The sequence below is a fragment of the Pseudomonas sp. TNT3 genome (genome assembly GCF_010095445.2).
Classification (GTDB): Bacteria; Pseudomonadota; Gammaproteobacteria; order Pseudomonadales; family Pseudomonadaceae; genus Aquipseudomonas.
Window position 1 is genome coordinate 1 of the sequence record NZ_WFGV02000043.1, and the last position, 54115, is coordinate 54115.

The following is a 54115-nucleotide window of genomic DNA, read 5'->3' on the forward strand; positions in this document are numbered from 1 at the left end:
CCGTGGAAGGCATTCGCACCTTCGGTTTCTACAACGCCGGCCAGGATTGCACCGCCGCGTGCCGTATCTACGCCCAGGCCGGCATCTACGAGAAATTTGTCGAGAAGCTCGGTGAGGCGGTGAGCAGTATCAAGTACGGCTTGCAGGACGATCCGTCGACCGAGCTGGGGCCGCTAATCACCGCGCAACACCGCGACCGCGTGGCCGGGTTCGTCGAGCGCGCCGTGGCGCAGTCGCACATCCGTTTGATCACCGGCGGCAAGGCCGTGGAAGGCAACGGGTTCTTCTTTGAACCGACGGTGCTGGCGGATGCGCAGCAGGATGACGAGATCGTCCGCCGCGAAGTGTTCGGCCCGGTGGTGTCGGTAACGAAGTTCACCGACGAAGCGCAGGTGCTGGGTTGGGCCAATGATTCGGACTACGGCCTGGCGTCATCGGTCTGGACCTCGGACGTCGGCCGTGCCCATCGCCTGTCAGCGCGCCTGCAGTACGGCTGCACCTGGGTGAACACGCACTTCATGCTTGTCAGCGAAATGCCCCATGGCGGTCAGAAATTGTCCGGTTACGGGAAGGACATGTCGATGTACGGGTTGGAGGACTACACCGTGGTACGGCATGTGATGTTCAAGCACTAAAAGCATCGCCAGCAGGCTGGCTCCCACAGGGTTGTGTTGCGACCGGCCCTGTTGTGGCAAGCCTGCCCACAGGGTCGGGGGATGTACACCAATCCTGTGGGCAACTCAATACAGGTGGGAGCCAGCCTGCTGGCGATGGCGACCCTACGGTCACAACGTCCGCTGCCCGTTGCCGATCCCCTTGGCAATGTCCACTCCCCAATCCAGCGCCGCTTCCATATCAAGCAGGTGCGGCTTCGGATCAGGGTCTTCAAAGATGACCGAACCGTCCGGCCGGTAAACACCGATCAACATCTTCAACGAGCCGTCCCGCAATATTTCCGCTTTTACCTCGATGGTGCATCCGTTCGACAACGTCTCCTTATGGTCCAAATGGCGTTCAGTCATTGCGGCAATCCTCCGGTCGTTGAAGTCCGAGTCAGGTGTTTCCCTGCACTCATGTTAGCTCACCATTTCGCACCAAAATGGCCCACTGAACCGCCTGAAAACAGCGCCCTGACAGCGGCGCAATGCCACCTATACTCATAGCCACCGCCCCCTCGGGGTCTGCACGTCCAACAATAAAAAGCAGAGGTGGAACATGGTTTGGCAGCAAATCTACGATCCGTTCAACAACCCGGTCATATCCACGATCATGGCCGCCGTGCCGGTCGTGGTGATGCTGGCGTCCCTGGCTTTCTTTCACATCAAGGCGCATCTCGCTGCACTGCTTGCCTTGGCATCGGCCTTGCTGATCGCCATTTTTGCCTTCGGCATGCCTGCGAACATGGCAGGCTCCGCAGCGCTGTTCGGTGCCGCCAATGGCTTGCTGCCGATTGGCTGGATCGTGCTCAACATTATTTTCCTGCACCGGCTGACCACCGAGAACGGTTCGTTCAAGGTGCTGCAAGACTCGCTGGCGCGGATTACCGATGACCGACGCTTGCAACTGCTGCTGATCGCGTTTTGCTTCGGTGCGTTCTTCGAAGGGGCTGCCGGGTTCGGGACCCCGGTGGCGGTGACCGGTGCCATTCTGATCGGCCTGGGCTTTTCTCCCCTCGCCGCGTCCGGTCTGGCATTGATCGCCAACACCGCGCCGGTCGCCTTCGGGGCGCTGGGCACACCGATCATTACCCTGGCCAAAGTGACCGGGCTGGATGAAATGGAACTGTCGATGATGGTTGGCCGGCAGCTACCGTTTTTCTCGGTGCTCGTGCCGTTCTGGTTGATCTGGGCGTTCGCGGGCTGGCGCAAAATGCTCGAAGTCTGGCCGGCGATCCTGGTGGCCGGGGTCAGTTTTGCGGTACCGCAGTTCCTCGTGTCCAACTACCACGGGCCGATGCTGGTGGATGTGATCGCGGCGCTGATCTCCATGGCTTGCCTGGCCGGATTCCTCAAGGTGTGGAAACCTGCAACGGTGCACACCTCTGCGGCCCTGTCCGGCCGTGTCGACAATTCAAAAATCGACGCCGAGCATGACAAGAAGCCCGAACCCACTGCAGCCTTTGCCACCGACGCCAAGCCCGCCGTGATGCGCGCGTGGATGCCGTGGATCATCCTGACCGTCTTCGTGTTTCCCTGGGGCACTCAAGGCTTCAAAAACATGTTCGACACCCGTCCGGCCATCGACCCGGTCACCCACTCGGCCAAGCTTGATCCACAGGGCAAGCCGATGCGCGAAGCGAACCCGATCTTCTCGCCGGCCCTGACATTCACCACCTTGCACCAGCAAGTCGAGAAGGTGCCGCCCGTGGTGCCGGCACCAAAAACCGAGGAGGCGATCTACAAGTTCAACTGGTTCACGGCGACCGGGAGCGGGATCCTGTTTTCAGCGATCCTCGGCGGGCTGCTGATGGGCTATTCCATCCCGCAGCTGATCAGCCAGTACGTGCGAACGTTGTGGGTGGTGCGCTATTCGCTGATCACCATCGCGGCGATGCTTGCGCTGGGCTACCTCACCCGCTATTCCGGTCTGGACGCAACCATGGGCCTGGCCTTCGCGGCGACGGGCATTTTCTACCCGATGTTCGGCACCCTCCTCGGCTGGCTCGGCGTGGCGCTGACGGGCTCGGACACGGCGTCAAACGTGCTCTTTGGTGGCTTGCAGCGCGTCACCGCCGAACAACTGGGGATCAGTCCGGTATTGATGGCCGCAGCCAACAGTTCCGGTGGGGTCATGGGCAAGATGGTCGATGCCCAGTCGATCGTCGTGGCGTCCACGGCAACACGCTGGTATGGGCATGAAGGGGAAATTCTGCGCTACGTGTTTTTCCATTCGATTGTCCTGGCGATTCTGGTCGGCGGGTTGGTGACCTTGCAGGCGTATGTCGCGCCGTTCAGCCATATGGTCGTCGGAGGGCACTGACATTCAATCAAGACCTGTGGCGAGGGAGCTTGCTCCCTCGCCACAGGTGCAGTGTTGCGATTAAGAAATCAGCCAACAGGAGGTAGACCGATGACGCGTCTCACTGCGAAAGACTTTTCCCCGCAATTGCTCGAACTCTATGACTACTACGCTCACGGCAAGATCAATCGGCGCGAATTTCTGGACCGTGCGGCGCTGTTCACCCTCGGTGGTTTGACTGCCAGCGCCCTGCTGACTGCCCTGAGCCCGAACTACGCCCTCGCCGAGCAAGTGGAATTCACCGACCCGGACATCGTCGCCGAGTACATCACCTACCCTTCGCCCAAGGGTAACGGCCAGGTTCGTGCCTATCAGGTCAGACCGGCGAAGGTCACAGGCAAGGTGCCGGCGGTGGTGGTCGTGCATGAAAATCGCGGGCTCAACCCTTACATCGAAGACGTCGCCCGGCGTGTGGCCAAGGCCGGTTTCATCGCCCTCGCCCCCGATGGACTGACGTCCGTGGGTGGCTATCCAGGCAACGATGACAAGGGGCGCGAGCTGCAAGCCACGGTCGATCCGGAAAAGCTCATGAATGATTTTTTCGCGGCCATCGAGTGGCTGATGAAGCACGACATGGGCACCGGGAAAGTCGGTATCACCGGTTTCTGCTACGGCGGCGGGGTCGCCAATGCGGCGGCCGTGGCTTATCCGGAACTGGGCGCCGCCGTGTCTTTCTACGGTCGCCAGCCTGAGGCAAAGGACGTGCCCCGGATCAAGGCCCCGGTGATGCTTCACTACGGCGAACTGGACACGCGCATCAACGAAGGCTGGCCCGCGTATGAGCAGGCGCTGAAAGCTGCGGGCAAGACGTACGAGGCGTACATCTACCCCGGCGCCAACCACGGCTTTCATAACGACTCGACACCCCGCTACGACGAGGCGGCGGCGAAGCTGGCGTGGGACCGCACACTGGCGTGGTTTCGGCGTTATCTGGTTTAAAAGCAATGCGACGACGCACTAACACATCCCGATCCCGATACGTCCTCTGTATGATGGCGCGCTTTTAGCGCGGGTCATTCATCGAGGAGTTTTCATGGGCAGGCATTACCGGACACGTCACAAGGGAATGTCCGCTCCGCGGTTCGCGCTCAACTGCTTCACTCTGGGCCTGCTCTCGGCCAACACCGCCCTGGCCGCCGAAACCGAGCTGCCGGCGCTGACCGTCACCGGCGAAGACACCTCCGGCTATCAAGCCGACAGCGCATCGGTCATTGGTTTCGATGCCGCCCCCTTGCTTGACACGCCGGCGTCGATTTCGGTTTTCAACGACGCCCTGATCAAGGATCAACAGGCCCGCCTGCTCAGCGAAGTGCTGCGCAACGATGCATCGGTCGGCCAGAGCTACGCGCCGGTCGGCTACTACGAAAACTTCGTGGTGCGCGGCTTCTCGTTGAATTCCGCCAGTAGCTACAAGATCAACGGGCGCACCATCACTGGCGAACAGAACGTCGGGCTGGAAAACAAACAACAGGTGGAGTTGCTCAAGGGGCTTTCCGGCCTGGAAAGTGGCGTCTCCGAACCGGGCGGACTGGTCAACTACGTGACCAAACGCCCCACCGATGTGCGTTCGGTAACCGTGTCGACGGATGATCGGGGCAGCGGCTACCTGGCCACCGATGTCGGCGGTTTCTTCGGCAGCGAGCAGCAGTTCGGACTGCGCGCCAACCTCGCCCATGAAGACATTCATTCGTATGTCGAACACACCAACGGCCAGCGGGATTTCGCCTCCCTGGCGTTTGACTGGAACATCAGCCCTGACGCGCTCCTGCAACTGGACGCGGAATACCAGACCAAGGAACAGCGCTCGGCACCGGGCTACCAGCTACTCGGTGGCACGACGCTGCCGCACCACGCCTCACCGAAAAAACTGCTGGCTCACCAGAGCGGTTCCAGGCCGGTCACCACCGATGCGCTGAACCTCAACGGCAACTTCGAATACCGTTTCAGCGACGACTGGAAAGGCAACCTCAGCGCGTCGCGCAGCCGAGTGGTGATCGACGATTACAGTTCTTTCGCCTGGGGCTGCTACGGCGCCGCCAGTTGCGCCGACGCCGCGGTGCCGAACTACTTCAGCCCCGAAGGCGACTACGACATCTATGATTTCCGCAGCCCCGACGACACCCGCCGCAATGACGAGGTCCAGGCGACACTCAGCGGGCGTTTCGACACGGCCGGCCTCGGGCACGAACTGACTGTTGGTACCAGTGCATTTCGCCGGGTGGTGGATAAACGCGACCCGATCAACGTGATGATCGGCAGCGGCAACATCGACCGCGAACCGGAAGACTTCGCCCGCTACGACGGACCACTCAACGATTCCTTCCGCCGTCTGGACAGTCGCCAGTACGGAGTGTTTTTCAATGACCGGATCAGTTTCAACGAACGCTGGCAAACCGTGCTGGGCGGACGCGAAGTGCGACTGGATGAAGAAACCTTCGACAGCCAGGGCGACACCACGCGCCATACCCAGCGGTATGAATTCCTGCCCCAGGCCGCGCTGATCTACAAGCCGGTGCACAACCTGTCGTTGTATACCCGTTACAGCAAAGGGCTGTCCCTGGGCGGCGAAGCGGCCTGGTTCACTACCAACGCGTTCGAGATCCTGGCGCCAACGGTTTCCCGGCAGATCGAGGCAGGGATCAAGTACGACTGGCAGCGCATGACCCTGGGCGCGGCGCTGTTCCAGATTCGTCAGGACTACCAATACGCCCGGCCGAATGACGACGGCACCTTTACCTTTGCCCAACAGGGCGAACAGAAAAACACCGGGCTGGAACTCTCGGCCAACGGTTGGGCCACGCAGCGCCTGCAGATCAGCGCCAGCGTTGCGGCGATTCGATCGCGGGTGACCGGTACCGGTACGCCTGCTTATGAAGGCCACCAGACGATCAATGTGCCGACGATGCGTGCCAGCCTTTATGGGGATTATGCGCTGCCGTGGGTCGAGGGTCTGGCAGTGCTGGGCGGCGTGCAGTACAGCGCCAGCAAGTACGCCAGTCAGGTGGGTGAAGTCGAGACGGGGGCGTATGCGATCTTCAACGTGGGGAGTCGCTTCAGTACGCGCATCGACGGCTATGAGACGGTGTTCCGGCTGAGCGTGGACAACCTGTTTGATAAGCGCTATTGGCGCGATGCGGGTGAATACATGGGGGATGACTATGTGTTCCAGGGCGCGCCACTGACCGCACGGCTGAGTGCTTCGATCAACTTCTGATCCGGGAGCATGGTGTTGGAGGCGGTGGCATATCCAGCATCTTCGTTACCTGACACGGCGTCATCGCGAGCAGGCTCACTCCCACAGGGGATCGGTTGAGGACAAAAATCTTTGTTCAATGCAAATCCCTGTGGGAGCCGAGCTTGCTCGCGATATCGCCCGTCCAGCCACTACCTGCATGCCTGACACACCGCCATCGCGGGCAAGCCCAGCTCCCACAGTTGATCGATGGTGCACACAAAGGCCAGATTCGCCGACGATCCTCTGTAGGAGTGAGCCTGCTCGCGATAGCGGTAGGAAATTCAACATCGAAGTCGCCTGACACGGCCCCATCGCGAGCAGGCTCACTCCTACATTTTGATCGGCGGTGAGCACTGGATCTGCGTCCAGCTCAGTTCCCCTGTGGGAGCGGGCTTGCTCGCGATAGCGGTGGGACATTCAGCATCGAGGTCGCCTGACACGACCTGCTCCGGCGGCATTGCGACAATCTGCACCTATGCTGAAACTATCCAACCGAGGATCACCCAATGTGCGGACGTTTGTCGCAATACCGGGGTATTCACGATTTCGTCGCCGCGCTGAGCATTCCAGACGCGATGATCAATCACGTCGGTGATGAGCCGCTGGCCCGCTACAACGCCGCGCCTACCACCCAACTCGCCCTGCTGCATCTGGAAGACGACGGTCTGCACGCCGACACGGTTCGTTGGGGATGGCGCCCGCACTGGGCCAAGGATCGCCCGCCGCCGATCAATGCGCGTGTTGAAAAAGTCGCCCTTGGGCCTTTCTTTCGGGCGATCTGGCCGCACCGGGCGATTGTGCCGATCGACAACTGGTTCGAATGGGTGGAGGCCACGGACAAGACGAAGCAGCCCTGGCTCATCCGCCGCAAAGACCGCGAACCGGTTTTCTGCGCCGCCATCGGCCAGTTCCCCAGCCGAGGCGCCGAGCCGCGGGCGGATGACGGATTCGTTATTGTCACGGCGGACAGCGCTGGCGGCATGCTCGACATCCATGACCGGCGCCCGATCGTATTGTCACCCGAACTTGCGCGGGAGTGGCTTGATCCTGCGACCCCGAGGGAACGCGCAGAACAGATAGCGCTGATGCAAGGTGAAAGCAGTGACGTTTTCGAGTGGCACAAGGTGGACAAAGCCGTCGGCAATTCAAGAAACCAGGGGGCGGCGTTAATTGAGAAAGTTGCTTGAACACTTCAACGAATCAGTCTTAGTTGTATAGACAGGCCGATAAGTTAAATCGTTACACTCACTGTTTCATCCAGGAAACACTGCCTGGAAAAAGTGGCAGTTTGCCGCCTCCACCGCCTGTCTGACATTTCGATTGTCATACATACATTTGAGACGACTGCCGCTAGCATGCGCGCCGCCATTCCCATGGCCTCAGCTTGATTGACCGAAGAGTCAACAAGCGAAAAAGGAGCCCCTGAAACTCAAGCCTTGCAGAGAATTAAGTTGCGCGACGATTTATCTACCAATGTACCTGGTGGTCTGGAGTGTGTTTTTCTTTCGACCACTGAACGCTATGCACTCGATTGTTTTATCGGGCAATACATCAACACCCGAAACCTGCACTCAATACCCGCTATTGAAGCGGCCCTGCGCGCCGCCTTGCGCAACTATCCGGGTAAACATCCGGTGATGGTCAATGAACTGAATGCCTGGATCGACAAGACGTTGGGTTATCGAGCGGCACACCCTGATGAGCTGCTTGTGGAAGATGTTTGAGGCGACTCGACAGGGTTTGCTTATTCGTCGTGACCGCAAAAAATCAGCAGATCAAGATCAAAAGATCGCAGCCTCCGGCGGCTCACATGGATCGTGAGAGATGCCGAAGGCTCGGGCCGCGTGCGGACGATCTTTTGACCTGATTAAGGTTTTAGAGGGAACTCTCTGTCGCGGTCCGACAATTCTTTACCATCGTCGGGATGCTTCCAGTCCGGCGAAGAACGTCGCTGGCGCTGAATCTCTTCTTCCGTTGGTTCATCCGTGTCTTCATTCACGCCATTATCCGAGCCTGGATGCTTGGGATCATTTGCCATGTTCACCTCTCTTCCTGAAGGGATCAGTCATCAGGTTTCAGCGTAGAACACATTCCGGCATCTGGCTCACAGCCACCAACGCAGCAAGAAGAAAAACGCCATGCTCAACAACATGCTCAGCAGCGTGTTGCGGGTGTAAATCACCAGCGCAACGGCCACCAACGAGCTGATCAGGTACGGATTGTCCCACTGCAGGTTCAGTTGCCTGTCGGGCATGAATACGATCGGCCCGCAGATCGCCGTCAACATGCCGGGCACAGCGAACCCCAGGAATTGCCGGACATTACTGCTCAGGCGCACCGGCAGCCGTGGCTCGAGAAACACGTAGCGGTTGAGAAACACCAACGCGCCCATCCCGAAAATCACCGCCCAGACCATCATGCTGCTTGCCTCACATAGAATTTGTTGCAGAGAAACCCTGCGGTCATCCCCGCCAGTCCCGCCAGGACCAGCGCCGAGCCCAATTGCCAGTAGCTGAACAGCACCGAGCAGAACAACGAGACCGCCACGCAGGCCACCGTCGGCACGTTGCGCACCACGGGTGTGATCAATGCGATGAAGGTCGCCGCGATGGAGAAATCCAGGCCCATATGCTCAAGCCCCGGAATGCTGCTGCCGAGCACGATGCCGGCCAGCGTGAAGAGGTTCCAGGCGATGTAGAACGTCAGCCCGACACCCAGCGCGTACCAACGATTGAATTGCTGCTTGTCATACTGGCTGGTCAGGGCGAACAGCTCATCGGTAAGCAAAAAACCCAACCCCACCCGCCAGCGACCCGGCAAAGGCGAGATCACCGAGCGCAGGCTCATGCCATAGAGCAAATGTTGCGACGTCAGCAACAACGTGGTCAGCAGAATCGAAAAGATCCCGGCACCGCCCTTGAGCATGCCAATGGCAACCAATTGCGCGGCGCCGGCAAACACAATGCCGGACAGCGCCTGGCCTTGCAGAGGTGTGAGATTCGCTTCAATCGCCATGGAGCCTGCCAGCAGCCCCCAAGGCGCGGTCGCCAGGGATAACGGCAGGATCGCCACAGCGCCGCGCAAAAATGCGCTGCGGGGCAGGTGTGAGTTGGACATAACGCTCTTGACCGAAAAAAAAGATGTCAGACTTTGCCAGCACTCATCGCCGATGGCTTTAAAAATTTGTCATTCGTTGAAGGGTGCACGAATCCCTACGCCCACTGCTCGCCTGACATTTCACGGAGTCGACATGCTGTATCGAATCGCTGCCGACGGGCTGGTGCTGTTCCACCTGATGTTCATCCTGTTCGTGCTGTTTGGCGGGCTGCTGGTGCTCAAGTGGCGCCCCCTGATCTGGTGGCACCTGCCCGCCGCTGCCTGGGGTGTCTCGGTGGAAGTCTTCCACCTGATCTGCCCGCTGACGGAATGGGAAAACCGCATGCGCCTGGCAGCCGGGCAAACCGGTTACGGTGGCGGCTTCATCGAACATTACGTGTGGCCGGTGATCTACCCCGCCGGCCTCACCCCCGCGATTCAGCTGGGGCTCGGCGCGGTGGTGCTGGTGATCAACGTTGGGGTCTATTTTCGAGTGTGGCGACGCGCCCATTGAATCAACAGATCATCCGAGGAAGTTGAGCCCTGGCGCTCCGGCCCCTGGGCAAGAACATTCTCGCCCAGGGCGATGGCTTGACCGTGGGCTGGCAACGACCGCTTCGTCTGACCTCAGTTGGCAATGACGCTCATGTTCCTGCCGCTGGCCTTGGCCACGTACAACGCCTTGTCCGCAGCGCGCACCAGGTCATCGGGTTGATCCTGCGAGGCGGTGTTGTAAGCGCAGACACCGATGCTGACCGTGACCGTGCCCTCGACCCCTTCACTGTGCTCGATACCGGCCTCCTTGACAGCGTTACGGATTTTTTCCGCGATCAGGAACGCGCCCACATAGTCGGTACCGGGCAACACCACGGTGAACTCCTCGCCACCGTAGCGGGCAGCCAGGTCACCGGGGCGCTTGATGTTGTCGCGAATGATTGCGCTGATCTTGCGCAAACAGAGGTCGCCCGCCACATGGCCGTACAGGTCATTGAAGCGCTTGAAGTGGTCGACATCGATCATCAGCAACGCCAGGTGAGTCTGGGTGCGCCGGGCACGGCCCATCTCGGCCAGGATGAACAGATCGAACTGCCGCCGGTTGGACAATCCGGTCAGGGCATCCTCCAGCGCCAGCAACTCCAGCCCATGGTTGACCTCAAGCAGCTTTTCCTGAGCATCCAGCAAGACGCTCTGGATGTGATTCTGCTGCCTCATCAGCCGGATCAGGCGATAGCCCAGGACCCCGAGAAAACTCAGCAGCAACGCGACAATGCCGGCACTGAGCAGGGATTCGTCGCGCCAGCTGGTGAGGACTTCATCTTTGTCTAGCGCGGTAAAAATGACCAGCGGGTAACCCTCGACCCGGCGGAATCCCACCACGCGTTCCACACCGTCAACGATCGACTTGACCCTGGCCGTGCCTGAGTTGCCCTTGGGCAGTAATTGGGTAAACAGCGGTCCATTGGCAACGCTGGTGCCGATTTCTGCGTCATTGAATGGCCGGCGCACGACGATGGTCGCGTTGTCGGCGATCAGGTTGATGACGCCGTTGCGGCCCATGTCGATGCTGTCGTAGAGCCCGAGAAAATGATTCAGGTAGATCGTTGCCAGCGCCACGCCGGCAAAGCTGCCGTCCGGATGATTGACGCGGCGCGACACGGTCATGATCCATTCGCCGCTCGAACGACTCTTGATCGACGGGCCAATGTGCGGCCCCAGGTCGGGATGATCCCGATGAAAAATGAAATATTCACGGTCGGCATTATTGGAATTGGGCACCAGGGCGCCGTTGGAATTGGCGATCCACTGCCCCGTCGCGTCGTAGACGAACAAGCCATGCAACTGGCTCAACTCCGAGCGCTGCACACTGAGCAGCCGTTGCATCCTCGGCAGGCGCGCGGATTCGACACCTTCGTTTTCCAGGCGCTCGACCAGGGTCAACAGCAGCGTGTCCGCTTGCTTGATCGACGCCTGGGCTTGCCACGCCAGGGTCTGCGCAAGGTTGGACATTGCCACTTCCTTGTCCCGCAGATGGTACTGACGCGAACTCCAGGCTTCCCAGATGACAATAATCGTCATCGACAGACAGACCGCGACGAGCAGAAAGACCACGGACCGGACCTTGAGCCTGGACACGGGCCGCTCACCGTTCAACGGCGTGGCGAGCCTGGCGTTTTCGATGCGTTCGTTAATGGACAGCTGACCCATATCATTCCCTGATTACTTATGATTTCGGCGTTTGCTTGACGGCGTCCAGCCAGGCGGGATCCAGTCGCGTCTGGTCGGTATCAATGCCTAGCGCTTCCATTCGCGTTTTGTGCAGGTCAATCTCGCGATGCAACTGACCATGGTCGCTGGAATTGCCGTCCAGCTCATGCATCTGGCTCAACCCCAGATGGTAGAAGCGTAGCAACTTCATGGCGCGAGGATCGTCGCGCTCCACCGCGGCCGTCACCTGGTGCATGACGTTGGTGACGCTCATCAGGCTACGCTTGAGCTGCCAGCCGTATACGGCCGATGCCATCCACGGCTGGTTCCAGAAATAGCCGCGCATCAATGCAACCATCAACAGCACTGCCACGAACACGCCGCCAACGTTGAACCGCAGGTTGTCGCCGCCGGGCTCGCCGAACAGCGCCACAGCGGCGGTGGACAGCACCATCGCCAGCGCCAGGAACGTCAGGGCAATAATGACCGTGCTGCGCCGCGTCTGTTGTCGATAGGTCTGGGCATTTATCGGCTGAATTTCAAACATTGCGGCGGGGTTCCTTGGATCAAGGGAAAGAGACTCGGTGATAAAACTGCGGGGCATTATCGCCTCCCCGGCAGATTTAGCTATGCTGGAGCTCCTTTTCATCTTTTCATCGTCAAAGGGCAACGTGGCGATACTGCGCAGTTCGTGCCATCTTCTTTAATGGATACACACTATTCGGATGCCATTTGCCGATCCCCGTGTGAGTGACATCGTTTTAAGGATCATTGAATGACCCAACGCCATGTAATCAATGCCTCTGTCAGCCCAAAAGGCAGCCTGGAAACCCTTTCTCAGCGGGAAGTACAGCAACTGAGCGAAGCCGGATCCGGCAGCACCTACACCTTGTTTCGCCAATGCGCCCTGGCCATCCTCAATACTGGCGCCCATGTTGATAACGCCAAGACCATTCTGGAAGCCTACAAGGACTTCGAAATCCGCATTCACCAGCAGGACCGCGGCGTACGCCTCGAACTGCTGAACGCCCCGGCCAACGCCTTCGTCGACGGCGAAATGATCGCCAGCACCCGGGAAATGCTCTTCAGCGCCCTGCGCGACATCGTCTACACCGAAAACGAACTCGACAGCCAGCGTATCGACCTGAGCAATTCCCAGGGCATCAGCGATTACGTGTTCCACCTGCTGCGCAACGCCCGCACCTTGCGGCCCGGTATCGAACCGAAAATCGTTGTCTGCTGGGGCGGCCACTCGATCAACACCGAGGAGTACAAATACACCAAGGAAGTCGGCCATGAACTGGGCCTGCGCAGCCTGGATATCTGCACCGGTTGCGGCCCCGGTGTGATGAAAGGCCCGATGAAAGGCGCGACCATCGCCCACGCCAAGCAGCGCATTCACGGCGGCCGCTACCTTGGTTTGACCGAGCCCGGCATCATCGCGGCGGAAGCACCGAACCCGATCGTCAACGAGCTGGTGATTTTGCCGGACATCGAAAAACGCCTGGAAGCGTTCGTGCGCGTCGGCCACGGCATCATCATCTTCCCGGGCGGTGCCGGTACGGCGGAAGAGTTCCTGTACCTGCTCGGCATCCTGATGCACCCGGACAACGAAGGCCTGCCCTTCCCGGTCATCCTCACCGGACCGAAGCATGCCGCGCCTTACCTGGAGCAGCTGGACGCGTTCGTTGGCGCCACCTTGGGTGAAGCGGCGAAAAAGCATTACGAAATCATCATCGATGACCCGGCCGAAGTGGCCCGCCAGATGACCAAAGGGCTCAAGGAGGTCAAACAGTTCCGCCGCGAGCGCAACGACGCCTTCCATTTCAACTGGCTGCTGAAAATCGACGAAAGCCTGCAGCGCCCGTTCGATCCGACCCACGAGAACATGGCCAACCTGATACTGCGCCGTGATCTGCCCGCCCATGAACTGGCCGCCAACCTGCGCCGCGCGTTCTCCGGGATCGTCGCCGGCAACGTCAAGGACAAGGGCATCCGCCTGATCGAAGAACACGGGCCGTATCAGATCCGCGGCGACGCGGCGGTGATGCAGCCACTGGATAAACTGCTCAAGGCATTCGTCGCCCAGCACCGGATGAAACTGCCCGGCGGCGCTGCATATGTTCCGTGTTATCAAGTGGTTGCGTAAATAACCTAAAGTACAATGTGTACTTGCGAGCCGAAGCTTTTGCTTCGGCTCGCTGCCTTCTATGGAAAGAGAAATCACGATGCGCCAACGTAATGCTGCACGACTCCTGGTGATAAACCCGCAGAACGAGGTGCTTCTGTTTCGCTTCCAGCACAAGGGCGATGCCCTGGATGGCCGCGATTATTGGGCCACGCCAGGCGGCGGGGTCGAGGATGGTGAAAGCTTTGAAGAAACGGCGGTCCGCGAACTGCTGGAGGAAACCGGATTGCAGGTCGACAACGTGGGCACCTGCGTGGCCGAGCGCAATTTCACGATGATGCTGCCCAACGGCGAGACGGTGTTGTCCGTGGAACACTACTTCGTCGTTCGCGCGGCGGGTGAGCAACTGACCCGTGATGGCTGGACCGTGGATGAGGCGCGAGTGATGACCGAGCACAAATGGTGGTCAGTCGGCGAGTTGGAGCAGACCGCTGAAACGGTGTGGCCGGAGCGGTTGATCGAGATGATCGAAAACGCGTGATCCCGCTACGCTCCACTCCGTAACGCGCAACGCCGACGTTCGCTGACCGACACAGACGTACTCTGCAACGCGTAACGCCGACTTAGGGTGACGGACACGGACGCCCTTTGTAGCAGCTGGCGAAGCCTGCGTTCGGCTGCTACAGGGGGCGTGTCTGTAGTGCGATGCGATCACAACTTATCCGCATCAATCACTGCCTTGGCAAACGCCTGCGGGTCTTCTTGCGGCAGGTTGTGGCCGACACCCCCGTTGATCAGCCGGAATTCGTACTTGCCCGTGAACCGCTTGGCGTAATCTTCTGGCGCCGGGTGCGGCGCGCCGTTGGCGTCACCTTCCAGGGTAATGGTCGGCACGCTGATGGACGGCGCTTTGGCGAGTTTCTGCTCCAGGGCCTCGTACTGGCTTTCACCTTGCACCAGACCCAGGCGCCAGCGGTAGTTGAAGACCGTGATGGCGACATGGTCCGGGTTTTCCAGGGCCGCAGCGCTGCGGTCGAAGGTGGCGTTATCGAATGACCACTTTGGCGACGCCAACTGCCAGATGAGCTTGGCGAAGTCGTGACGATTTTTTTCGTATCCCGCCTGACCGCGCTCCGTGGCGAAGTAAAACTGATACCACCACTGCAACTCGGCCTTGGGCGGCAGCGGGTTTTTCCCCGCCGCCTGGTTACCGATCAGATAGCCACTGACCGACACCAGCGCCTCTACCCGCTCCGGCCAGAGTGCCGCAACGATGTCTGCCGAGCGCGCACCCCAATCGTAGCCCCCCAGCACCGCCCGCTTGATCTTGAGCGCGTCCATGAAATCGATCACGTCACTGGCCAGCGCGGCGGGCTGGCCGTTGCGAACGGTCTTGTCCGAGAGGAAATGCGTATCGCCGTAGCCCCGCGCATAGGGAATCAGCACGCGGTATCCCTTCGCCGCCAGCAAGGGCGCGACCTCGGTGTAGCTATGAATGTCGTAGGGCCAGCCGTGCAGCAGGATGACGACCGGCCCGTCCGCTGGACCCACTTCCGCGTAAGCCACATTCAGCAAGCCTGCGTCGACATGCTTCAGCGGGCCGAACGGTGTGTACGCATGCGTCTTGACTGTCGTCGCCACCGGCTCTGCGCCGGCGGCATTGGCTACTCCGAGCACGCCCAGTTGCATCAGTGCAAACGCTAGCACCGAGGGGCCAATCAAGCGGCGGCGTTTTGGGGTTTTCGGACTCAATACGGTCATGTTCACAGTGATCTCTCCTCAAGTCGGCGGCGTTAGGAATCAGCGTAGTGGAAGGCTCAGCCGCCCTGATTGGCGCATTCGGCGAACTTGCTGTAATCGAGGACTTTTTGTGTGCCGCTGGAATCCAGGTAAGTCATGCGGGCATTCACAATGCCGCAGCTGCCACCGCTTTCAACGGTCGAGATCACTTTCTTGATATCCAGGTGGGTGCCGTAGGTGTAGGTCTGCGGCGCGCTTTTGACGTCGGCGTGGGCGGAAAACGCAGCGATGTTCAGAACAGCGAAGACGCCAGCGACGATAACGTTGTTTATGCTCATGGTGATGACCTCGGGGCTGCAATGGGAAGACGTGGCGAGCAAGTTGCCTTGTCTCGATGGAACCCATTTAATCGACGCGAGGTATCTGCCATGTGTCGTAAAACCGCGGCTATTGAGGCGTAAGGTGTCAAACCGGGCATTCGATACAGCGCGATACAAAACCTGCGACCCATAACAAGAAGGTTGAGCGATGGAACACGTGAACCACATCCTGATCGTCGATGACGATCGAGAAATCCGCGAGCTGGTCGGTAATTACCTGAAGAAGAATGGGCTGCGCACCACAGTGGTCGCCGATGGCCGGCAAATGCGCAGTTTTCTCGATGCCAACCAGGTGGACCTGATCGTGCTGGACATCATGATGCCCGGCGATGACGGCTTGCTGCTGTGCCGCGAACTGCGCTCAGGCAAACACAAGGCCACGCCGATCCTGATGCTCACCGCCCGCAACGACGAAACCGACCGCATCCTCGGGCTGGAAATGGGCGCCGATGATTACCTGACCAAACCCTTCTCCGCCCGCGAACTGCTCGCGCGGATCAATGCCGTGTTGCGCCGCACGCGGATGCTGCCGCCTAACCTGCTGATCACCGAAAGCGGCCGGCTGCTCGGTTTCGGGCGCTGGCGCCTGGACACCACGGCCCGTCATCTGCTGGACCAGGACGACACGATGGTGGCGCTCAGTGGCGCCGAGTACCGCTTGCTGCGGGTCTTTCTCGATCATCCGCAGCGGGTGCTCAGCCGCGATCAACTGCTGAACCTGACGCAAGGCCGTGACGCCGACCTGTTCGACCGCTCCATCGATCTGCTGGTCAGCCGGCTGCGCCAGCGGCTGATGGACGACTCCCGCGAACCGACCTACATCAAGACCGTGCGCAGTGAGGGGTATGTGTTCTCGTATCCGGTTGAGATGCTGGGCGCGTAGACAGCGCCGTTGCGTTCCCCCGGATCAACGCGCGTGATAAAGACTATGCGTGCAGGTGTTTTTTCATGCCCTGGCTCCAGCTCTACAGTGGCCACATCTTCTTCCCACGCTCTGGAGCTACATCATGAAAAGCATTATCGGTCTTGGTTTCGCGCTTTCGATTCTCGGTGCAACGTCCGCCATTGCCGCACCCCATGGGGTGTCGCAAGTCGTTGCCGCCGCCAAGGTCACCCAACCGGCTACGTTGAACGTCAATACGGTTGGCGTTGATCACAAGGACGCTCAGGCGAGCAAGCTGTATGTCGCCGAGAACCGTCCTGAGTTTGGGTCGAAGTATCAGCGTTATTGATTGCTGGCTTTAAACCCCGGGTGGCTCCCATCTACCCGTAAGCGTGATGCATACCTCTGTGGCGAGGGGATAAATCCCCTCGCCACAGTGCTGTGCTCGCCTCAGCTTTTCTTAAGTGAAGTGCTGTGCTCGCCTGAAGCTTTTATTGAGTGAACAGTATTCGATCTACCTCGGGGTTTTTATGCTCAGTCGCGAGGCGAGTGCCTTCGCCTGGCTCGCGACATCGGTGACCGCCGTGCTTTCCCACCACATGCCGCGCAATGGCGGCCCCATTGCAAACAATCGATCAGATACGTCGCCGTTTGCATCCATGACGGCGCCATCCGCCGCGGCCGCGATGCCGAGTGCCAGAGGGCCCGGCTGAATCAGTCCACGCGCCAGTAGCTGCCGGGGCAACGGTCGCGCGACGCGGCGCCAGTCATATTCGATGCCGCTGGAGTTGATCAACGCCGCACCGCTGACGACGGAGGTTTCGGTCTCGCCGCGACGCCGGATGTAAAGGCTGACGTTGTCGCCATGGGGCGAAGGCGCCAACCCTTTGAACGACGCCGCCTCAATGTGCAATCGACCTTCCCCGTGCAACCGCGCGACCAGCTCGGCGCTCAAGGGCGGCGAACGGTGGTGATGACTTTCCCACCACGGCCGCACATGCCGTACAAACTGCCGGCGCTGTGCATCCGTCGCCTGATTCCACAACCGGCCGATATGCGCCCGGACCGTGTCCAAGGGTGCCTGCCAGTCGATGCCCCGAGCGATGGCGTCCCGGCAATGCCGACGCAATTCGCGCACCAGCTGGCGCGGGGTGCGCAACGTCGCATCTTCGGCGAGAAAGTCCACCCAGGCCGGAGGCTGACGCCTTACGTGCGGCAGCAAACCATGGCGCGAAAACACGTTGATCGGCCCGCGGTGCCCGGCCTGCTCCAGTGACACCACGGCATCGACCATGGTCAACCCGGAACCGATGATCAACACCGTCGATTGTGGATCGAGCTGCCGCATGGCCGCCACATCCCAAGGATCGAGCGCGGCCGCGTTCACGCCGCTGGATTGGGTCTGGGGTGTGCGCGCAGCGGGAAACATCCCGGTCGCCAACACGGCGTAAGCGCCCTGCAAGCGTTGGCCGTCGCTCAGGCTCATCCGAACGCTATCGTCCAGTGCCTCAAGGTCCACCACTTCAGCGCGCAGGTGTTCGACCGTCGAGCCGTTCAACGCGCCGACCGCTTGCGCTTCCCTCAGACGCTGCTGCACGTAAACACCGAACAGCCCGCGAGGCGGGAACAATTCGCTGATGGGCACATGTTGCTGGTCAGACTCGGGCCAGCCGCCCGCCGCAATGTGTTCGGTGAGCCATTGCGTGAGGTCGTCGGCGTTGTCCGGATCGACGCTCATGCGGGCGGCATTGCCATTGAGCGTATGGCCCAATTCGACGGCGCTGTACGCTTCGCCCCGACCGAGTTCGGCACGCGGTTCGATGACCAGCACCGAGCGCTTGCCCGGCAAACGCAGAAGCTGCGCCGCCAGCATGGCGCCGCTCAGACCGCCGCCGACGATCAGAATGTCGGCGTGGCGAATGGCGTCGGTCGCGTGTCCGCGTGGGGTTTCACTCATGGCGTTCTCACAGATCAGTGTTTACCTAAAGGGAAGTCATGCAGTTCGCGCGGCGGCTGCCGGATTGGCGAGGCGACTGTGAGCGCCACATTAAAGGGTCGCCCGGCAATCAGGAAGCGGGCAATTTCCTGAACGATCATAAGCCGCAAAACCATGAAGGGTTCGTCAGTCAGTACCAAAGTAGTACGCCTGGCTGGATCACGTTCACGCGGATGGAGAAAAGCATGCGGTGGTCCGCCGGGCCGGGATGTGTGTTGAATGGACGGGCCTCATCGCGAGCAGGCTCGCTCCTACATTTTGGGGTCAGACCAGTTTGAACCTTGCCGGGCGCGGTGTTTGTGTCCGACGCTGATCCCCTGTGGGAGTGAGCCTGCTCGCGATGGCGGTGTAACTGGCGACATCTATGCCGGATGTGCCGGCCTCATCGCGAGCAGGCTCACTCCTACAGGGATTGAAGTTTTATGCAGATACCGACTTTTTCTCTTCCTGCCGCAACGCCGCCAGGTCCCGATACCCCGCTCCGGGATGGATCGCCGGTAACGTTGGTCCTTCTCCAAATAGTTTCTCGCGCAAAGTCCCCGGCGCGTAATCGGTCTTGTACACCCCGCGCTTCTGCAACTCCGGCACTAGCAGTTCAACCGCGTCGATGAAGGTTTCATGGGTCAGCGCGTAGGCCAGGTTGAAGCCGTGCACATCGGTGTCTTCGACCCATTCCTGAAGCAGATCAGCGACGGTTTCAGGGCTGCCGACAAACAAGGGACCAAACCCTCCGATGCCAACCCAGTCCGCCAGCTCGTTCGGCGTCCAGACCTTGTTTGGATCAGCCGTCGAAAACGCCTCCACCGCCGATTGAATGGCGTTGGTGTGCACATGCTTGAGGGGCTCATCTGGCTTGAACCGGCAGAAGTCGATGCCGGTCCAGCCAGAAATCAGCGCCATCGCCCCTTCATAGCTGACCCAGGTTTTGTATTCCTCAAACTTGGCTTTGGCCTTGGCATCGGTCTCGCCGAGGATCACCGTCTGCAGGTTGAAGATCAGGATTTTCGAAGGATCACGTCCGGCTTCGGCGGCGCGACGGCGAATGTCCGCAACGGTTTTCTTCAGGAGGACCTTTGACGGCGCGGCGACAAACACACACTCGGCATGTTCAGCGGCGAATTGTTTGCCCCGACTCGATGCACCCGCCTGATACAGCACGGGCGTGCGTTGCGGCGACGGTTCACAGAGGTGAATGCCGGGCACCTGGAAGTGTTTTCCGACGTGGCGGATTTCATGGATTTTGCTCGGGTCGCTGAAAATCCGACGCTCACGATCCCGCAGGATCGCGCCCTCCTCCCAACTGCCTTCCCAGAGCTTGTAGCAAACCTCCAGGTACTCTTCGGCGAAATCGTAGCGGGCGTCGTGTTAGGCGGATTTCACGGGCCATTGCGCGGCGCTCCGAAAACGGTGGGAATCAATACCCAGAGCGTTTGCAGGAGTCATGCCTAAACTGTAATCCGTTATATATCAGCAGCTTATAGAACAATTCGAGAAAGACATGGAGCTTTAGAAAAGCAAAGTGCCTATTCAATGTTGCCGGGCAGACAGTCAGATCACCACGTTGCGCACAAACCTCGCGGCCACTGCACCCTCATTTCGATACGAGTGAGGCTGGTTGCTGGCGAACATGTAGAACTCACCGGCAGCGATCGCATGGGGTGTCTCGCCCAGCATCAAAGTCAGACAGCCTTCAAAGACAAAGATCTGCTCGCTCCAGCCATCGGCATCCGGCAGTGAGGGGTAAATTTCCCCCGGTTGGAGGCACCACTCCCACTGTTCGACTTCACGGGTGGCGGTGGCTTTGGACAGCAGAACCGCTTTACTGCCCGGAATGGTTCCAGCCCAGGCCACTTCATTGATACGGCTCGGATCACGCGCATCGGGCGCCTGGATCAGATCGCTGAACGCCACGTCCAGCGCTTCGGCAACGCGATCAAGGGTGGTCAGGCTGACATTCTTTTCGCCCGCCTCGATCGCTACCAGCATCCGTCGACTGACACCCGACTTTTCCGCCAGGGCGGTCTGGCTCATGTCGGCTGCATGGCGCAGGCGTCGAACGTTCTGACTGACGTGCTGGAGGACCGAAGCCCGTGGCGTGGAATCTTTGTGCACTATATTGCTCACTTAGTGGGGTTGGGCAGTATACTGCGCAACATTCGACGCATTGTGCGTCTCCCTCAGGTAGCGCGCAAGGTCATGACGTCGGTGAACTCCTCTCACACTTCTCCCCGTTTCTCACGATTCAGCAAAGCCGAATGCGTGCTGGTGGTGATCACCATGATCTGGGGCGGCACCTTTTTGCTGGTGCAACATGCCATGACCGTCAGTGGGCCAATGTTTTTCGTTGGCCTGCGCTTTGCGGCGGCAGCCATCATTGTTGCGCTGTTCTCCTGGCGTCACCTGCGCGACCTGACGTTGTTCGAACTCAAGGCCGGGGCGTTTATCGGTGTGGCGATCATGCTCGGTTATGGCTTGCAGACTGTCGGCTTGCAGAGCATTCCGAGCAGTCAATCGGCATTTATTACCGCGCTGTACGTGCCCTTCGTGCCGCTGCTGCAATGGCTGGTGCTGGGACGGCGTCCCGGGTTGATGCCGAGCATCGGGATCATGCTGGCGTTTACCGGGTTGATGCTGTTATCGGGGCCTGCCGGCGCTTCTTTCAACTTCAGTCCCGGTGAAATCGCAACATTGATCAGTGCCGTGGCGATTGCCGCCGAGATCATTTTGATCAGCACCTATGCAGGCCAGGTCGATGTGCGTCGCGTGACCGTGGTGCAATTGGCAGTCACTTCCGTGCTGGCGCTCTTGATGGTGGTGCCGACCCAGGAGCGGATACCGGACTTCTCCTGGTTGTTACTGTGCAGCGCTCTGGGCCTGGGCGCGGCCAGTGCAGCGATTCAGGTCGCCATGAACTGGGCGCAGAAAAGTGTTTCGCCGACCCGGGCGACATTGATCTATGCCGGAGAGCCGGTGTGGGCCGGGATTGTCGGTCGGATCGCCGGGGAGCGTTTGCCGGCGATTGCCTTGGTGGGCGCCGGATTGATTGTGGCGGCGGTGATCGTGAGCGAGCTGAAGACCAAGGGGAAAGGTGTGGCTGTCGAGGAAGCGCTGGAGCGGGAAACGGAAGGTTGAGCGTGAGGATTGAGTCGCTGGGCAGATTGCTTTCGTGAGCAGGCTCGCTCCTATAGGGGAAATGCGCAGGACTTTCGTGTTCACCGTCTTTAGAAAGTGGGATTGAGCCTGATCGCGATGGGGCCGCAGCGGTTGATACCTCCTTGCTGAAACAATGTTAAACAGGCTTTTTCCGTCTACGGTGTAGGATTCTGCCACAGGTTGGAGTTTGGCGATCCGGGGACTGGCACGTATGATGCTTCACAAACTTCCGCAGATTAGAAGCCTATGTCCCTGATAGTTCTACTGCTTCTGCCTTTCATAGGCAGCTGTCTGGCAGCCGTGCTGCCGCACAACGCGCGTAACGCCGAATCATTGCTCGCTGGTCTCGTTGCCCTGATAGGTACCGTCCAGGTCGCACTCCTGTACCCGCAGATCGCCCATGGCGGGGTGATTCGCGAAGAATTCTTCTGGCTGCCCAGCCTGGGCCTGAACTTCGTCCTGCGCATGGATGGCTTCGCCTGGCTGTTCTCGATGCTGGTGTTGGGCATCGGCACGCTGGTTTCGCTGTATGCACGCTATTACATGTCACCCGACGATCCAGTGCCGCGATTCTTCGCGTTCTTTCTCGCGTTCATGGGCGCCATGCTCGGGCTGGTCATCTCCGGCAATCTGATCCAGATCGTGTTCTTCTGGGAATTGACCAGTCTCTTTTCCTTTCTGCTGATCGGCTACTGGCACCACCGCTCCGACGCGCGACGCGGCGCTTACATGGCGCTGATGGTCACGGGCGCAGGGGGATTATGCCTGCTGGCAGGGGTAATGCTGCTCGGCCATGTGGTGGGCAGCTATGACCTGGACAAGGTCCTGGCCGCCGGCGATCTGATTCGCGCACACGCCCTCTACCCTATTCTGCTTCCTCTCATTCTCATCGGCGCATTGAGCAAAAGCGCGCAATTCCCCTTCCATTTCTGGCTGCCACACGCAATGGCAGCACCGACGCCAGTCTCGGCGTACCTGCACTCGGCAACGATGGTCAAGGCCGGGGTGTTCCTGCTGGCGCGACTCTGGCCATCCTTGTCCGGCAGTGAAGAATGGTTCTACATCGTCAGCGGCGCCGGCGCCTGCACCTTGTTGCTCGGCGCGTACTGCGCGATGTTCCAGAACGACCTCAAGGGACTGCTCGCCTACTCGACCATCAGCCATCTCGGGCTGATCACCCTGCTGCTGGGCCTGAACAGTCCGCTGGCCGCCGTGGCCGCCGTGTTCCACATCCTCAACCACGCCACGTTCAAAGCCTCGCTGTTCATGGCCGCCGGTATCATCGACCACGAGAGCGGCACCCGGGACATTCGCAAGCTCAGTGGCTTGATCAAACTGATTCCCTACACCGCCACCCTGGCCATGGTCGCCAGCGCCTCGATGGCCGGCGTGCCGTTGCTCAACGGCTTCCTCTCCAAAGAGATGTTCTTCGCCGAAACGGTGTTCATCAACGCCACCGCCTGGGTCGAGATGACCTTGCCGATCGTTGCGACCATCGCCGGTACGTTCAGCGTTGCTTACTCCCTTCGCTTTACCGCCGATGTATTTTTCGGCCCGACCGCCACTGACCTGCCGCACACCCCTCATGAGCCACCACGCTGGATGCGCGCGCCCGTCGAGTTGCTGGTGTTCGCGTGCCTGGTGGTGGGGATTTTCCCGGCGCAGGTGGTCGGCCCGATCCTGGCGGCTGCCGCGCTGCCCGTGGTCGGTGGCACGCTGCCGGAATACAGCCTGGCGATCTGGCACGGCTGGAACGCACCGATGATCATGAGCCTGATCGCCATGACCGGCGGCATCGTGCTCTACCTGCTGCTGCGCAATCAGCTCAAGCGCGGACGCTTCAAGTATCCACCGATCATTGGCCGGTTCAACGGCAAGCGCCTGTTCGAACGCTGCCTGGTGATCATGATGCGCCTGGGTCGTCGTCTTGAACGGCGGATCAGCACCAAGCGCCTGCAAACCCAGCTGTTCCTCGTGGTCCTTGCGGCAGTGCTGGCCGGGTTGATACCCATGCTGCACAGCAGCCTAAGTTGGGGCGACCGCCCGAAGATCCCGGGCTCGATCGTGTTCGTGACCCTCTGGCTCCTGGCGATCGCCTGCGCCTTGGGCGCGGCATGGCAAGCCAAGTATCACCGGCTCGCGGCCCTGACCATGGTCAGCGTCTGCGGCCTGATGACCTGCGTGACCTTCGTCTGGTTCTCGGCGCCGGACCTGGCGCTGACTCAACTGGCGGTCGAAGTTGTCACCACAGTCCTGATCCTGCTGGGCCTGCGCTGGTTGCCGCGACGCATCGAAGAGGTCGCGCCGTTGCCGAGCACCCTGCGCAAGGCGCGCATCCGTCGCTTGCGTGACTTGCTGTTGTCGACCGCGGTCGGTGGCGGGATGGCGCTGTTGTCCTACGCCATGCTGACGCGACAGACCCCCAACGTCATTTCCTCGTTTTACCTCAGCCGCGCCCTGCCTGAAGGTGGTGGCAGCAACGTGGTCAACGTGATGCTGGTGGACTTCCGGGGCTTCGATACTCTCGGTGAAATTACCGTGCTGGCCGCCGTGGCCCTGACCGTGTTCGCCCTGCTGCGCCGCTTCCGCCCACCGAAAGAGAGCCTGCAGTTGCCGGCCCAGCAACGTTTGCTGGCTCCGGACGTGGTCACTGACCTGGTCAACCCGCGTCACGCCAGCGATACCGCCCTGGGCTTCATGATGGTGCCGGCAGTGCTGGTGCGGCTGCTGTTGCCCATCGCGTTTGTGGTGTCGATCTACCTGTTCATGCGCGGCCACAATCAGCCGGGGGGCGGGTTTGTCGCCGGACTGGTCATGTCGGTAGCGTTCATCCTGCAGTACCTGGTTGCCGGCACGCAGTGGGTCGAAGCGCAGATGAGCCTGCGGCCGTTGCGCTGGATGGGCACCGGGCTACTGTTTGCCACGGTCACCGGCCTTGGCGCAATAACCGTCGGGTACCCGTTCCTGACCACCCACACCTGGCATTTCTCTCTGCCGGTGTTTGGCGACATCCACATCGCCAGCGCCCTGTTCTTCGATATTGGCGTGTATTCCGTGGTCGTGGGTTCGACATTGCTGATCCTGACCGCCCTCGCCCACCAATCGGTCCGCGGGCACAAAACCGCGGCCTTGCCAAAATCCGTCGCCAGCAAAGGAGCCGTCTGATGGAAGAAGTCATCGCAATCGCCATCGGCGTCCTCGCGGCGTCAGGTGTCTGGCTGATACTGCGGCCGCGAACGTTCCAGGTGGTCATGGGCCTGTGCCTGCTGTCCTATGGCGTAAACCTGTTCATCTTCAGCATGGGTAGCCTGTTCATCGGCAAGGAGCCGATCATCAAGGACGGCGTACCGCAAGACCTGTTGAACTACACCGACCCGCTGCCCCAGGCACTGGTGTTGACCGCCATTGTCATCAGCTTCGCCATGACCGCCCTGTTTCTCGTTGTGCTGCTGGCCTCCCGGGGCCTGACCGGCACCGACCATGTGGACGGCCGGGAGCCTAAAGAATGACGCTGATGCCGCACCTGATCGCTGCACCTATTCTGCTGCCGCTGCTGACCGCCGCCGTGATGCTGATGCTGGGCGAGAAGCACCGTCCGCTGAAAGCCAGGATCAACCTGTTCTCCAGCCTCGTAGGCCTGGGCATCGCCGTGCTGTTGCTGCAATGGACTCAGGAGACCGGTGTTCCCGGCTCGATCGGCGTGTACTTGCCAGGCAACTGGCAGGCCCCGTTCGGTATCGTGCTGGTGGTTGATCGACTCTCGGCCCTGATGCTGGTGCTGACCGGAATCATCGGCGTCAGCGCCCTGCTCTTTGCCATGGCTCGATGGGACGGGGCGGGCTCGAGCTTCCACGCGCTGTTCCAGATTCAGATGATGGGCCTCTACGGCGCGTTCCTGACCGCCGACCTGTTCAACCTGTTCGTGTTCTTTGAAGTGCTTCTGGCGGCATCGTACGGGCTGATGCTCCACGGTTCGGGCCGTGCACGGGTGTCGGCGGGCCTGCATTACGTCTCGATCAACCTGCTGGCCTCGTCGTTGTTCCTGATTGGCGCGGCGCTGATCTATGGCGTCACCGGAACGCTCAACATGGCTGACCTTGCGTTGAAAATCCCGCTGGTGCCGGAAGCCGATCGCGGCCTGTTGCATGCCGGCGCGGCGATTCTGGCGGTGGCCTTCCTGGCCAAAGCCGGGATGTGGCCGCTGAATTTCTGGCTGGTGCCGGCGTACAGCGCGGCGAGTGCCCCCGTGGCGGCGATGTTCGCGATCATGACCAAAGTCGGCGTCTATACCTTGCTGCGCCTGTGGACCCTGCTGTTCTCCGGCCAGGCGGGCGCGTCGGCGTACTTTGGCGGTGACTGGCTGATCTACGGCGGTATGGCAACCATCGTCTGTGCGGCGGTGGCCATCCTTGCGGCGCAACGTCTGGAGCGTCTGGCCAGCCTGAGCATTCTGGTATCGGCGGGGATTCTGCTGTCGGCCATCGGCTTCGCCCAGCCCAACCTGATCGGCGCTGCATTGTTCTATCTGGTCAGCTCAACCCTTGCCTTGAGTGCACTGTTCCTGCTGGCCGAACTCATCGAGCGTTCGCGTTCGGCCAATGATATGCCGCTGTTCGACGACGGCGACCTGCTGCCTCGGCCGATGGAATCCCTGCAGCCCCCCAAAGGCATCAACCTCGACGATGAGCAAAAAGCGGTCGTCGGCCAAGTGATTCCCTGGACCATGGCGTTCCTGGGGTTGAGCTTTATCGCCTGCTCCCTGCTGATCATCGGCATGCCGCCGTTGTCCGGTTTCATCGGCAAGCTCGGCTTGCTGCACGCCCTGCTCAACCCGCTGGGGCTGGGTACCGGCAGCGATGAGCCGGTCTCGAACGTTGCGTGGGGCTTGCTCGCGCTGCTGATCATCTCGGGGCTGGCCTCGTTGATTGCTTTCTCACGCCTGGGCATCCAGCGTTTCTGGACACCTGAAGAACGACCGTCGCCTTTGCTGCGCCGTCTGGAGTGCGTACCGATCATTGCGCTGTTGGGTCTGAGCATTGCACTGACCTTCAAGGCCGAGCCCCTGATGCGCTATACCCAGGACGCCGCTGCGGCCCTGAACAATCCGCAGCAATACGTCATGGCGGTGCTCGGTACCCGCGCCGTTCCCAGCCCCGAGGCAAAAGCCGTGATCGTGGAGGTGCAACCATGAAGCGTCTGTTTCCTGCACCGTGGCTATCGCTGGCGCTGTGGGTGTTGTGGTTGGTGCTGAACCTGTCGATGAGTCCCGGCAACTTGCTGTTGGGCGCGATACTCGGCTTCTGCGCGCCCCTGATGATGCGCAAGCTGCGGCCACTGCCGATTCGCATTCGTCGACCGGGCGTCATCCTCCGTTTGCTGCTGGTGGTCGGGCGTGACGTCGTGCTGTCCAACCTCGCCGTGGCCTGTGGCGTGCTCAACGCCGGTCGCCGTCCCCCGCGTTCGCACTTCATCAAGGTGCCGATGGACTTGCGCGATGCCAACGGCCTGGCCGCACTGTCCATGATCACCACGGTCGTACCGGGCACGGTCTGGTCGGAGCTGGCGCTGGACCGCAGCATCCTGCTGCTGCACGTGTTCGATCTGGAGGATGAGGCGTTGTTCATCGAGCATTTCAAGGCGACCTACGAGCGCCCCCTGATGGAGATCTTCGAATGAGCCCCTTGCTGTCGAATGCCATCCTGCTGAGCCTGTTCATTTTCTCGGTCGCGATGGTCCTGACCCTGATCCGCCTGTTCAAGGGGCCATCGGCACAGGACCGCGTACTCGCGCTGGATTACCTGTACATCCTGGCGATGTTGATGATGCTCACGCTGGGGATTCGTTATGCCAGTGACACCTACTTCGAAGCGGCGCTGCTGATTGCGCTGTTCGGATTTGTGGGCTCGTTTGCCCTGGCTAAATTCCTGCTGCGTGGCGAGGTGATTGAATGAGCGCGCAACTGTCTTTGTGGGTTGAAGTGCCGGTGGCGATCCTGTTGGTGCTCAGCAGCCTATTTGCGTTGATCGGCGGCATCGGGCTGTTGCGCATGAAAGATTATTTCCAACGCATGCACCCGCCTGCGCTCGCGTCGACACTGGGGGCCTGGTGCGTGGCCCTGGCGTCCATCATTTACTTCTCGGCGCTCAAGTCTGGACCGGTGCTGCACGCGTGGCTGATTCCGATCCTGCTGGCGATTACCGTGCCGGTCACCACGTTGCTGCTGGCGCGAGCGGCGTTGTTTCGCAAGCGCATGGCCGGGGATGATGTGCCGGCTGAGGTGAGCAGCCGACGCAAACCAGAACGGTAGGCGCAAAGCTTGCTCGTGATGGCGTCTCGGGAATTAGTGCCGGGCCCAATGGCCTAATCGCGGGCAAGCCCGGCTCCCACAGTAGTCTTCGGTGTATACGAGATCCTGTAGGAGCAAAGCTTGCTCGTGATGGCGTCTCGGGAATTAGTGCCGGGCCCAATGGCCTCATCGCGGGCAAGCCCGGCTCCCACAGTGATCTTCGGTGTATACGAGATCCTGTAGGAGCAAAGCTTGCTCGCGATGGCGTCTCCGGAATTTATGCCGGGCTCACGGCCTCATCGCGGGCAAGCCCGGCTCCCACAGTGGTCTTCGGTGTATACGAGATCCTGTAGGAGCAAAGCTTGCTCGCGATGGCGTCTCGGGAATTTATGCCGAACCCAATGGCCTCATCGCGGGCAAGCCCGGCTCCCACAGTGATCTTCGGTGTATACGAGATCCTGTAGGAGCAAAGCTTGCTCGCGATGGCGTCTCGGGAATTTATGCCGAACCCAATGGCCTCATCGCGGGCAAGCCCGGCTCCCACAGTGGTCTTCGGTGTATACGAGATCCTGTAGGAGCAAAGCTTGCTCGCGATGGCGTCTCGGGAATTAGTGCCGGGCCCAATGGCCTCATCGCGGGCAAGCCCGGCTCCCACAGTGGTCTTCGGTGTATACGAGATCCTGTAGGAGCAAAGCTTGCTCGTGATGGCGTTTCCGGAATTTGTGCCGGGCCCAATGGCCTCATCGCGGGCAAGCCCGGCTCCCACAAAGGTCTTCGGTGTCTGGAAGCGCCTGTAGGAGCTGTCGAGTGAAACCAAACTGCGATCTTTTGATCCTGCTTTGAATCAGATCCAGGCCACGGCCAGCAATCCCGCCCCCAGCACCACGCACAAGGGTGAATAAGCCCAGGTATCCAGGCGGGCGAATCGCGAATCCTTGACCTGCTTGAAGAACCCCACCAGATTCGAATCGCCAATTGCCCGCGCAAACATCAACATGGCGATCGCGCTAATGACCCATTGCAGCGACCAGTGATGCACCGTCGGCAGGTACAAGCCGACCCGCAGGCACACCAGCATCGCAATCAGCAGCAACCCCACCGCCACCAGCAAGGTTGTGAAGCCTGAAGGTTTGAACGCCGGCCTGGGTGCCTGGCCGTCCTCCCCGGGCACACGAGGCACCGCGGCCTCGCTTCCCAGTTTGCCTCCCGCCGCCCAATACAGGTGTATCAGGCTGATCAACAGGAAGACGGCAGCCATCCATTGCGCAATTATCAGGCTCATAGTCAAACATCCAGCGTGAAATGTCGCCGCAGGATGAACCTCCCCAAACGTTTTTGTAAGGGCAGGTTCGAACTCACTTCAAATCGGCCGAGACTTTGTCCGCCACATCCTTGGGCACCCAGGCCTGCCAGACGTCCGGATGCGCCCTCATGAAGGCTTGCGCGGCCTGACGGGGCGCGGTGTGTTTTTCGCTCATTTCGGCCAGCGCCTTGTTCAACGGATCAATCGGAAAATCGACTTTGCTGAAGAACTCGGCAATCTCCGGGTACTGCTTCTGGAACGGTGTGGACACGCCGATGGACAGCTTCGAGGCCAATGAACGCGTCGGTTTCGGATTGGGGTTGTCGGCGTCGGTGAGGGTTTTCCAGGCCTCGGCATCAAACGGTGGCTCTTCCAGTTGAATCAACTTGAAGCGTCCCAACAATGGCGTGGGCGACCAGTAATAAAACAGGATCGGTTTGCCCCGGCGGATCGATGAGCTGATCTCGGCGTCCAAAGCAGCCCCGGAACCACTGCGAAAATTCACATAGCTGTCTTCCAGGCCATACGCCCTCAACTTTTGCTTGTTGACCACTTCGGACGTCCAGCCGATCGGACTGTTGAGGAAGCGGCCTTTGCCTGGTGATTCCGGGTCACTGAAGACGTCTTTGTATTTGGGCAGGTCGCTGACGCTACGCAGACCCGGCGCGGCGGGTTTGATGCCCTTGGCAGGGTCGCCCTTGATCACGTACTCCGGAACCCACCAACCTTCTGTGGCGCCCTTTACCGTATCGCCCAGGCTCACGACCTTGCCTTCAGCCTCGGCCTTGACCCAGACCGGACTGCGCCCCGCCCACTCTTCACCAATGACCTGGATGTCGTTATTGGCCAGTGCAGTTTCCAGAGTGATGGTCGTCCCGGGCAACGTATCGGTCGGCAGCCCGTAACCCTTTTCGACAATGATCCGCAGGATGTCGGTGATCAGGCTGCCGCTTTCCCAGTTCAGGTCCGCAAAGTGGATGGGCGCCTGTGCCGCAAGCACCGGAACGGGTGAAGCCAACACACTGCAGGTGACCACCGTAGCGGCCAGCAACCGTCGTAGTCCTTTCATGCTTTGCACCTCGTGCTGATCACAGCAATAGCAGGATGGCCGCGCGGAAGACCGCAAGCCTCAAAATACTCAGTCAACTGACTGTAGTAGAGGTTCCTGCTTTCGAGGGGTGTGAATCGATTTTCGGATATTTCCCGCAAACCCGAGGCGGTTACTCGCTGGCCTTGAAGGTTACCAGCTCGCCCTTGCGCCATTTTGCAGCCTTGGCGGTGACGGCCTTGAGGGTCTTGGTCAAGCCTTCCTGCAACTGTTGATGGGCGGCAAACACCATCACCACGCTATGACCTTCCTTGAACACAATGCCGTGCCCGTCAGCGGTGGTCACGAACGCGTAATCGCCCAATCCGTAGACGGTCAATTTGATTTCGCGAAACTTGATCTCCAGCTTGCCGCCTTCGCGACTGGGTAGCACGGAGGCGCTGAAATGATCGCCGACCTTGAGTTTGAGCCCGGGTTTGTCATCGACGACCAAGGCTTCTTCGGTGTCGATCTCGGCAATGTAAATGCCTTCAGCGTTTTGTTCGGTGATGTAAACGAAACGCGACTGAAACTGTTTAACCAGCTTTGCGCGCAGATCACCCAGCACGAACAAAGCATGCATATCTAGATTACTTACTGCCAAGGAAACATCCCCACATCTGAAATGACGCCGCGCGCGAAAAGAGCGTGCGGAAGAAAAAAAGCGGCCATGCCGAAAGTGAAACCAAACTACCGAATTGAAATTCGGAGACGAGCAGCCTACTGGAAGTTTGCTCGCATCGCTCTGCCTGGCGTTCTTCAACGCCTGAAGGAAAAGGTACTTTCTATCGCCAGACAAAACGGACTATCAACTTTAGGGAAAAATCGCTTTGGAAAAAGCATTTTTCCGACAGATCGCCAGCGAAAAATTGCTTTAGATAATCAACGATCACTCACCAATACGGGTGATTCTAGAGCAGCGATGCTCACCGAGACTACCCATAACGGCGTTCAAACGTCGGCAAAACAACGAAAAGGATTTCACATGTGCACCCTGACACACTTTTTCCATCCTCATGCCCTTAAATTAAACGACTCGCAAGCCATGAAATCCGGGCTTTTCCCACTGGGAGACGCGCATTTCGCAGCCCCCGCCCCCGCTCGTTTTCAGGTCGTGCTGGCCGGTAACGCCTTCTTCCATATCAAGGAAACTTCCACGGGGCACGTAAGAGGTTTCCGTCGTCACCATAACGAAGCCTGCGCGTTGGCCCGCTCCCTGGAGTTGCGCCACTGACAACCCTGGTCCTTGTTCTCGATAGACGTTTCGTCATGCCGACGACTTAACTCAGCCGTCGGCAGGCAACTACTGCCATACTGCCCGACCAAAGAAACTGTCCCAAAGCCGGACGGCGTTCAAAACAACAGAGTATTTTCAAGGGAAGGCAGCTACGTGACGGAATTTGATATCGGCGAATTTTTTATCCGGGGCGAAGCCAGAGAAGTCGAGGGTGAATTCCAGGCGGTTATTGTCATGCGAGCCAAACCGCCATTGACGACTGTGACCTATCACCAGGTCGAGAAGGATCGCTGGTTCAAGACATCGGACGTCGCTGATTTCGCCGCCAAAGAAGCAGCCAAAGCCCTCAAGCTTGCCGTTGATGAAGGCGCACTGAAAGCCTGATACCGGGTTTGCAGTCTATGCTTGCTCTGCTTTCGAACAACGCTATCGAACTCCTGAAGCGCGGGCCCCTCAGATGCAATGAGCCGCACTTCAGATCTCGCACTCGGCGCGACCCGCAAGGAGAGAAACATGGATTCACCTACACATGACTTGAAAGGACTGTTCGACCAACTTGGCCTGGACTCCAGCGAAAAGGCCATCGACGATTTCATCGAAAGTCATTCCCCCCTGCCCGAAGACAAGAAACTCATTGATGCCGAGTTCTGGACGCCACAACAGGCAGCCTTCCTGAAAGAACAATTACGCGAAGACGCTGATTGGGCGCGCGTGGTCGATGACCTCAACCTGCGCATGCACCAGATTCACTAGTCCGGATCAATGCAGGCTGCCAGGATTCCCGACGCTCAATTGCGCCAGCCAGGCAGCCCTGCACTCCTCCGCCTCGTTACGACTGGAGAAGGCTGTCCCGCGGCGTTCACCATTGAGCAGCACCACCCAGCAGACACTCTGCCCCATCGCTCGCAGGCAAGCGGGCACACCGCTGCCAATCATCACCGCCACATCGACTTTGCTTTGCATGCTGACCTCTGAACTTAATTAGCCACCTAACTATGTAGGCATGGTAGTAAGTTCCTGAACGAGGAAACAGCGACGCCGCTGCACAGCTTCATTGCCGAACCGGTAACAATCCACGGCTCCTCAGCGCGGATTCTCTGGTCTATAGCCCATGCGCAAACCGCCCCAATGCCGTCCTTTGATAACGATCGGCACAGAAAGATCGTGCATGAGCTCGCCGGTATCGCGGGTATAGGTTTGCAACAGAACGGCTTGCTGATGGCTGCCGCAACGGATGCCGGTGCGGTCGGCAAATTTGCGCTTGGTACGGTTCTGCAGCGCATCCACCTGGGCATCCCCCGTCAGCGGCTGGCTGAAGACCTTGTTATGGGTCGGCACATAACCTTGCTGGGTACAGGCGATGGCGAACACCAAACCTTCATGGCGCGTCAGTAAAGGTTCCTGAATGGCCGGCAACACCTGATCGGTATAGCGATCGAAGCGGGTCTGGAATTTGGCCGGTTGAGTGTTCGCGATTGCCTGGTAATGCCGGTCGAACAGGTCGTCCAGACTGACTCGCCCCTGATCGATATCGGCTTCAAAACACGCCGCAATTTGTGCGGCCCCTTCGCGCGCCAGGTCGTAGATACGCTGGTGATAGTCATCCAGACCGACTTCGGCCAGCCGCTCACTGATGGTTTCTGCCTGCCCTTCCATTTGCACTGCCGCCTGGGCCAGGCGTTGTGTCTGTTGATCGCTGACGGCCAGGTCACTGCGCATTTGCTCGATGGCCTGGAACAGGCTGTCGAGTTGCTCACGGTTGGTGTCAGCGCCTTGAGCGATTTCCCCGACCTGGATTTCTACGCCCGCCGCCAGACGCGCAATGTTGTCCAGGTGCTGCCCCGTCTGTTCGACTTGCTCGACACCTATATCCAGATCGGTGGAAAGTTGGCGAATCTGTTCCACCACCTGCGCGGTGCGCTGCTGGATATCGGCGACCATCTCGCCCACTTCACCCGTCGCCGTAGCCGTGCGCGCTGCCAGGCCACGCACCTCATCGGCGACCACCGCAAAGCCGCGACCGTGTTCGCCGGCTCGCGCGGCTTCGATGGCCGCGTTCAACGCCAACAGATTGGTCTGGCTGGCAATGGATTGAATGACCAGGGTGACTCGCTGAATGTCGTCGCTGCGCAGGCTCAAGGCCTCGATCAGCTCGCGGCTGTTACTGGCGCGTTGGCTGAGCTGGTGCATGCGAGCAATGGACTCGACCAGTTCCGAGCGTCCCACCGCGCTGCTTTGATGGGCTTCACTAGCGGCGCTGAGGGCGTTGCGGCTCAAGGTCGAGGTGGCTTGTTCGGTGGCGATCATCACTTCGGCATTGCTGACGATTTGCGCCGCCGCGCCAAGCTGCGATTGCAGCCTGTCGGCTAACTGCTTGACCGAAAACGCTACGCCAGCGGCTGACAGCGCGTTGTGACTGGTGGTGTAGGAAAGATCGCGAGTCAGTTCGGCAATCGTGCCGTGACTGTCCACCAAGGCGGGTTCTGGAAGGGTTCGCGATCGCAGGCGCGGTAGCCAGATGATCATCACGGCCAGCGGCAAGCCGAGGTAGAGCGGCCAGTTACCTAGCGCGACGCCACACAACAGGAGCATCAGTGCGATGCTTTGCAGGGTCGGCGCCAGCCAGCGGGTTGGGGTCACAGGTACTGGTACGGGCACTTGCCCAACCAGAGATCCGTCTCTTGTCATCTTCGTCACCCTACGACTCTTCTAATTGTATGTGCATTAGACGCCACTAGATCGCCATTATCTATGGTCCCTTAGTCGGAGGCGTTGCAGCAGATCAATAAAAGAGGACGCTTTCTGGCAGACGAAAAAAAGCATCGCGGGCAAGCCTTGCTCTTGATGGAGCCGGGCTTGCCCGCGATGCGGGGCGTTACGAAATCAGGCCTGACGCTGGTGCTTGTCGATCTGTTCGTGACGCTCTTGAGCTTCGATGCAGTACTTGGTGGTCGGGCTGATCAGCAGGCGCTTGAGGCCAATCGCCTCGCCGCTGTCATCACACCAGCCGAAGCTGTCTTCTTTGATGCGTTCCAGAGCCTGTTCCAACTGAGGCAGCATGCGCTGGTCACGATCGATAGCGTTCACCAGCCAGGTGCGCTCTTCTTCAACAGAAGCAGCGTCGGCCGGATCGGCTGGAGTGTCCAGGCTCTCGATGGCGATGCGGTTCTGTTCAATGCGCTCATGGGTTTCGACTTTCATGTTCTGCAACAGCTCGGAGAAGAAAGCATGTTGCTCGGCATTCATGTAGTCATCCGCCGGCATGGCCAGCAACTTGTCCTTTGTCATTGATATCTCTATAAAAAAACGTGCATTAAGGCGAATTAGGGAGCGTTCCGCGGGACCTGGTCTGGCCATCGGAAAGGCGCCGTTTATTCCAAGCGCCACCCGGCACTCAATTTACGAGGGGCGGCAGTCTAAGGCCGACTTGAGGCCTCAGCAACTGAAAAGACAGCGAATTCGTCCGACAAAGCCTTGAAAGTGCGCTACGGCAGCCTTTGTGGTGGTTATCGGAGTGCGTTTATAGCAAGAAATTCCATCCAGCGGCTGTATATGGAAGACAAATGGCTGATCGGTATCGGGGATCAGCCTGACATCCATTGCAGCGAATGGAACCTAAGCTAAGGTTGAACATCCGAAATCGTCATCTCAAGGAGAGCCCAAATGAAGCTGATCGGCATGCTGGATTCACCCTACGTGCGGCGCGTCGCCATTTCCGCCAAGTGCCTTGGCATTCAGCTGGAGCACCAATCGGTTTCCGTGTTCCGCCATTTCGAGCAATTCCAGCAGATCAACCCGGTGGTCAAGGCGCCGACGCTGGTACTGGATAATGGCGACGTACTCATCGACTCGACCCTGATCATCGATTACCTGGAAGCGCTGGCCGGGACCGGCAACAGCCTGATGCCGACCGACATTGATCAACGTGTGCGCTCCTTGCGTTTGATTGGTCTGGCGTTGGCGGCGTGCGAGAAGTCGGTGCAGCTTTATTACGAGCGCACCCTGCGTCCGGTCGAGATTCAATTTGAACCCTGGGTGGAACGGGTTGAAGGGCAACTTGCCGCCGCGTACCTGGCGCTTGAGCGGGAACTGGAAAAACAGTCACTGAAGACCGACGGTTCGATTACCCAGGACGGAATCACCCTGGCGGTGGCCTGGAGTTTCACCAGGCTTGTGGTTCCTGAACAAGCAGACGCTGCCCAATTTCCACGGATCGCAGCGTATACGGCGTACGCGGAGCAGCTTGAGGAGTTTCTTAATACGCCAATTGAATGAATGCCCTCACCCGAAAAAACCAGGCCCCAAAAAAAAGCCGCTTCTACCCGAGGTAGAAGCGGCCGAGGCACCAGCCCCAGTGTTATCAGTGCATGAACAGGGCGATCAGGATAATGATCGGGATCGGTACGCCGAGGAAAAACAACAGTAATGAGCGCATGAGTATTCTCCTGGATTAACGAATAGAGGACGGGGTGGTGACATAAGCGTCGGATTCGACATACACCACCGCATCCCGACGACGACCGCCGAAGGTTGCAGCGAAGCTGGCGAAGAACGCGCCGATCAACAGGGCAACGAACATCCACAACGCCGTCATGGCAGCGACTTTGGCTGCGGTATCAGCCGCTTCCTTGGCCGCTTGCTTGGCGTCGGCCACGGCTTTCTGGGTGCGGGCATACACTTCATCGACACGACGCTCAGCGTCGGCCTGGGTCAGGTTGGTCCGTTGGGCAACCAGTTGCGCGAGGTAGGTACGGTCTTCAGCGGCCAACTGACCGTCGTTCAGGCTGCGCACAAAGATGCGGGTGACGGTGCCACGGGCAGCGTCATCGCTGACGGCGGCAGGACGATCATCACGGAACAGGCTGTCGACGAAGTAGCCATACTGGTCACTGCTGGTGTTATTGGCCGCTGTACCGGCGGCTTGAGTCGCGGCACTGGCGGCACCGCCGACAACATTGGCGCCGGCCTGCACACCGCCACTGACAATGCTGCTGACCGAGCCAACGACCAGTGTGGCCGCAACCAGTGTCGCAACACACCAGGCCAGGAAGCCATGGGCGGTGTCACGGAAGTACACTTCGTCACCGTGCATGTTGGCCCATTTCACCCGCAGACGACCGGCGATGTAGCCACCGAGCCCCGAGGCGATGATTTGGGTAAACGCCAACCAGACGATCGTCGATATGCCAAGGCCCTTGGCGCTGACGCCTTCGTTAGCCCAAGGGGAAACCGCCGAAAAGCCCAGACCGAAACCGAGCAATACCAGGATCAACGACAACGCCGCCGCCGCAGCGGCCCCGGCGAAGATCGCACCCCAGGAAACGCCCGACCGCGCGTTTGATTCTTCTGCGGCAGGATAGAAACCATCCGAGGATCTATTCATTATTATGTCGCTCCAGGCAGGAAAGATGTTGTTACAAGTTGTTGATGGAGTCAGTGCAGTCAGCGTGCCAAAGCGAAATTTTTAAAAAGTCTTTATTTTTCATAATCTTAAAAATTTTGAACTTCCAAAAGCCATGCAAATTGCAACGAAACGTCATAACCAGCGGGTTTTATGCATTGCGCCTTTAGATGAAGTTTTATTTAGAAAGACCGGCGCTAATTATTGGCAAAATGCCGGCAACGTTTTGAACCACCATCAGGCCTTCCTATGACCCGAATCTTGACCATCGAAGACGACGCCGTGACCGCCCGGGAAATTGTTGCGGAACTCAGCAACCATGGCCTCGACGTGGACTGGGTCGACAATGGCCGCGAAGGACTGGAGCGTGCAGTCAGTGGCAACTACGACTTGATCACCCTCGACCGCATGCTGCCCGAGCTGGACGGCCTGGCCATTGTCACCACGCTCAGGACCATGGGTGTCGCCACGCCAATCCTGATGATCAGCGCCCTCTCCGATGTCGATGAGCGAGTACGAGGCCTGCGCGCAGGGGGTGACGATTACCTGACCAAACCCTTTGCCACCGATGAAATGGCCGCCCGGGTTGAAGTCCTGCTGCGCCGCCAGAACACCGTCGCCACCCAGGCCACCACGCTGCGGGTCGCTGACCTCGAACTGAACCTGATCAGCCACGAAGCCAGCCGCGACGGTCAACTGCTGACGCTGTTGCCCACCGAGTACAAACTGCTGGAATTTCTGATGCGCAACACCGGGCAGATCCTGTCGCGCATGATGATTTTCGAAGAGGTCTGGGGCTATCACTTTGATCCCGGCACCAACCTCATCGACGTGCACATCGGCCGGTTGCGCAAAAAGATCGACCCCCCCGGCAATGCCCCACTGATACGGACCGTGCGAGGCTCGGGTTATGTCATTGCCGAACCCGTCTAAAGGCTGGCGCTCTTCCAGCAGCCGTTTGCTCGCGCTCTACAGTTCACTGTTCGTGATCTGGAGCGGCATTCTCATGGGGGTCATGTACTACGAGGTTTCCGCCTACCTGGACAACCTGGCCAAACACTCTCTTTTGCAACGCCAGCATCTGTTCTCGCACTTTCAGGGCCAGCAACTGGTCGACGCCCTCGCCGTCAGCATGACCTTCGACATCCGCGGCATCGACGCCTATGGCCTGTTCGACGAGCAGCACCGCTACCTGAGCGGCGCGCTGAACCACGTTCCCGAAGGATTGCCACTGGACGGCAAGATTCACATGCTCAGCGATTGCGCCGATTCCGACGACCCGAGCCTGCCGGCCGACAGTTGTGATGCGGTCGCCACCCAGACGCTCGACGGTCGCTGGCTGATTCTGGTGCGCGACAACGGCTCTCTGTTTGCCGTCACGCGAATCATCCTCCACGCCTTGTTCTGGGGCGTCACCCTGACCATCCTCCCGGGCATCGCTGGTTGGCACCTGTTGCGGCGCCGCCCCTTGAAACGGATTCGCGGGATTCAGGCCAGCGCCGAAGCCATCGTGGCCGGTGACTTGACGCGCCGATTGCCGCTGTCCAACCGTCGCGATGAACTGGACATGCTCGCAGCCATCGTCAATGCCATGCTCGAACGCATCGAGCGGTTGATGAACGAGGTCAAGGGCGTCTGCGACAACATCGCCCATGATCTGCGCACGCCACTGACCCGCTTGCGGGCGCAGTTGTACCGCATCCAGCAGCAGGCGGACGAAGGCTCACCCCTGGCCGTGCAACTGGATTCCGTGCTCGGCGAAGCAGACACCTTGATGGCGCGTTTTCGCGGCCTGTTGCGGATTTCCGAACTGGAAGATCGCCAGCGCCGTTCCGGTTTCGTGCAGCTGGATCCCGTGCCGATGTTGCAGGAGCTGCATGACTTTTACTTGCCGTTGGCCGAAGAAGGCGAACTGAAATTCCAGCTGCAAATACCACTCTCATTGCCGCCGCTAAACGGTGATCGGGCGTTGTTGTTTGAAGCCGTGGCCAACCTGTTGAGCAATTCGATCAAGTTCACCCCACCAGGTGGCGAAGTGATTTTGCGTGGGGTCAATGAGGGTGGGCATACGCGGATCGAAGTACTCGACTCCGGACCCGGCATACCGTTGGCCGAACGGGAAGCGGTGTTCCAGCGCTTCTATCGCGCCGAGGGTGGCAACCAGCAAAGCGGGTTTGGACTGGGACTGTCCATCGTCGCCGCGATTGTCAGCCTGCACGGGTTTACGCTGGAGGTGGGGAGCAGTGAAAGGGGTGGCGCGCGGCTGGTGCTCGATTGCCGGCAGAGCCTGATCCCACAGACCTGACCCCTCCTGCATGTCAATGAAGATCAACATGTGGGAGCGCGCTTGCTCCCCCAGGGTAATGCTGTTCACTTAAGCCTGACACTGCAACTGTGGCGAGGGAGCTTGCTCCCGCTGGGCTGCGTAGCAGTCCCTCTTTTGGGGCCGCTTCGCGACCCAGCGGGAGCAAGCTCCCTCGCCACGGATTCAACCCAGATCAAATGTGGGAGCTGGCCTGCCAGCGATTGCGGGGTTCCAGGCGAAATCGATGCTGAATGTGCCACCGCCATCGCGAGCAGGCTCACTCTCACAAGGTTTTGGGTTGGTTATCAACCCGGGTAATTGGCTCGCAACGCTTTGAGCCCGCCCTCATAGATCCCCGCAAACAACGCCACCACTTCTTCGTCACTGACGCCGACCGGTTCAAACTTCCCTGACCACGTCACCCGCGCACCCTCCCCTCGAGCCTCAACACTCAAGGTCGCCAGGTAATCCTTCGCCGGAAACGGCGCCTGCAAAATCGAATAGCTGTAAGTCTTCGCCGCGTTATCAAACAGCTCAAGCCGCTCGACCACCACCGCGCCATCCGAGGTTTGCAGGCTGCGCACACGTCCGCCTTCACTCAACTCACTGTTGGGAATGAACGGCAGCCAGTCCGGCAGCGTGTCGAAGCCACCAATCAATTGCCACACCTGGTCGGCCGAAGCCGGGATATCGATAAATGCTGATGCAGTTGCCATAGTGCGTTCTCTCTAGATGAAAAGGGTTCAGATTGCCATGCTGTCGACAACACCGCCGTCGACCCGCAGGGCCGCGCCAGTGGTCGCCGAGGACAGTGGCGACGCAAGGTAGACCACCAGATTCGCGACTTCCTCGACATCCGCCACGCGCTGGATGATCGACGTCGGACGGGCCTTACGCACAAAGGCGTCGGCTTCTTCCCGGGCGCTGCGTCCGGATTCGGCGATGGCATCCTTGAGCATGTGTTCCAGGCCGTCGGTGAATGTCGGGCCGGGCAGCACCGAATTGACCGTTACGCCAGTGCCTGCCAAGCGCTTGGCCAAACCATGGGACACCGCGAGGTTAGCGCTTTTGGTGACGCCATAGTTGATCATGTCCGCCGGGGTCGCGACGCCGGATTCGGAGGACAGGAAAATCACCCGCCCCCATCCTTGCTTGACCATGTCCGGCACGTAATGCCGAGACAAGCGCACACCGGAGATCACGTTGACTTCGTAGAAGCGCGTCCACTCACTGTCTGACGCGTCGAAGAAATCCACGTCATTGAAGATCCCCAGATTATTCACCAGGATGTCCGCCCGCGGTTCGGCGGCGAACAACTGTTCAGCGCCTTCAGCAGTGCCCAGATCAGCCGTCACACCGCGCAACTGCGCACCCGGCACGCTTTGGCGAATGCTGTCCAAGGCTTGCTCGACCTTCGCCGCTTCCCGGCCGATCACCACTACCGTTGCGCCGGATTCGGCCAGCGCCTTGCTGATGCCCAAGCCAATGCCGGCGGTACTGCCGCTGACAATCGCCAGTTTTCCGCTGAGATCAATTTTCATACGTCACCATCCTTCATGTAAGCGCTGCCGAAGGCTCGGGCTGCGATCTTTTGGCCTGGCAGCGGAGCCCGCTCGGACACCAGCTTCGCGTCACGCAGTGCCTGCCAAAACGCCGCAGGAATTACCGCCGACAACGCCGCCACATCTTCAGCAATCCGGTCCGGACGGCTGGAGCCTGGAATCACCGCCGCCACCGCCGGATTCGCCAGGGAAAACTGCAACGCCGCTGCTTTGATATCGACACCGTGGGCCGCGGCAATGCGCTTGATATGGTCGACCTTATTGACGATCGCCGGACTGGCTTTCTGGTACTCGAAGTGCGTGCCGCCCGCCAGAATGCCCGAGCTGTACGGACCGCCGACCACGATCTCGACGTTCTGCGCCAACGCGGCATCCATCAAACGCTGTAAGGCACGGTCATGGTCGAGCAGCGTGTAGCGCCCCGCCAAGAGAAAACCGTCCGGCTGAGCTTCGGTCAGGTCAAGGGTCAGTTCGCAAGGCTCTACCTTGTTCACACCCAGGCCCCAGCCCTTGATCACCCCTTCCTCACGCAACCGCGTCAGCACTTTGAACGCGCCGGTGCGGGCCTGATTGAAGTACTCAAGCCACTGATCACCGTAAAAATCCTGGGCAATGTCATGCACCCAGACGATGTCCAGACGGTCGGTTTGCAGGCGCTTGAGGCTGTCTTCGATCGAACGCATCGTCGCGTCAGCACTGTAGTCATTAACGATCTTGTTCGGGCGACCGTGCTCGAACACCCCACTCTTTTCGCCCAGGTCCCGGGCCGAAGCATCTTCGACTTCATCAAGAATCACCCGGCCAACCTTGCTGCTGAGCACATAGTCGTCGCGGTTGTATTGCGCCAGCGCGGTGCCGAGGCGAATCTCCGAGAGGCCGGAGCCGTAGAACGGCGCGGTGTCAAAGTACCGAACGCCCGCGTCCCAGGCTGCGTGCACGGTGGCCATCGCCTCTTCTTCGGGAATGGCGCGGAACATGTTGCCCAGTGGCGCGGTGCCGAAACCCAGCGTGCCGGGCAATTTGTCTTTCAAGCTCATGATTCAATCCTCGTCAGTTTCAGAGGTCGCCTTGCTCAAGGAGTGCAGGTGACCGTTGAGCAGATCCTAGATTGCTACGATCGGACCGTCCAAGACATAATGTGCAGCACTTGAGTCCCAAGAGGTCTGACATGATCGACATCCGCCAATTGCGCTATTTCGTCGCCGTCGCTGAAGAAGAGCACGTCGGACGCGCTGCCGAACGCCTGCACATCTCCCAGTCCCCCCTGAGCCGTCAGATCGCCCAGCTCGAAGAACGCCTGGGCCTGACCCTGTTCGAGCGCAGCCAGCAACGCATCCGCCTGACCCGCGACGGGCAGACTTTCCTGGCCGAAACCCGCGCACTGCTCACCCACGCCAATCGACTTGAATCCCTCGGCAAGCGTCTGGGTCGCGGCGAAGAAGGCGGCCTGTGCATCGGCTACATCGAGAACGCCATGCACGCCGGCGTGCTGCCCAATGCCCTGCGCGTGCTGCGGGTCGAGCGACCCAGCGTCCACGTCGCGCTGTACAACCTGAGCTCTGTCGAACAACTCGAAGGCCTGCGTCAGCGTAGTCTGGATATCGCCCTGGTCAGCGAACCACCCGTCGCCGACGATCCGGACCTGCTGGGTTTCCAGGTACTCGACGACCCGATGTTGCTGGCGCTGCCCGAACATCACCCACTGGCGCTTCAAAAAAACCTGACCCCGGCCGACCTCGTGGATCAGGAGTGGATCGGCGTGCAACACCGCCAGAACTGCGCCAGCCGCGAAGACTTCGTCAGCGCCTGCATCCGCGCCGGCTTCACCCCCGACATTCGCATGGAAGCCACCGAACCCTTCACGGCACTGGGCCTCGTCGCCTCAGGCCTGGGCATCGCGATGATTCAAAAAGGGTTAAGCCGCAACGCACCACCGGGCGTGGTGCTGCGGGAAGTGCCGTGGATCGCATTCACCACACCGCTCTGGGCAGCCTGGCACCGCATCAACCTGCGGCCGCTGGTGGAAACGTTCAGGAAAGTGCTCACCGATTAGGAGTCGACACAAATTCCTGTGGCGAGGGAGTTCACTCCCGCTGGGTTGCGAAGCGACCCCAAAACCTGCAAGTGCAACCATCAACCAGGTGGGCACCCTGGACGTTGTCCGACGTGGTCGTAACAGGCTCAGGCCTTCGGCCTGGTTGCCGGCTCTACCGAAGTTTTCTCGCCAAATAGACGACCTGCTATCTGCCGACCTCGCTCCAGCCCTTTCGACGTCAGCCAGATCGACTTGTTCTTGCTCACCGGATTTTCAATGAAACCATGCTCATGCAATCGGTTCATGACCTCGAAGTCGTAGCCCTTCCAAGCATTGCCTTTGTCGGTGCTGAAGGTTGCCAACAGCGCCAGTACGGCGTCTTCAATCATTTTTTCATCGTATTCCATGATCGTTCCTCCGCTCATGTTCAACAAGTAACTCAGCTTAGTCTCGATATCGTACTGGTCGGTGAACCGCCAGTCGTTGGATTTCCTTCTCCACGGCGCTACGGACGGCGTGGCACCGAATCAACTTGCTGTCGCTGGTAGAAACGTTCAGGAAAGTGCTGACCGAATAGGAGTTACACAATCCCCTGTGACGAGGGCGTTCACTCCCGCTGGGTTGCGAAGCGACCCCAAAACCTGCAACCGCAGTCATTCAGCCAAACCTCGCACCCAGGTTTTTCGACTGCTACGCAGCCGAGCGGGACGGTGCGACGAATCGACAAGCTCCCTCGCCACAATGTAGTCATCGACCAGTTGAAATGATTGAAGGCTGGCACACGAAAACCGAGCAGTTCTGCCAGTTCCCATCCGTGACAAACCGCTAATACTAATTCCAACCATCAGCCCGGCGGAGCACTGAGTCATGAAGCCCTGCAACCCATCACGTTATGCCACTATCTGACCTGAATCGTTGCCCGCCAACTTTTCCCATGAAGTCGCCAGAACCCCATTTGTCCAACATCCAGACTCACTAGCGCTACAGCAGAAAATCATACGACTTTCAGACAAACATAAAATTGAAGTCAGCTTATTTGATCGTTCACTCGCAGCAGCGGAAGCGGCACTCCGTTCAACCTGACAACGGATTGTGTCTCAGCGCAGTCAATAGCCTGAAACGGGGTCAACGATAACGATACGGCAGCACGTTGGTCGCGCTCGCGAATAACCCGACACCTGCCCGAGCCGACGGCTGCGCGCTAGCCGTTTGAACATTCGGATCATGCTCGCGAAGGAACACCGGAAGGTCGGTAACGGGAGGCATTGCCGGGATTTCGAAGTACATCTGGACGATCCAGCCTCGGTGATAGCTGGCGTGATTAACCACGTGCATCAGCATTGCGCCGGTAGTCATGGTGCCGCTTTCACCCGTGACAAACGCAAACTGAACGAGCTTGCGCAGCGACTCATCAGTCTGGCGCGAACTCCAGTCGCAGTACCAGTGATCGATATCTCTTTGCGCCCTGCGCAAGTCAGGCAATTCGGCATGCAGCAAGTCGTGTGACGTCTTGAAGCCGTGGCCTCGGCCTTCGAGATGGGCCTTCCAGATGCAGTCCACTACGTAGATGTGATTGAGGGTGCCGATCATGTTCTTGAAGACCGAGGCCCGCTCTCTACCGACCTCACCCGCCGGCAGCGCGACCAGGCTTTCAAACAGTCGTAAGTCAGCCCAACGTTTGTAATCGGCGAGCAGACAGGCAGTGGCGACATTGATCATCGGAAATCTCCCATTGCGATGGGCACACTGCAAAGCATAGCCCCCTTGGCGCGTGGCATTGCAGACACTGATCATCGGTCACACCGGCCTCGAACATGAAGAAATGACAGGCATTACTTGAAGTGATTATTCGCGCATCAAGGAACTCCTGAGCACTGTCGGGCATCCTAAGCTATGTGGTAATTCCCTTACGCTTCAAGCTGTCGGAGGACACCGTCATGCGCCGTCTTTTTCTGATTTCTTCCCTGGTACTGTGTTTACCATTTGGTTCGGCTATGGCCAAGGTCGATGCAGGCGATGTCGCCACGTCGGCCGGGGTTTCAGCGTCCCTGTATTCAACCTTCAAAGATCACAAGTTGATGATTCCCGCCAAGGACGATGCGTCCAGCTTCGTTGCCAGCGGTGGTGCGATTCGAGGGGTTTATCTGGAGTCGGTGATGCATCAGATCCGCCAGGATAATCCTGGTCTGAACGCTACCGACGAAGATTTGGCTCGGGCCATTCTGATAAATGACGGCGCGGCAAGCGGGCAATAGAGTTTTTAGCCGCCGACAGATCTGTGGGACAACGACAGATAGGTAGAGTGAAAAATGTGGGAGCAAAGCTTGCTCGCGATAGCACTGTATGAGGCTCAGTCAACTTGCCTGACACACCGCTATCGCGAGCAAGCTTTGCTCCCACAGATTTTTCATTGCGCCTTAAATGCAGCGATAACGCGATGCCGGCGTTGAGTTACCGAACAAGCCTGACAGCTCTTTGCGCAGGGCTTCGTAGCGGTCCCAGTGTTCACCATCGTGCAGCCCCGGAATTGTCACCACCTCTCCCGCCGCCAACCCCACCAGCGCCGCATCGACCATGTCAGTGGCGGACATGACGATGTCCTGCGGAAGATTTTCCACGGGGTTGCCCGCCTCACTCCAAAAGTCCGTAGCGGTGGCGCCAGGCAACACTGCCTGTACACGAATGCCTTTGTCGGCCAACTCGTGGTGCATCGATTGGCTCAAACCAAGGACGAACGCCTTGGTGCCGCCGTATACGCCATTGAGAAATTCAGGCGCGATGGCGACGATCGAAGCAATATTGATCACGGTCCCGACGCCCCGAGCGACGAAACCAGGCACAACTGCATAGGCCAGACGCATCAGCGCGGTGACGTTGAGGGTGATCATGTCTTCCATGTCATCCACCGGGCTGCCCAACAAGGGCATGACACCGCCGACACCCGCGTTGTTGACCAGCAAGGTGATACTGGCGTCGTTGCGTAGAACCTCTTCGACCCGCAACAGGTCCGCCCTCTCCTTCAAATCAGCAACGATGACCTCCACGGTGCGGCCGGTTTCGTTGCTCAAGTGATTGGCCAGCGCGTTCAATTTCCCGCGGCTGCGAGCAACTAGAATCAGGTTATAGCCTTGACGCGCCAATCGGTCGGCATAGACCGCACCAATGCCGGAAGAAGCGCCCGTAATCAGGGCAGTACCTTTGGAAGAGAGGGCCATTTCAAGTTTCCTTCACAGTGAGGCGATAAGGTCGCCGGTGTGAACCTTTATAAAGGCACTCACTCTTGTCTCAAATGACGTTTAAAGTACGTTTTCAGGACACTTCCGTTTGAGGACAGATCGATGACTTCCATAGCCTTTGTCGTGTTTGAGGGATTTCAGTCCATGGCACTGGCCGCGATGCCGGTGTTCGAGTACGCCAACTTCAGTGCTGGCGAACCTCTTTATGACGTCAGCGTGCTGTCCGAGCACGGCCACACATTGCGTGCCTCCGGGGGTTTGACGGTCGGCACCGAGGCCTTCGATGAGCGCGTGTTCGACACCCTCATTGTGGTCGGCGGCGATTCCATCCTCGAGCAGGCACCGGCCGGGGTGTTGAGTTTCTTGCGTGACAGCGTTAAAGCCACACGCCGCACCGCATCGATCTGTTCGGGTGCGTTCGTGCTGGCGCAGGCCGGTTTACTTGAGGGGCGACGGGCGACTACCCATTGGGCGTATGCCCGGGATCTGCAGGCGCGGTACCCGTCGATCCGGGTGGAAGAAGACCGGATTTACGTGGTCGACGGCTCAATCTGGACGTCCGCCGGGATGACCGCCGGCATTGATCTGGCACTGGCGATGGTCGAAAAGGATCACGGCGCCGAGCTGGCCAGGTCCGTGGCGCAGAAACTGGTGATGTACCACCGCCGCGCCGGTGGCCAGTCGCAGCACTCCGCGCTACTGGAACTGGAACCGAAATCCGACCGCATTCAAACCGTTCTTGCCTACGCGCGTGAACACCTCGCCGAGGCCTTGTCAGTGGAGCAATTGGCGGACGTCGCACGTCTCAGTCCGCGCCAGTTCAGCCGGGCCTTTCGCGCCGAAACCGGCCAGTCGCCCGCAAAAACCATCGAGAACCTGCGCCTGGAAGCGGCGCGGCAATTGCTGGAGCGCGGGCGCCTGACCCTCGATCAAATTGCCATCGAAAGCGGGTTCAGTGATCCAAGACGTATGCGCGAAGCTTTCTTGCGCGGGTTCGGGCAGCCGCCGCAGGTGATTCGGCGAAATGCCCGAAACGAAAACGCTGCGTAGGCACAGGCGGTGGCCGTAAACTTCCGCACTTGAAAATCAAAAGATCGAAGCCTTCGGCAGTTCCTACGCCAAATGGAGTCAATCATGAAAATCTCGGCCCAACTTGCCTTGGTGATTGCCATCGGGTGGGCATTGGCCTGTCGCTCCGGCGTAGGCCTCGCGTTGGCTGCCGTCACACTGATCCCGCTGATCGCCCGTATTCAGGCGGAAGCAGCGCTGTTGAAGGCGCAGTTCGGCGGCGAGGATGAGGCTGACTGCCACCGCGGCTAGCGATTGGTACCGGGGATTAACTGATGAACGCACTACTCAAAAGTGGTGCGAGCATTTGTGGCGAGGGGATTTATCCCCTCACCACAAGATAAATCCCCTCGCCACAAAATGCGTGAGTGCCGCAAAACGCGAGTACACCCTCAAATCGGGTTAAGGCGAATTCGGCCATCAGGATCCGTTTCAACACTGACCGAGTCATAGCTGGCAAGCGTCGCATGCGGCGTCTGAATCGGATGCGGATGGGTCGACGTAATCACCACCAGATCCGCCCCCGACGCCTCAGCCGCCTGAATCCCCACGCTGGCATCTTCGAAAATCAGGCAGTCCGTCACATCGAAGCCCAGACGCTTGGCCGCCAACAGGTAACCGGCAGGATCGGGTTTGCCAGCACTGACATCCTGCGCAGTCACCAACACCTCAGGTTCCGCAATCCCCGCGGCGGCCATCCGGCGCAAAGCCAGCTCCCGGGGTGCCGACGTCACAATCGCCCATTGCCTGGCGGGCAGGGATTTCAAAAACTGCGCCGCCCCTGACACCTCGACAATCCCTTCCACATCTTCAACTTCCGCCTGCGTCACCCAGGCGGCTTCCGCCTCGGCATCCACGCCCGGCAACCCCTGACGGTTAACCGTATCGATTGCCCGAGCGCCGTGGATCGTCGGCAAAAACGACGGCACATCAATACCGTGGCGCAAGGCCCAGGTGGTCCAGATCCGCTCGGCGGCGGCGATGGAATTAAGGACGGTGCCATCCATGTCGAACAAAAATGCGCGGTAGGGGGTGTTGAAGACAGTGTCGTGAGCAGACAAAGAGAGACTTCCTTTCGCAGGTGCCAAGCGGGATTTTCAGCAAATGTACAGGATCAACGTTGAGGACGGTGTGACTTCAACGCGCCTTCCACACAATCGAGCAACTGCCCGAGCGCCCAGGGTTTCTTGATGAAAGACACCTCGTGCCGCACCCCGGAAGTCTCTGGCGTTTCGAAGCCCGACATGATCATGATGGGCTTGTCCGGGTATCGGTCGCCGAACTGGTTGGCCAGATCGGCACCATTGAGTTTGCCGGGCATGGTGATGTCCGTCAGTAGCAGACTGACCCTATTGGAGTGTTCCTCCAGATAGATTGACGCAGCGTCTGCACTGATCTGCGGTTCAACCGAGAAACCTTCTTCCTGCAGAATTTCGCAGAGAAACTCCAGGATTAACGGATCATCCTCAACCACCAGAATCAACCCGCCAGGAAGGGAATCACCCGCCTTCGTTACTGGACTCATAACTCTGCCACTCCCTGATTGCCTTAATGATTTCGCGGGCTCAAATCCGCTGCCTACAAGTATGAGCAGCGGACTCGGCGGAAATTCATTTTTGATACAACCAGACGACAAAATCAGGCGCCCTGTAGCTGGCGGGTACTTAAATCACTGGGCCATGTCGTCCTTTTTCATGGCGTCTTTGGACATTGCATCCTTCTTCATGGCGTCCTTGGACATGCCGTCCTTCTTCATCGTGTCCTTGCTCATGGAGTCCTTGGACATCGCGTCTTTGTTCATTGAGTCTTTTTTCATCGCGTCCTTGGACATCGAATCTTTGGACATCGAATCCTTGCTCATGCTGTCGTTACTCATCGTATCGGCAGCAAAAACGCTGGCAGCCCCTACGGCGAGGCACATGGACAGTACAACGGTGGTTAGCTTTTTCATGATGAAACTCCTGAAGCACAGTTACGATTAACGCAGCGGTCGCCGCGCGGTGAAATGCCCAGGCGACTTCAGCTTCCACCGAACCAGTTGTAGCCCTGGTCTTCCCAGTAGCCACCGCTGTAGGTGTTGCTGACGAAAATCGCCTGAATGTGTTTGGGGTTCTTGTAGCCCAGCTTGGTGGGCATGCGCAGCTTCATGGGGAAGCCGTACTCGCGAGGCAGTACCGCGCCGTCATAGGTCAGTGCCAGCAAGGTTTGCGAATGCAGTGCGGTGGCCATGTCGATGCTGGTGTAGTAGTCGTCGGCGCATTTGAAGCCGACGTACTTCGCGTCGGTGTCGGCGCCGATGCGTTTGAGGAAATCGCTGAACCGCACACCGCCCCAGCGCCCGATGGCGCTCCAGCCTTCGACACAGATATGCCGGGTGATTTGCTCGGTTTGCGCCATGGCGCGCAGTTCCTCAAGCCGCCAGCTGCGTTTGTCGGCGATCAGCCCTGTCACCTCCAGCCGATAACTGTCTTCCTCGACCGTCGGTGCCTCGTCGATGCCGTAGAAGGCATTGAACGGAAATGGCCGGGTGATCATCGATTCCGGGTAAGTCGGCGCCAATGTGTTGGGGTTGAATAACCAGCCTTGAACCCGGTCGTTGAAACGGGACATGGAGGACAGCGCGGTTTCAACGCTTTCGTTGTCCGTCAGGTTGCAGCCGGACAACATCGCCACACCGCCGAGGGTCAGGCCGCGCATCAAAAACGAACGACGGGAGCGGTCTTCAATCTGCGGGGCAATGATTTTCCGGGCGTCGGTGAGGATGGACGATTCGTCCAGTCCCGATCCTTGCAGATGCTTTTTCATACGGGCTCCTTGCGACCGACAATCATGGCCAACAGGGTTTTGGGAACCAGCGCGACCATCACCAGATGCACCGCAACAAAAGCCATCAGCAGCGACATCGCGATGAAGTGCACATGGCGCGCGGCGTCGTAGCCACCCATGAGTTCACGCAACAGCGGGAACTGCACGGATTTCCACATCACCAGCCCGGAGATCACCAGCAGCGTGATGTCGACCATCACGAACAGATACGCCAGCCGTTGCACCTGGTTGTAATGACTGAGGTCCGCGTGCCCCAAACGCCCTCTCAACGCAGCCCACAGGTCATGAACAAGACCTTTGGGCGACAGCGGAAAAAAGCGCCGGAACAGACGACCGCTCGCAATATTGATGATCAGGTAGACGAGGCCATTGATGGCCAGGAACCACATCGCCGCGAAATGCCATTGCAAGGCACCGCCCAGCCATCCACCCAGCGTGATCGAGACGGGGAAACTGAAATCGTAGAGGGGCGAAGCGTTGTAGATGCGCCAACCGCTGGTGACCATCACCAGCACCGCCAGGGCATTGAGCCAGTGAGTCAGCCTTAGCCAACGGGGATGGCTGCTGACCTTGGGTGAAGCAGGTGGCTTAGTCATGGCGGCTCTCCCAACGGTTGTTGTTATTCGTTGGAGCCGAGTATGTGAGCCGGCAGATCCCCAAATCCTCACGTAAAGTTAAATTAAACGTGATAACTCTCGACGCCCGGCACAGCGCCTTGCGGTGCAATTATGGTTAAAATGCCGCCCCCTCAAATGGCCGACCTGACCCGATGAATCCAAACGCGCTCACCCTCCTCCACGACCATCTGTTGACTGGCCTGGCCTCGGCACCCGCAGAAACACGCCGACTGTTCCATGGCCGTGGTCGATGCTGGCCGGGGCTGGAGCAACTGACCGTCGACTGGTTACAGGGCGTGGTGCTGGTGTCGCTGTTCAAGGAACCTGAACCTGCGCAACTGGAAGACTTGAAGCAAAGGCTGTTGGCGCTCACTCACAGGCCGGAGTGGACTGCGTCGGGCGCGCACACCTTGCTCCTGCAACATCGCTACCTGCTGCAAAGCACCACCGAATGGTTGCTTGGGGAGGCCATTGAGGAAATGACCATCACCGAAGGCGGCCTGCGCTATCGCGTGGACCTGGGCCGCAAGCAGAACAACGGGCTATTCCTCGACATGCGCTACGGTCGCGATTGGGTGCAAACCCATGCACAGGGCAAACGGGTGTTGAACCTCTTCGCCTACACCTGCGGCTTCTCGGTCGCGGCCATCGAAGGTGGCGCCGAACACGTCGTCAATCTGGACATGTCCAGCGCGGCCCTGAGCCGTGGTCGCGATAATCACCGGCTCAACGGGCATGACCTGAGCAAGGTGACATTCCTCGGTCACGACCTGTTCAAATCCTGGGGCAAGGTCATCGGCAAGGGCCCGTACGACCTGGTGATCATCGACCCGCCGTCCTTCCAGAAAGGCAGTTTTCTGCTGACCAAGGACTACCAGCGCGTCTTGCGCCGGTTGCCGGAACTGCTCAGCCCACAGGGTACGGTGCTGGCCTGCATGAACGACCCGGCATTCGGTCCGGACTTCCTCATCGACGGCGTGATGCGTGAAGCGCCGAGCCTGCACTTTGAACAACGGCTGGAAAACCCGCCGGAGTTTCCGGATGCGGACATCGAGTGCGGGTTGAAGGCGTTGGTGTTCAAGCTCGGCTGCTGAAGGTCAAAAGATCGCAGGCTTCGCCAGCTCCTACAGGTGAGATCATCCCAATGCAGGAGCTGGCGCAGCCTGCGATCTTTTGATGTTGAGCGCCCACCGGGCTGTCCGGGGGGATCATCGCGCAACTAAGTGCAGACACCCGCCGTGCATTCACCGATCGACCACGCCAATCACACCTTCACTGTGCATCTGCTGCAGCAAGGCCAACCCGCTCGCCCTGAACTGCACCGATCCGACCGCGCCGGCTTCCAGCGCCAATCCGTCCAGCTGTGCACGCCCGGCAAGCTGTGGGAATTCATCGATACGCTGCAACAGTCGCCACGCCAACGGACTGAGCTCGGAAAAATTCACACGCCAATCAGCTGATCGACGCACCAGCAACAACGTTGGCTGCACGGACGGCGCTTCAGGCTGGTAATCGGGCCCCACTTGCTGCACCGGCCAGGCATACGCCAACGGCCAGGCCAACGGCGAAACCCGTAACGGCCGATCCAGTAACTCGCCGGCATTGCTGGCAGGCAAGGGCTCGGCATCGGACTGCTGCAGTGCCATCTCCACCCATTCGTAATGCGCCAGTTCGACCATGAACGCTGGCCAGTTACCCTCCCTCAAGGCTTGCGGTTCGTCAGCCAGGAACCCGACAAACTCCTGGGCAATCTCGCCGAATTTGGGCGTACGCGCGCGATGGTCGCGCAGAAAAAGACGGACCAGTGTGCGCCACCGTTCATTGCCGAGAATCCTGATCAGCACCGGAAACGTTCCGCTCAGCAATGACGACAGATTCGCGAAAATCAGATCCCGGTAAACCTCAGCCCGCGCGACATCCATCCCCGTCGGCGGCGGGCTGTGATCGGGATCGCGCAGGTAACGACCCAAGGTGCTCTGCTGCTCGAACAGGCCTGATTTATCCACGGTTCAACTCCCTGCTTTGCAAGCGCCGAATGGTCTGCAGTTCGGCGACCAATTCATCGAACGCCGGAAAGTTGAAATCCCGTTCGAGCAAGGTCGGTTGCGCACCGAAACGGGCGTACGCCTCAGCCAGCAACGCCCACACCACCGGTTTGACCGAGGCGCCATGGGTGTCGATTTTCAGCGTATCGGACTCATCAAAATGCCCGGCCACATGCATCGCCACCACCCGCCCCGAATCGATGCCGGCCAGAAAGGCCAGTGCATCGAAACCGTGATTGATCGAGTTGACGTACACATTGTTAACGTCCAGCAACAGGTCGCAATCGGCTTCGCGCAGCACCGCGTTGGTGAAGGTCACCTCATCCATGTCCTGCCGGGGCGCGGCGTAATACGAGACGTTTTCCACCGCCAGGCGCCGCCCCAGAATGTCCTGCGCCTGGCGAATCCGCGCGGCGACGTGGTGCACTGCTTCTTCGGTAAACGGCAGCGGCAACAGGTCATAAAGATGACCGTCATCGCCGCAGTAACTCAGGTGTTCGCTGTACAGCGGCACGTTGTAGTGATCAAGAAAACCTCGTACCTCCTGCAGAAACCCGACGTCCAGCGGCGCCGGACCGCCCAACGACAGGGACAAGCCGTGGCAGGACAACGGATACCGCTCCGCCAGGTCCCGCAACGCCGCACCCTGGGCGCCGCCGATACCGATCCAGTTCTCCGGAGCAACCTCCAGAAAATCGAAATCACCCACACGGGCCGCTTGAAGGTTCTTCATCAATCCACGACGCAAGCCAAGCCCTACGGTCGCTGCTGCTGAGGCAATGGGGGTCTGCATGATGTCGATCTCGAGGTAGTCAGAACGGATGTTCAGTCAATCATCGGGATGTATCGGGTCTGTGTTCGGCTGGGGGCCGGTGTTGCGGGGAACTGTATCGGGAGGGGGGCTGGATACATTTCAGTACATGAGAGAGGGTCGGGGTTGCTGTTTGATCGGGTACGTGTGCGAGGTTTGGGTGGGTTGATAGCGGGCGGATGAAAATTCTGGACTGGAGCGCATGCGCGATCAGGTATGGATGAAACTGGTTGGTTGTCTGTACTGCCGTCATCGCGAGCAGGCTCACTCCTACAGTTGATCGGGTGCATACCCATGAATCAGGTCGGTCAGTCGGCCGCTATCGCGAGCAAGCTTGTTGCGGTCGAATTTTTTTAGACCATGATGTAGGAGCGTCGATCTAAGGAAGCATCATGGGTTATCGGGTTGTCACGTCAGAGCAAAAAGCAGAGGCCATTCGCTTGGTTGTGGAGATGCATTACT

The 54115-nt window shown here is 59.3% G+C and carries 60 protein-coding genes and 3 pseudogenes; 30 read left to right on the forward strand and 33 right to left on the reverse strand.

The window, feature by feature from the left end:
* A partial coding sequence (locus tag GBC55_RS21930) for an aldehyde dehydrogenase family protein (RefSeq protein ID WP_162438288.1) occupies positions 1-635 on the forward strand: 635 nt, incomplete at its 5' end.
* A 150-nt stretch (positions 636-785) separates the two neighbouring features.
* Here GBC55_RS21930 and GBC55_RS21935 read toward each other — a convergent pair.
* Positions 786-1022, reverse strand: a complete 237-nt coding sequence (locus tag GBC55_RS21935; RefSeq protein WP_162439222.1) for a hypothetical protein — start codon at positions 1020-1022, stop codon at positions 786-788.
* A gap of 193 nt (positions 1023-1215) precedes the next feature.
* Here GBC55_RS21935 and GBC55_RS21940 point away from each other — a divergent pair, with 193 nt between their 5' ends.
* From GBC55_RS21940 to GBC55_RS21960, 5 genes are all read left to right on the forward strand, one after another.
* Positions 1216-2979, forward strand: coding sequence for an L-lactate permease (locus GBC55_RS21940; protein ID WP_162439221.1), 1764 nt, complete (start codon positions 1216-1218; stop codon positions 2977-2979).
* A 90-nt stretch (positions 2980-3069) separates the two neighbouring features.
* The gene (yghX, locus tag GBC55_RS21945; RefSeq protein ID WP_162439220.1) at positions 3070-3957 is read left to right on the forward strand and encodes a YghX family hydrolase; all 888 of its coding nucleotides are present in this window, start codon (positions 3070-3072) and stop codon (positions 3955-3957) included.
* A 94-nt stretch (positions 3958-4051) separates the two neighbouring features.
* A complete protein-coding gene (locus tag GBC55_RS21950; protein ID WP_162439219.1) occupies positions 4052-6232 on the forward strand; it encodes a TonB-dependent siderophore receptor in 2181 nt (726 codons plus the stop codon).
* A gap of 527 nt (positions 6233-6759) precedes the next feature.
* Complete coding sequence (locus tag GBC55_RS21955; protein ID WP_162439218.1) at positions 6760-7440, forward strand: SOS response-associated peptidase family protein; 681 nt, start codon at positions 6760-6762, stop codon at positions 7438-7440.
* 264 nt (positions 7441-7704) lie between these two features.
* Entirely contained in the window at positions 7705-7977 is a 273-nt protein-coding gene (locus GBC55_RS21960; protein ID WP_162439236.1) for a hypothetical protein, read from the forward strand.
* A gap of 143 nt (positions 7978-8120) precedes the next feature.
* On the opposite strand, the gene GBC55_RS21965 is transcribed toward GBC55_RS21960, so the two are convergent.
* The 3 genes from GBC55_RS21965 to GBC55_RS21975 all read right to left on the reverse strand — a co-directional run bounded on the left by GBC55_RS21965 (position 8121) and on the right by GBC55_RS21975 (position 9370).
* Positions 8121-8291 carry a hypothetical protein gene (locus GBC55_RS21965; protein WP_178114319.1) on the reverse strand — a complete coding sequence of 57 codons (171 nt, stop codon included), beginning with the start codon at positions 8289-8291 and terminating at the stop codon, positions 8121-8123.
* Positions 8292-8357: 66 nt separating this feature from the next.
* Entirely contained in the window at positions 8358-8669 is a 312-nt protein-coding gene (locus GBC55_RS21970; protein WP_162439235.1) for an AzlD domain-containing protein, read from the reverse strand.
* Positions 8669-9370 (reverse strand): AzlC family ABC transporter permease, encoded by a 702-nt coding sequence (locus tag GBC55_RS21975; protein WP_162439217.1) that lies wholly within the window; start codon positions 9368-9370, stop codon positions 8669-8671. The genes GBC55_RS21970 and GBC55_RS21975 overlap by 1 nt, the downstream gene beginning before the upstream one ends.
* A gap of 133 nt (positions 9371-9503) precedes the next feature.
* Here GBC55_RS21975 and GBC55_RS21980 point away from each other — a divergent pair, with 133 nt between their 5' ends.
* The gene (locus tag GBC55_RS21980) at positions 9504-9863 is read left to right on the forward strand and encodes a DUF2784 domain-containing protein (protein ID WP_162439216.1); all 360 of its coding nucleotides are present in this window, start codon (positions 9504-9506) and stop codon (positions 9861-9863) included.
* Between the two features lie 113 nt (positions 9864-9976).
* Here the strand turns inward: GBC55_RS21980 and GBC55_RS21985 are convergent, their stop codons facing one another.
* Together GBC55_RS21985 and GBC55_RS21990 are read right to left on the reverse strand one after the other, a co-directional pair.
* A complete protein-coding gene (locus tag GBC55_RS21985; RefSeq protein ID WP_162439215.1) occupies positions 9977-11554 on the reverse strand; it encodes a sensor domain-containing diguanylate cyclase in 1578 nt (525 codons plus the stop codon).
* Positions 11555-11570: 16 nt separating this feature from the next.
* Entirely contained in the window at positions 11571-12101 is a 531-nt protein-coding gene (locus tag GBC55_RS21990) for a DUF3087 domain-containing protein (protein WP_162439214.1), read from the reverse strand.
* Positions 12102-12329: 228 nt separating this feature from the next.
* Between GBC55_RS21990 and ppnN the strand changes: the two genes are divergently transcribed.
* Positions 12330-13703: a nucleotide 5'-monophosphate nucleosidase PpnN gene (gene ppnN / locus GBC55_RS21995; RefSeq protein WP_162439213.1), complete on the forward strand. Its 1374-nt coding sequence runs from the start codon at positions 12330-12332 to the stop codon at positions 13701-13703.
* Between the two features lie 79 nt (positions 13704-13782).
* Positions 13783-14223, forward strand: coding sequence for an NUDIX domain-containing protein (locus GBC55_RS22000; protein ID WP_162439212.1), 441 nt, complete (start codon positions 13783-13785; stop codon positions 14221-14223).
* A gap of 170 nt (positions 14224-14393) precedes the next feature.
* Here GBC55_RS22000 and GBC55_RS22005 read toward each other — a convergent pair whose 3' ends face one another.
* Positions 14394-15443, reverse strand: coding sequence for an alpha/beta hydrolase (locus tag GBC55_RS22005; protein ID WP_162439234.1), 1050 nt, complete (start codon positions 15441-15443; stop codon positions 14394-14396).
* A gap of 56 nt (positions 15444-15499) precedes the next feature.
* Positions 15500-15760 (reverse strand): DUF2790 domain-containing protein, encoded by a 261-nt coding sequence (locus GBC55_RS22010; protein ID WP_162439211.1) that lies wholly within the window; start codon positions 15758-15760, stop codon positions 15500-15502.
* 190 nt (positions 15761-15950) lie between these two features.
* On the opposite strand from GBC55_RS22010, the gene GBC55_RS22015 reads away from it, so the two are divergent.
* A complete protein-coding gene (locus tag GBC55_RS22015; RefSeq protein WP_162439210.1) occupies positions 15951-16685 on the forward strand; it encodes a response regulator in 735 nt (244 codons plus the stop codon).
* A gap of 124 nt (positions 16686-16809) precedes the next feature.
* On the forward strand, positions 16810-17034 hold the full coding sequence (locus tag GBC55_RS22020; protein ID WP_162439209.1) for a hypothetical protein: 225 nt from the start codon (positions 16810-16812) through the stop codon (positions 17032-17034).
* A gap of 165 nt (positions 17035-17199) precedes the next feature.
* On the opposite strand, the gene GBC55_RS22025 is transcribed toward GBC55_RS22020, so the two are convergent.
* From GBC55_RS22025 to GBC55_RS22035, 4 genes and pseudogenes are all read right to left on the reverse strand, one after another.
* Complete coding sequence (locus GBC55_RS22025; protein ID WP_162439208.1) at positions 17200-18642, reverse strand: FAD/NAD(P)-binding protein; 1443 nt, start codon at positions 18640-18642, stop codon at positions 17200-17202.
* Between the two features lie 14 nt (positions 18643-18656).
* Complete coding sequence (locus GBC55_RS29825) at positions 18657-18782, reverse strand: hypothetical protein (RefSeq protein WP_268932903.1); 126 nt, start codon at positions 18780-18782, stop codon at positions 18657-18659.
* A 319-nt stretch (positions 18783-19101) separates the two neighbouring features.
* Positions 19102-20046: pseudogene (locus GBC55_RS22030) on the reverse strand (NtaA/DmoA family FMN-dependent monooxygenase); the annotation flags it as partial.
* A gap of 183 nt (positions 20047-20229) precedes the next feature.
* Complete coding sequence (locus tag GBC55_RS22035) at positions 20230-20793, reverse strand: XRE family transcriptional regulator (RefSeq protein ID WP_162439206.1); 564 nt, start codon at positions 20791-20793, stop codon at positions 20230-20232.
* On the opposite strand from GBC55_RS22035, the gene GBC55_RS22040 reads away from it, so the two are divergent.
* The 7 genes from GBC55_RS22040 to GBC55_RS22070 all read left to right on the forward strand — a co-directional run bounded on the left by GBC55_RS22040 (position 20788) and on the right by GBC55_RS22070 (position 28141).
* A complete protein-coding gene (locus GBC55_RS22040) occupies positions 20788-21813 on the forward strand; it encodes a DMT family transporter (protein WP_162439205.1) in 1026 nt (341 codons plus the stop codon). The two genes, GBC55_RS22035 and GBC55_RS22040, sit on opposite strands and share 6 nt — an antisense overlap.
* Positions 21814-22080: 267 nt before the next feature.
* Positions 22081-24999, forward strand: a complete 2919-nt coding sequence (locus GBC55_RS22045; protein ID WP_162439204.1) for a monovalent cation/H+ antiporter subunit A — start codon at positions 22081-22083, stop codon at positions 24997-24999.
* Positions 24999-25343, forward strand: a complete 345-nt coding sequence (locus tag GBC55_RS22050) for a Na+/H+ antiporter subunit C (RefSeq protein ID WP_003192163.1) — start codon at positions 24999-25001, stop codon at positions 25341-25343. Before GBC55_RS22045 ends, GBC55_RS22050 begins: the two co-directional genes overlap by 1 nt.
* The gene (locus GBC55_RS22055) at positions 25340-27025 is read left to right on the forward strand and encodes a monovalent cation/H+ antiporter subunit D (protein WP_162439203.1); all 1686 of its coding nucleotides are present in this window, start codon (positions 25340-25342) and stop codon (positions 27023-27025) included. The genes GBC55_RS22050 and GBC55_RS22055 overlap by 4 nt, the downstream gene beginning before the upstream one ends.
* Positions 27022-27510: a Na+/H+ antiporter subunit E gene (locus tag GBC55_RS22060; protein WP_162439202.1), complete on the forward strand. Its 489-nt coding sequence runs from the start codon at positions 27022-27024 to the stop codon at positions 27508-27510. Before GBC55_RS22055 ends, GBC55_RS22060 begins: the two co-directional genes overlap by 4 nt.
* Positions 27507-27785, forward strand: coding sequence for a K+/H+ antiporter subunit F (locus tag GBC55_RS22065; protein WP_162439201.1), 279 nt, complete (start codon positions 27507-27509; stop codon positions 27783-27785). Before GBC55_RS22060 ends, GBC55_RS22065 begins: the two co-directional genes overlap by 4 nt.
* Entirely contained in the window at positions 27782-28141 is a 360-nt protein-coding gene (locus tag GBC55_RS22070) for a Na+/H+ antiporter subunit G (RefSeq protein ID WP_162439200.1), read from the forward strand. Before GBC55_RS22065 ends, GBC55_RS22070 begins: the two co-directional genes overlap by 4 nt.
* A gap of 256 nt (positions 28142-28397) precedes the next feature.
* Here GBC55_RS22070 and GBC55_RS22075 read toward each other — a convergent pair whose 3' ends face one another.
* The 4 genes from GBC55_RS22075 to GBC55_RS22090 all read right to left on the reverse strand — a co-directional run bounded on the left by GBC55_RS22075 (position 28398) and on the right by GBC55_RS22090 (position 31114).
* Positions 28398-28937 (reverse strand): hypothetical protein, encoded by a 540-nt coding sequence (locus GBC55_RS22075; RefSeq protein WP_162439199.1) that lies wholly within the window; start codon positions 28935-28937, stop codon positions 28398-28400.
* A 27-nt stretch (positions 28938-28964) separates the two neighbouring features.
* Positions 28965-29402: a DUF3995 domain-containing protein gene (locus tag GBC55_RS22080; RefSeq protein WP_162439198.1), complete on the reverse strand. Its 438-nt coding sequence runs from the start codon at positions 29400-29402 to the stop codon at positions 28965-28967.
* A gap of 73 nt (positions 29403-29475) precedes the next feature.
* On the reverse strand, positions 29476-30492 hold the full coding sequence (locus GBC55_RS22085) for an ABC transporter substrate-binding protein (RefSeq protein ID WP_162439197.1): 1017 nt from the start codon (positions 30490-30492) through the stop codon (positions 29476-29478).
* 151 nt (positions 30493-30643) lie between these two features.
* Positions 30644-31114, reverse strand: coding sequence for a hypothetical protein (locus GBC55_RS22090; protein WP_162439196.1), 471 nt, complete (start codon positions 31112-31114; stop codon positions 30644-30646).
* 441 nt (positions 31115-31555) lie between these two features.
* Between GBC55_RS22090 and GBC55_RS22095 the strand changes: the two genes are divergently transcribed.
* The 3 genes from GBC55_RS22095 to GBC55_RS22105 all read left to right on the forward strand — a co-directional run bounded on the left by GBC55_RS22095 (position 31556) and on the right by GBC55_RS22105 (position 32500).
* The gene (locus GBC55_RS22095) at positions 31556-31744 is read left to right on the forward strand and encodes a hypothetical protein (RefSeq protein WP_235992892.1); all 189 of its coding nucleotides are present in this window, start codon (positions 31556-31558) and stop codon (positions 31742-31744) included.
* A gap of 156 nt (positions 31745-31900) precedes the next feature.
* Positions 31901-32131 (forward strand): hypothetical protein, encoded by a 231-nt coding sequence (locus GBC55_RS22100; protein ID WP_162439195.1) that lies wholly within the window; start codon positions 31901-31903, stop codon positions 32129-32131.
* Positions 32132-32260: 129 nt separating this feature from the next.
* On the forward strand, positions 32261-32500 hold the full coding sequence (locus GBC55_RS22105; protein WP_162439194.1) for a DUF2789 domain-containing protein: 240 nt from the start codon (positions 32261-32263) through the stop codon (positions 32498-32500).
* A gap of 6 nt (positions 32501-32506) precedes the next feature.
* Here GBC55_RS22105 and GBC55_RS22110 read toward each other — a convergent pair whose 3' ends face one another.
* The 3 genes from GBC55_RS22110 to GBC55_RS22120 all read right to left on the reverse strand — a co-directional run bounded on the left by GBC55_RS22110 (position 32507) and on the right by GBC55_RS22120 (position 35035).
* A complete protein-coding gene (locus GBC55_RS22110; RefSeq protein WP_162439193.1) occupies positions 32507-32710 on the reverse strand; it encodes a hypothetical protein in 204 nt (67 codons plus the stop codon).
* Positions 32711-32830: 120 nt separating this feature from the next.
* Positions 32831-34435, reverse strand: a complete 1605-nt coding sequence (locus tag GBC55_RS22115; RefSeq protein WP_162439192.1) for a methyl-accepting chemotaxis protein — start codon at positions 34433-34435, stop codon at positions 32831-32833.
* Positions 34436-34630: 195 nt separating this feature from the next.
* Positions 34631-35035 (reverse strand): TraR/DksA family transcriptional regulator, encoded by a 405-nt coding sequence (locus GBC55_RS22120; RefSeq protein WP_007907888.1) that lies wholly within the window; start codon positions 35033-35035, stop codon positions 34631-34633.
* Between the two features lie 375 nt (positions 35036-35410).
* Here GBC55_RS22120 and GBC55_RS22125 point away from each other — a divergent pair, with 375 nt between their 5' ends.
* Positions 35411-36022: a glutathione S-transferase gene (locus tag GBC55_RS22125; RefSeq protein WP_162439191.1), complete on the forward strand. Its 612-nt coding sequence runs from the start codon at positions 35411-35413 to the stop codon at positions 36020-36022.
* Between the two features lie 175 nt (positions 36023-36197).
* Here the strand turns inward: GBC55_RS22125 and GBC55_RS22130 are convergent, their stop codons facing one another.
* Positions 36198-37130: a hypothetical protein gene (locus GBC55_RS22130; protein WP_162439190.1), complete on the reverse strand. Its 933-nt coding sequence runs from the start codon at positions 37128-37130 to the stop codon at positions 36198-36200.
* 267 nt (positions 37131-37397) lie between these two features.
* On the opposite strand from GBC55_RS22130, the gene GBC55_RS22135 reads away from it, so the two are divergent.
* Both GBC55_RS22135 and GBC55_RS22140 read left to right on the forward strand, forming a co-directional pair.
* The gene (locus GBC55_RS22135) at positions 37398-38081 is read left to right on the forward strand and encodes a response regulator transcription factor (protein ID WP_162439189.1); all 684 of its coding nucleotides are present in this window, start codon (positions 37398-37400) and stop codon (positions 38079-38081) included.
* Positions 38059-39453, forward strand: a complete 1395-nt coding sequence (locus GBC55_RS22140; protein WP_162439188.1) for a HAMP domain-containing sensor histidine kinase — start codon at positions 38059-38061, stop codon at positions 39451-39453. The genes GBC55_RS22135 and GBC55_RS22140 overlap by 23 nt, the downstream gene beginning before the upstream one ends.
* A gap of 305 nt (positions 39454-39758) precedes the next feature.
* Here the strand turns inward: GBC55_RS22140 and GBC55_RS22145 are convergent, their stop codons facing one another.
* From GBC55_RS22145 to GBC55_RS22155, 3 genes are read right to left on the reverse strand one after another with little or no spacing between them, the layout of a single operon-like run.
* Positions 39759-40169, reverse strand: coding sequence for an SRPBCC family protein (locus GBC55_RS22145; RefSeq protein ID WP_162439187.1), 411 nt, complete (start codon positions 40167-40169; stop codon positions 39759-39761).
* A gap of 27 nt (positions 40170-40196) precedes the next feature.
* Positions 40197-40994, reverse strand: coding sequence for an SDR family oxidoreductase (locus GBC55_RS22150; protein WP_162439186.1), 798 nt, complete (start codon positions 40992-40994; stop codon positions 40197-40199).
* Positions 40991-42052 carry an aldo/keto reductase gene (locus GBC55_RS22155; RefSeq protein ID WP_162439185.1) on the reverse strand — a complete coding sequence of 354 codons (1062 nt, stop codon included), beginning with the start codon at positions 42050-42052 and terminating at the stop codon, positions 40991-40993. The genes GBC55_RS22150 and GBC55_RS22155 overlap by 4 nt, the downstream gene beginning before the upstream one ends.
* Positions 42053-42183: 131 nt before the next feature.
* Between GBC55_RS22155 and GBC55_RS22160 the strand changes: the two genes are divergently transcribed.
* The gene (locus GBC55_RS22160; protein WP_162439184.1) at positions 42184-43068 is read left to right on the forward strand and encodes a LysR substrate-binding domain-containing protein; all 885 of its coding nucleotides are present in this window, start codon (positions 42184-42186) and stop codon (positions 43066-43068) included.
* A gap of 128 nt (positions 43069-43196) precedes the next feature.
* On the opposite strand, the gene GBC55_RS22165 is transcribed toward GBC55_RS22160, so the two are convergent.
* Positions 43197-43457: a DUF6429 family protein gene (locus GBC55_RS22165; protein WP_162439183.1), complete on the reverse strand. Its 261-nt coding sequence runs from the start codon at positions 43455-43457 to the stop codon at positions 43197-43199.
* A gap of 77 nt (positions 43458-43534) precedes the next feature.
* On the opposite strand from GBC55_RS22165, the pseudogene GBC55_RS22170 reads away from it, so the two are divergent.
* Positions 43535-43627 (forward strand): annotated as a pseudogene (locus GBC55_RS22170) (LysR family transcriptional regulator); the annotation flags it as partial.
* 548 nt (positions 43628-44175) lie between these two features.
* On the opposite strand, the gene GBC55_RS22175 reads toward GBC55_RS22170, so the two are convergent.
* Positions 44176-44769, reverse strand: a complete 594-nt coding sequence (locus GBC55_RS22175) for a DinB family protein (protein WP_162439182.1) — start codon at positions 44767-44769, stop codon at positions 44176-44178.
* Positions 44770-44987: 218 nt separating this feature from the next.
* On the opposite strand from GBC55_RS22175, the gene GBC55_RS22180 reads away from it, so the two are divergent.
* The gene (locus GBC55_RS22180; RefSeq protein ID WP_162439181.1) at positions 44988-45305 is read left to right on the forward strand and encodes a DUF2388 domain-containing protein; all 318 of its coding nucleotides are present in this window, start codon (positions 44988-44990) and stop codon (positions 45303-45305) included.
* 162 nt (positions 45306-45467) lie between these two features.
* Here GBC55_RS22180 and GBC55_RS22185 read toward each other — a convergent pair whose 3' ends face one another.
* Positions 45468-46265 carry an SDR family oxidoreductase gene (locus tag GBC55_RS22185; RefSeq protein ID WP_162439180.1) on the reverse strand — a complete coding sequence of 266 codons (798 nt, stop codon included), beginning with the start codon at positions 46263-46265 and terminating at the stop codon, positions 45468-45470.
* Positions 46266-46388: 123 nt separating this feature from the next.
* On the opposite strand from GBC55_RS22185, the gene GBC55_RS22190 reads away from it, so the two are divergent.
* Positions 46389-47336 carry a GlxA family transcriptional regulator gene (locus tag GBC55_RS22190; protein WP_162439179.1) on the forward strand — a complete coding sequence of 316 codons (948 nt, stop codon included), beginning with the start codon at positions 46389-46391 and terminating at the stop codon, positions 47334-47336.
* Positions 47337-47444: 108 nt separating this feature from the next.
* Positions 47445-47606, forward strand: a pseudogene (locus GBC55_RS22195) (isoprenylcysteine carboxylmethyltransferase family protein); the annotation flags it as partial.
* 140 nt (positions 47607-47746) lie between these two features.
* On the opposite strand, the gene GBC55_RS22200 reads toward GBC55_RS22195, so the two are convergent.
* The 5 genes from GBC55_RS22200 to GBC55_RS22220 all read right to left on the reverse strand — a co-directional run bounded on the left by GBC55_RS22200 (position 47747) and on the right by GBC55_RS22220 (position 50776).
* A complete protein-coding gene (locus tag GBC55_RS22200) occupies positions 47747-48415 on the reverse strand; it encodes an HAD-IA family hydrolase (RefSeq protein ID WP_162439178.1) in 669 nt (222 codons plus the stop codon).
* Positions 48416-48468: 53 nt separating this feature from the next.
* A complete protein-coding gene (locus tag GBC55_RS22205; protein ID WP_162439177.1) occupies positions 48469-48879 on the reverse strand; it encodes a response regulator in 411 nt (136 codons plus the stop codon).
* Between the two features lie 144 nt (positions 48880-49023).
* Positions 49024-49305: a pentapeptide MXKDX repeat protein gene (locus GBC55_RS22210; RefSeq protein WP_162439176.1), complete on the reverse strand. Its 282-nt coding sequence runs from the start codon at positions 49303-49305 to the stop codon at positions 49024-49026.
* Positions 49306-49373: 68 nt separating this feature from the next.
* Entirely contained in the window at positions 49374-50159 is a 786-nt protein-coding gene (locus tag GBC55_RS22215; protein ID WP_162439175.1) for a molybdopterin-dependent oxidoreductase, read from the reverse strand.
* On the reverse strand, positions 50156-50776 hold the full coding sequence (locus GBC55_RS22220) for a cytochrome b/b6 domain-containing protein (RefSeq protein ID WP_162439174.1): 621 nt from the start codon (positions 50774-50776) through the stop codon (positions 50156-50158). Before GBC55_RS22220 ends, GBC55_RS22215 begins: the two co-directional genes overlap by 4 nt.
* Positions 50777-50949: 173 nt before the next feature.
* Between GBC55_RS22220 and GBC55_RS22225 the strand changes: the two genes are divergently transcribed.
* Positions 50950-51891 carry a class I SAM-dependent methyltransferase gene (locus GBC55_RS22225; RefSeq protein ID WP_162439173.1) on the forward strand — a complete coding sequence of 314 codons (942 nt, stop codon included), beginning with the start codon at positions 50950-50952 and terminating at the stop codon, positions 51889-51891.
* Positions 51892-52041: 150 nt separating this feature from the next.
* Here GBC55_RS22225 and GBC55_RS22230 read toward each other — a convergent pair whose 3' ends face one another.
* Together GBC55_RS22230 and GBC55_RS22235 are read right to left on the reverse strand one after the other, a co-directional pair.
* A complete protein-coding gene (locus tag GBC55_RS22230) occupies positions 52042-52803 on the reverse strand; it encodes a putative DNA-binding domain-containing protein (RefSeq protein WP_162439172.1) in 762 nt (253 codons plus the stop codon).
* Positions 52796-53635, reverse strand: a complete 840-nt coding sequence (locus GBC55_RS22235; RefSeq protein WP_162439171.1) for a DUF692 domain-containing protein — start codon at positions 53633-53635, stop codon at positions 52796-52798. Before GBC55_RS22235 ends, GBC55_RS22230 begins: the two co-directional genes overlap by 8 nt.
* Positions 53636-54115: the final 480 nt, after the last annotated feature.

Excerpts from the sequence above, each read along its gene's own strand:
- GBC55_RS29825 (WP_268932903.1), bottom strand. The coding sequence starts at position 18,782 with ATGATCGTTCAGGAAATTGCCCGCTTCCTGATTGCCGGGCGACCCTTT.
- GBC55_RS22120 (WP_007907888.1), bottom strand. The coding sequence starts at position 35,035 with ATGACAAAGGACAAGTTGCTGGCCATGCCGGCGGATGACTACATGAAT.
- GBC55_RS22085 (WP_162439197.1), bottom strand. The coding sequence starts at position 30,492 with ATGAAAGGACTACGACGGTTGCTGGCCGCTACGGTGGTCACCTGCAGT.
- GBC55_RS22210 (WP_162439176.1), bottom strand. The coding sequence starts at position 49,305 with ATGAAAAAGCTAACCACCGTTGTACTGTCCATGTGCCTCGCCGTAGGG.
- GBC55_RS22065 (WP_162439201.1), top strand. The coding sequence starts at position 27,507 with ATGAGCCCCTTGCTGTCGAATGCCATCCTGCTGAGCCTGTTCATTTTC.
- GBC55_RS21940 (WP_162439221.1), top strand. The coding sequence starts at position 1,216 with ATGGTTTGGCAGCAAATCTACGATCCGTTCAACAACCCGGTCATATCC.
- GBC55_RS21975 (WP_162439217.1), bottom strand. The coding sequence starts at position 9,370 with ATGTCCAACTCACACCTGCCCCGCAGCGCATTTTTGCGCGGCGCTGTG.
- GBC55_RS22005 (WP_162439234.1), bottom strand. The coding sequence starts at position 15,443 with ATGACCGTATTGAGTCCGAAAACCCCAAAACGCCGCCGCTTGATTGGC.
- GBC55_RS22140 (WP_162439188.1), top strand. The coding sequence starts at position 38,059 with ATGTCATTGCCGAACCCGTCTAAAGGCTGGCGCTCTTCCAGCAGCCGT.
- GBC55_RS22070 (WP_162439200.1), top strand. The coding sequence starts at position 27,782 with ATGAGCGCGCAACTGTCTTTGTGGGTTGAAGTGCCGGTGGCGATCCTG.
- GBC55_RS22105 (WP_162439194.1), top strand. The coding sequence starts at position 32,261 with ATGGATTCACCTACACATGACTTGAAAGGACTGTTCGACCAACTTGGC.
- GBC55_RS22135 (WP_162439189.1), top strand. The coding sequence starts at position 37,398 with ATGACCCGAATCTTGACCATCGAAGACGACGCCGTGACCGCCCGGGAA.
- GBC55_RS22025 (WP_162439208.1), bottom strand. The coding sequence starts at position 18,642 with ATGAGTGAAACCCCACGCGGACACGCGACCGACGCCATTCGCCACGCC.
- GBC55_RS22130 (WP_162439190.1), bottom strand. The coding sequence starts at position 37,130 with ATGAATAGATCCTCGGATGGTTTCTATCCTGCCGCAGAAGAATCAAAC.
- GBC55_RS22045 (WP_162439204.1), top strand. The coding sequence starts at position 22,081 with ATGTCCCTGATAGTTCTACTGCTTCTGCCTTTCATAGGCAGCTGTCTG.
- GBC55_RS21935 (WP_162439222.1), bottom strand. The coding sequence starts at position 1,022 with ATGACTGAACGCCATTTGGACCATAAGGAGACGTTGTCGAACGGATGC.
- GBC55_RS22110 (WP_162439193.1), bottom strand. The coding sequence starts at position 32,710 with ATGCAAAGCAAAGTCGATGTGGCGGTGATGATTGGCAGCGGTGTGCCC.
- GBC55_RS22115 (WP_162439192.1), bottom strand. The coding sequence starts at position 34,435 with ATGACAAGAGACGGATCTCTGGTTGGGCAAGTGCCCGTACCAGTACCT.
- GBC55_RS21970 (WP_162439235.1), bottom strand. The coding sequence starts at position 8,669 with ATGGTCTGGGCGGTGATTTTCGGGATGGGCGCGTTGGTGTTTCTCAAC.
- GBC55_RS22055 (WP_162439203.1), top strand. The coding sequence starts at position 25,340 with ATGACGCTGATGCCGCACCTGATCGCTGCACCTATTCTGCTGCCGCTG.
- GBC55_RS22080 (WP_162439198.1), bottom strand. The coding sequence starts at position 29,402 with ATGAGCCTGATAATTGCGCAATGGATGGCTGCCGTCTTCCTGTTGATC.
- GBC55_RS21950 (WP_162439219.1), top strand. The coding sequence starts at position 4,052 with ATGGGCAGGCATTACCGGACACGTCACAAGGGAATGTCCGCTCCGCGG.
- GBC55_RS21965 (WP_178114319.1), bottom strand. The coding sequence starts at position 8,291 with ATGGCAAATGATCCCAAGCATCCAGGCTCGGATAATGGCGTGAATGAA.
- GBC55_RS21955 (WP_162439218.1), top strand. The coding sequence starts at position 6,760 with ATGTGCGGACGTTTGTCGCAATACCGGGGTATTCACGATTTCGTCGCC.
- GBC55_RS22125 (WP_162439191.1), top strand. The coding sequence starts at position 35,411 with ATGAAGCTGATCGGCATGCTGGATTCACCCTACGTGCGGCGCGTCGCC.
- GBC55_RS21990 (WP_162439214.1), bottom strand. The coding sequence starts at position 12,101 with ATGTTTGAAATTCAGCCGATAAATGCCCAGACCTATCGACAACAGACG.
- GBC55_RS22060 (WP_162439202.1), top strand. The coding sequence starts at position 27,022 with ATGAAGCGTCTGTTTCCTGCACCGTGGCTATCGCTGGCGCTGTGGGTG.
- GBC55_RS21980 (WP_162439216.1), top strand. The coding sequence starts at position 9,504 with ATGCTGTATCGAATCGCTGCCGACGGGCTGGTGCTGTTCCACCTGATG.
- GBC55_RS22225 (WP_162439173.1), top strand. The coding sequence starts at position 50,950 with ATGAATCCAAACGCGCTCACCCTCCTCCACGACCATCTGTTGACTGGC.
- GBC55_RS22160 (WP_162439184.1), top strand. The coding sequence starts at position 42,184 with ATGATCGACATCCGCCAATTGCGCTATTTCGTCGCCGTCGCTGAAGAA.
- ppnN (WP_162439213.1), top strand. The coding sequence starts at position 12,330 with ATGACCCAACGCCATGTAATCAATGCCTCTGTCAGCCCAAAAGGCAGC.
- GBC55_RS22145 (WP_162439187.1), bottom strand. The coding sequence starts at position 40,169 with ATGGCAACTGCATCAGCATTTATCGATATCCCGGCTTCGGCCGACCAG.
- GBC55_RS22180 (WP_162439181.1), top strand. The coding sequence starts at position 44,988 with ATGCGCCGTCTTTTTCTGATTTCTTCCCTGGTACTGTGTTTACCATTT.
- GBC55_RS22175 (WP_162439182.1), bottom strand. The coding sequence starts at position 44,769 with ATGATCAATGTCGCCACTGCCTGTCTGCTCGCCGATTACAAACGTTGG.
- GBC55_RS22150 (WP_162439186.1), bottom strand. The coding sequence starts at position 40,994 with ATGAAAATTGATCTCAGCGGAAAACTGGCGATTGTCAGCGGCAGTACC.
- GBC55_RS22010 (WP_162439211.1), bottom strand. The coding sequence starts at position 15,760 with ATGAGCATAAACAACGTTATCGTCGCTGGCGTCTTCGCTGTTCTGAAC.
- GBC55_RS22095 (WP_235992892.1), top strand. The coding sequence starts at position 31,556 with ATGAAATCCGGGCTTTTCCCACTGGGAGACGCGCATTTCGCAGCCCCC.
- GBC55_RS22165 (WP_162439183.1), bottom strand. The coding sequence starts at position 43,457 with ATGGAATACGATGAAAAAATGATTGAAGACGCCGTACTGGCGCTGTTG.
- yghX (WP_162439220.1), top strand. The coding sequence starts at position 3,070 with ATGACGCGTCTCACTGCGAAAGACTTTTCCCCGCAATTGCTCGAACTC.
- GBC55_RS22155 (WP_162439185.1), bottom strand. The coding sequence starts at position 42,052 with ATGAGCTTGAAAGACAAATTGCCCGGCACGCTGGGTTTCGGCACCGCG.
- GBC55_RS22235 (WP_162439171.1), bottom strand. The coding sequence starts at position 53,635 with ATGCAGACCCCCATTGCCTCAGCAGCAGCGACCGTAGGGCTTGGCTTG.
- GBC55_RS21985 (WP_162439215.1), bottom strand. The coding sequence starts at position 11,554 with ATGGGTCAGCTGTCCATTAACGAACGCATCGAAAACGCCAGGCTCGCC.
- GBC55_RS22215 (WP_162439175.1), bottom strand. The coding sequence starts at position 50,159 with ATGAAAAAGCATCTGCAAGGATCGGGACTGGACGAATCGTCCATCCTC.
- GBC55_RS22000 (WP_162439212.1), top strand. The coding sequence starts at position 13,783 with ATGCGCCAACGTAATGCTGCACGACTCCTGGTGATAAACCCGCAGAAC.
- GBC55_RS22020 (WP_162439209.1), top strand. The coding sequence starts at position 16,810 with ATGAAAAGCATTATCGGTCTTGGTTTCGCGCTTTCGATTCTCGGTGCA.
- GBC55_RS22185 (WP_162439180.1), bottom strand. The coding sequence starts at position 46,265 with ATGGCCCTCTCTTCCAAAGGTACTGCCCTGATTACGGGCGCTTCTTCC.
- GBC55_RS22190 (WP_162439179.1), top strand. The coding sequence starts at position 46,389 with ATGACTTCCATAGCCTTTGTCGTGTTTGAGGGATTTCAGTCCATGGCA.
- GBC55_RS22205 (WP_162439177.1), bottom strand. The coding sequence starts at position 48,879 with ATGAGTCCAGTAACGAAGGCGGGTGATTCCCTTCCTGGCGGGTTGATT.
- GBC55_RS22220 (WP_162439174.1), bottom strand. The coding sequence starts at position 50,776 with ATGACTAAGCCACCTGCTTCACCCAAGGTCAGCAGCCATCCCCGTTGG.
- GBC55_RS22050 (WP_003192163.1), top strand. The coding sequence starts at position 24,999 with ATGGAAGAAGTCATCGCAATCGCCATCGGCGTCCTCGCGGCGTCAGGT.
- GBC55_RS22015 (WP_162439210.1), top strand. The coding sequence starts at position 15,951 with ATGGAACACGTGAACCACATCCTGATCGTCGATGACGATCGAGAAATC.